Origin of the sequence: Streptomyces sp. NPDC021749 (genome assembly GCF_040640655.1) — a bacterium.
Taxonomy (GTDB): Bacteria; Actinomycetota; Actinomycetes; order Streptomycetales; family Streptomycetaceae; genus Streptomyces.
Map to the genome: position 1 here is coordinate 57305 of NZ_JBFACE010000021.1, position 57671 is coordinate 114975.

Sequence of the window (57671 nt, forward strand, 5' to 3'; positions counted from 1 at the left end):
CCCGTCCACGGTACTGGGACCGCATACGTTCCCTTCCTGGAGGGCCGGTATCCGCGCAGGCGGACCGCCCCTGACGGCGGCAGAAACCCGGCCTCACCACCGGGTTCGCAATCCCTCTTATTGGCGCACACTGGGGGGTAAAGAGGACCGCGCGGCGGTTAACCTCGGCGAAACAAATGGGTCATGCTTGGGAAATCCCGCCTGCCTATGGTCGGGCGAGCGCGCCACCGCACTGGTCGCGTTCCGAGTAGCAATCCCGCGTCCGCCGACCGGTGACCGGGCTAGGAGGAGTTGGATGTTCCAGAACGCCGACGAGGCCAAGAAGTTCATTGCGGACGAGGACGTGAAGTTCATCGATGTCCGCTTCTGTGACCTGCCCGGTGTGATGCAGCACTTCACGATCCCGGCAGCGGCCTTCGACCCGGCCGACGAGCTGGCGTTCGACGGCTCCTCGATCCGCGGTTTCCAGGCCATTCACGAGTCCGACATGGCGCTGCGCGCCGACCTTTCCACCGCTCGCGTGGACCCGTTCCGGCGGGACAAGACGGTCAACATCAACTTCTTCATCCACGACCCGATCACCGGCGAGCAGTACAGCCGCGACCCGCGCAACATCGCCAAGAAGGCCGAGGCCTACCTCGCCTCCACGGGCATCGCGGACACCGCGTTCTTCGGTCCGGAGGCCGAGTTCTACGTCTTCGACAACGTCCGCTTCGAGACCAAGTCGAACGAGTCCTTCTACCACATCGACTCCGAGGCCGGCGCCTGGAACACCGGTTCCGAGGAGAACAACCGCGGTTACAAGGTCCGCTACAAGGGCGGCTACTTCCCGGCCCCGCCGGTCGACCACTTCGCCGACCTGCGCGCCGAGATCTCCCTGGAGCTGGACAAGGCCGGCCTGCAGGTCGAGCGCCAGCACCACGAGGTCGGCACCGCCGGCCAGGCGGAGATCAACTACAAGTTCAACACGCTGCTGGCCGCCGCCGACGACCTGATGCTCTTCAAGTACATCGTGAAGAACGTCGCCTGGCGCAACGGCAAGACCGCCACCTTCATGCCCAAGCCGATCTTCGGTGACAACGGCTCCGGCATGCACGTCCACCAGTCCCTGTGGCAGGGCGGCGAGCCCCTCTTCTACGACGAGCAGGGCTACGCGGGCCTCTCGGACACCGCCCGCTACTACATCGGCGGCATCCTCAAGCACGCCCCCTCGCTCCTCGCCTTCACGAACCCGACGGTGAACTCCTACCACCGCCTGGTCCCCGGCTTCGAGGCCCCGGTCAACCTGGTCTACTCCCAGCGCAACCGCTCCGCGGCCATGCGCATCCCGATCACGGGCTCCAACCCGAAGGCCAAGCGCGTCGAGTTCCGTGCCCCGGACCCGTCGTCGAACCCGTACCTCGCCTTCTCCGCCCTCCTCCTGGCGGGCCTGGACGGCGTCAAGAACAAGATCGAGCCGGCCGAGCCGATCGACAAGGACCTCTACGAGCTCGCCCCCGAGGAGCACGCGGGCGTCCCCCAGGTCCCGACCTCCCTCCCGGCCGTCCTCGACGCCCTGGAAGAGGACAACGAGTACCTCCAGCAGGGCGGCGTCTTCACCGCCGACCTGATCGAGACCTGGATCGACTACAAGCGCACGAACGAGATCGCCCCGATCCAGCTGCGGCCGCACCCGCACGAGTTCGAGCTGTACTACGACATCTAAGATCCTCCGAGGTCCGCCGAAAGGGCCGCCACCCCTCCCGGGTGGCGGCCCTTTCGTCTTTGTGTCAACACACGCAAGGGGCCCGGCGCGCGTCCGCGCCGGGCCCTTGCGTCTAGGAAGCACTCACGCCTTGAAAATGATTACCAATTTTACAGTCCAAAAAACAGTCAAGCCCTGCAGGCATAGGGTTGCCACCTCACAAAAGGCGCCCCATGCGCTTTTCGCGGATTCCATTATGTGAGCCCCTGCCGCAAGATCTACGCACGCCGTGAACAGTGCCGCGAACAAGGAAATCACGAAAGCGATGACGAGGGACCAGATGAGAGAGCGATGGACGGATCGTTTAAGTTCGATATCGGGTGCACTCATGGGGTTTACTCCCTTGAAGTCTCAACATAATTCCTCCAATTGATGTGAAATGGTCTGCAGGCACTTCGCCGTGCAGTGGATCTCGTGAGTCAACCGACCCCGGATCCAGGTGACATGATGCCCCGTCAGGCACATCGATCACAGCTCAGGGACCTCTCACGACAACCTCCAGCGTGATCAGGCAATGTGACACCGAGTACGCCTCCCGGGGTACCCGGAAGGCGGCTTCCACCTTGACTGGATGTCAATAGCGACATCCACAGTGGGCCGGCAGGCCCACTGCAGAAGAATGTAGCGCTCTTCTGCTGTTGGTTGAAACGGAACTGACCGCCCGTTGGTTCCCTCCGTGCCGGCGGCGAGCGGCCTTGTGGTCATTGGGAGAAAGGCATATGCCTACGGCAATTGCCGGCGATATGGCGGCTCGGGTGCCCCGTGCCGCAGGGGAGAAGCACGTCGTGAGGGGGCGGTTCCGGAGTGGGAATCCGTGGCGGGGGGCGCGCCCTGGTCCTTGGCGGCGCAGGAACAGCGGTGCGCGGCAGGAGTGCTACGGCGGCAAGGGATCAGTTCCGGCGGCGACGTCGTTGGCCGTACGGGCCGCTGTGGTCGTGGGGGCGCCATTCCTCGTAGTGGAGGTCCCGGTCTCCGCTCTCCTGCCGCTCCCCGAGGGTGGCGTCCTCCTCGTCCCGGTCGCCTTCTTCCGGCAACGAGTAGATCGGGGCGGGCTGCTCGTCGTCGTAGCTCTCGTACCTACTCATGTCCGGCTCCGCGGGGGGTCGGGGTGGTGGGCCTGATCAGTGAGGCCGTGGCAAGGGCGGCGAGGAGGGTGAGGGCGGCCGACCACCACAGGGCGTCGGTGTAGCCGCCCACCGTTGCCTTGCTGATCATCTCCGCCAACTGCGGCGGGAGCCCGGCCGGGCTGATGACCTGGCCGCTGCGGGCCGCGGCGCCCAGGGCCGGCGGGAGGCCCTGGACGGCGTCCAGTCGGGCGGCGACGGCCGCGGCGAAGGTGCTGCTGAAGAGGGCGGTGCCGAGGGCCGCGCCCACCTCGTTGGTGGTGCCGGCCACTGCCGCGAGCCCGCCGGAGTCCGGGGCGGCGATGCCGCCCGTGGCGAGGGAGTAGAGCGGCATCAGGGCCATGCCGAGGCCGAGGCCGGCCAGGACCGTGCCGGGCAGGACCACGGCCACGTAGCCGCTGTCCGGCTCCAGGCGGGTCAGGATAAACAGGCCGCATGCGGTGAGCAGGAGGCCCGGCGCGATCAGGTGGCGCGGCGGTACGCGGTGGAGCAGGCGGGCGGAGACCTGGGTGGAGCCGATGAGGATCGCGGCGATGGTGGGCAGGAGGGCGGTGGTGGTGGCGCTCGGGGAGTAGCCGCGGGAGTTCTCCAGGTACGCCGTCAGGGTCGGGAAGAGGGCGAGGGTCCCCGCGCCGGTCAGGAACAGGGTCAGGAGTGCGCCGAGGCGGGTGCGGTCCCCGGTGGCGTACGGCGGCAGGAGCGGGTCGGACGTCCTGCGCTGCCAGAGGGCGAAGGCCAGGAGCAGGACGACGCCGACCGCGAACAGGGCCAGGACCAGCAGGTCGGCCCAGCCGCGCGGGCCCGTCTGCTGGAAGCCGTAGACGAGGGCCACGATGCCGCTGGAGCCGAGCAGCAGGCCCGGGGCGTCGAGGCGGCGACGGGCGCGGAGCGGGCGGTCGTGGACCAGGGTGGCCACACCGATCACGGCGATCACGGCGAGCGGGACGTCGGCGAACAGGCACCAGCGCCAGCTCAGGCTCTCCAGCAGCCACCTGCCGGTGAGCAGGCCCAGGGTCGAGCCGCCGGCGACGATCGTGGCGTAGATCCCGAAGGCCCTGCCCCGTGCCTTCGGGTCGGGGAAGTTGGCCGCCACCAGGGACAGTACGGCCGGTGACAGCAGTGCGGCGAAGGCGCCCTGGAGGGCGCGGGAAGCGACCAGCATGCCGGAGGTGGAGGCCGTTCCGCCGAACGCGGCGGCCACCGCGAAGCCGGCCAGCCCGGTGAACAGCATCCGTTTGCGGCCGACCAGGTCCGCGAGGTGCCCGCCGAGCAGCAGCAGCCCGGCGAAGGCCAGTCCGTACGCGGTGAACAGCGCGTTCAGGCCGTCGGCGGGCAGGTGCAGGTCGGCCATGACGACCGGCATCGCCATGTGCAGGGACGTCGCGTCGAACAGCACGAACAGCTGCACCAGAGCGGCCACCGCCAGGCCCCACCAGCGCCTGGGGTGCGGGGGCGGGGAATCGTCGAGGTTCGGCGGGGAGGCCGGTGGGGGCCAGGCGTGCGGGGCCGCGCCCGGGGGTGGTCCGAAACCCTGCGGGGGGACGAGCTGTGCCGGGGCCGTGGGCGAGTAGCCGGGCATCGGCGGGGCCGGGGGCTGCGGCTGCCCGGCCGGGAGGCGGGGGTCCGCAGGGGGCACCGGTGCACCGACGGCGGCGGCGCCGGGCGTGCCCACGGCCGTCTCGGGTGCGTAGTCCAGCAACTTGGCCGCGTGACGGCCGAGTTGGGCCAGTACCGCGCCCGGCAGCCACTCCCCCTCCGCCTCGGCCTCGGTGCGGGCCGCGACCTGCTGGAGGGTGGGCCGCTCGACCGGGTCCTTGTCGAGGCACTCGCGTACGAGGTCGAGCAGCGGCTCCGGTACGCCGGACAGGTCGGCCTCCTCCTCGGCGATCCGGAAGAGGTGGGCGTTCAGCCCGGTCTCCGTGGCGCCGAAGAGCAGGCGTCCGGTGGCGGCGTAGACGAGCACGGCGCCCAGGCAGAACACGTCGCTGGCGGGGGTGAGTTCGAGGCCGCGCACCTGCTCGGGCGACATGAAGCCGGGGGAACCGATCAGCATGCCGGTGCGGGTGTGCAGGCTGTCCCCGGCGAGGCTGTCCATGGCCCGCGCGATCCCGAAGTCGATCACGCGCGGCCCGTCCACCGTCACCAGCACATTGGACGGCTTGAGGTCCCGGTGGATCAGGCCCGCCTCGTGCACCGCCTGCAGGGCGCGGGCGAGGCGGTTGGCCAGCACCCGGACGGAGTACTCGGGCAACGGCCCGTAGTCGTCCGCCACCACGGTGGTCAGGTCGGGTCCCGGGATGTACTGGGTCGCCACCCAGGGCACCGCGGCCTCGGTGTCGGCGTCGAGCACGGCCGCCGTCCAGGAGCCGCCCACCCGCTGAGCGGCCGCCACCTCGCGGGCGAAGCGCCGGCGGAACTCCGGATGCGTCGCGTGCTCGTCCTGGACGACCTTGACCGCGACGGTCCGCCCGGCCTCGGAACGGCCCAGATACACCAGGCCCATACCGCCGGCGCCCAGGCGGGCGATCAGGCGGTACGGACCTATGTGCGTCGGGTCCGATGAGATCAACTGGTCCACGGGGGCAACGTAATCCACGCTGCGGGCCTCCGTACCGGATTCACATTTCCTTCTCCCTTCCCGGGCGCGGGGCCGTGTGGCCCGGAGCCAGGCCCCGGGGCAGACTGGGGATATGCCTGAATTGCCGGAGGCCGAGGCGCTGCGGGGGTTCCTGGAGGGGCGGCTGGTCGGGTGTGCCGTCGGGCGGGTGCAGTTGGTTGCGGTGGCTGCGTTGAAGACCTATGAGCCGGGGCTGGATGCGGTGGAGGGGCGGACCGTGGAGGGGGTGGGGCGGTACGGGAAGTTCCTCGCGCTCCACGCCGGGGAGCAGCTGTTTCTTGTGATGCATCTGGGGCGGGCGGGGTGGCTGAGGTGGAGGGAGCAGCTGCCGGCTGCTCCGCCGCGTCCGGGGAAGGGGCCGTTGGCCCTGCGGGTGCGGATCTCCCCGGGTGAGGCGGGGTTCGACGTGACGGAGGCGGGTAGTCGGAAGCACCTCGCGCTGTACGTCGTGCGGGACCCGCGGGAGGTGCCCGGGATCGCGCGGCTCGGGCCCGATCCGCTGGGTGACGACTTCACGCGGGCGGCCTTCGCCGGGATGCTCCGGGGTGAACGGCGGCAGATCAAGGGCGTGTTGCGGGACCAGAGCGTACTGGCCGGGATCGGCAACGCCTATTCGGACGAGGTCCTGCACGCGGCGCGGATGTCACCGTTCAAGCTCGCCGACGCGCTGTCCGACGAGGAGGTGGCGCGGCTGTACGCGGCGATCGGGACGACGCTGGGCGAGGCGGTCGAGCGGGCCCGCGGGCTGGCGCCGGAGGACCTCAAGGCGGAGAAGCGGACGGGGATGCGGGTGCACGGGCGGGCGGGGCAGCCCTGTCCGGTCTGCGGGGACACCGTCCGCGAGGTGTCGTTCAGCGACTCGTCGTTGCAGTACTGCCCCACCTGCCAGACCGGGGGCAAACCCCTCGCCGACCGGCGGCTGTCGCGGTTGTTGAAGTAGCGCTGCCCGTCATGGTTGAAGTAGCCATGTCCGTCATGAAGTGGCCATGCCCGCCTCATACGAGGCCCCGCATACGAGGCCCCGCCGCCGGGCGGCCGGCGGCGGGAGATGCCAAGCAAACGCTCTGCTATCTCACGTACCTGCAATCCCACGCGTCACCTACTTCTGTGGCGTTGGCATTGGCCAAACGGTCAAGCGCGTCGGGGCCATATTGCCATTTGCAGACCTGATCCATGGGGATACCCTCTACGCGCGATCTGTCGGAGTTCACACAGAACCAACGATACGCCGCATATTTGGCATTGTCTGAGGCAAGGAGATTGAGCCCCTTGGCCTCGCACCAACCTTCCAGGTCCGGAACTCCAGCATAGGAGACGCTATCCATGCATTCCCATGCGCTGTAAGTATCCGCCATGGTCCGCAGCCGGTCGATTGCATTGCGATTCGGGTAAGTCGCCCCGCACACACCCTCGACGAAGTTGTGAATCTCTTCGTCATTGGCGAACTCTTGCAGGCTGCCGTCATCGTTCTTGCAGCGTATGGAGTACGCATCCTCACCGATGGTCGTGACACCCTGCCCGAATCCCTGATCCTTGCAGTAGGCGTCAAAATCCTGGACCGATAGCGGGTGCACGACATCTGTATCACTCTCCGCCACGACCACGTCAACCGAACCCGCGTTATCCCCGAGACACGCATCTCTATCATTGATGCGCAAGAACAGCGTGCCCTGTTGGCGGGCCGTGAAGGTGCCCCCTGACCCCACAGGGAAGACCTGCCCCCTCTCCCCAATACGCCCCAAAAGCTTCCCGTACGGCTGACTGGCGTCAGCCTTACAGGGCTGGTAGATCCTCTTATCCGTCCTGTACGAGTACCCTTGAGGTCCCACGCGAGGGTAATTGCGGTAATCGACGGTCCAGGCACCGGATACGTAAGTTACTTGGAACTTCTCCCCCTGAGCAATCGACGACGGAACTTTCTGCCAACCCGCTTTGGAGTCGACCGATGGAGGTGAAGCAGAGGGGGACGCAACGTCCAGCGAACCACTGGGACCTGCGGAGAACAGGCTGGTCGCCAGCGCAAATGCCGCCACGGCCAGGGAGGCCTTGACCTTCCTTGCGAAACACAACATAGCTGCCTCGATTCACGGAGAACAACTCAATTCACCAATTCGCCGCACGGGAGAGCCGTCAGGCAGCTTGACGGAAAGTGCCACATATACGGACGCTGGAAGCGAGAACCGACTGTAACGTCAGGTAAGGAAATTCCCGTTCTCGCCTTCATTTGATCGTGGCGAGAACGAGGAGCTAGACCCCCAAAGAAAGCGGTGTTCCCTCTAGCAGGATCCCTCGCGCCTCGGGGATGGGCAACTCGCAGTCGCCCTTCGCCAAGCGGTGACTCAGTTCACTCCTCCCAGCCTGAGACAGCTCAGCTGTGTCCCACCGTGGCGACGCCCTGCCTTCGGGCGTCGCCACTGTCTGAGGGTCTCCGGGGCTGAGCCCCACGCGTCAATTGCTCAGCCCGACGCCAGCAGCTCCCGTAGTTCCCGTACCGCCTCGCGGAGGTGGTCGGCGAAGGCGTGCATGGGGGCGGCCACGGGGCGGGGGGTGGAGAGGTAGAGGTGGAAGCGGTCGGGGAGGAGGACGTAGGCGACGCCGATGCAGCGGGGGCTGGTGGAGCCGAAGCCGAAGTACTGGATGTGGGTGGAGGGGGCGGAGCTGGTGCTGAGGTAGTCGTCGCGCATGATCAGCCAGCCGGGGGTGCGGTAGAGGGCGGGCTGTTCGGTGATGCCGAGTTCGGGGCCGCGGCGGCGTTGGATCAGTTCGAGTTCCCAGAGGTGTTGTTCGGGGGCGTCGCCGGCCTGGCATTCCTTGGCGCGGGTGACGTGGGCGCGGGCGGCGGTGTGCAGGGCGGTGCGGCGGGTGGCGGGGTCGGTCGCCGGGTCCTGCATCGTGGCGACGAAGTCCACGATTTCCGGGGTGACCACGCGCATGGCCTCGGTGCGGCCGCGGCGCCACTGGCGGGTGGCGATCGACTCGTAGGTGGCGCCCAGGTGCCCCTTGGCGCGGTGGTGGGCCAGTTGGTAGGCGAGCTGGACGAAGGCGTCCGGGGAGACGCCCAGGGACTTGGCCGTGTCGGCACCGAAGTCGTCGAAGGAGACGGTCCGGGTGGCGGTGTCGGCGCCGTACTGGGCGAAGGCGGTGGCGGCGGAGCGTACCTGGGCGCGGAGGGCGTCGTCGAGGTGGAAGGTGAGGGGGTGCGGGGTGGGGGCGCCCTGGGGGCGGGCGCCGGAGAGGCGGGCGTGTTCCTCGGGCGGGGTGGTGAGCAGGGCGTCGACGAAGCTGAGGATGGTGGTGCCGTCCAGTTCGCAGTGTTCGACGTTGATGCCGGCGCGGCCGTCGGCGAAGACGATGAAGGAGACGGCCTTGTCGAACCAGCGGTTGCCGCGGTCGCCGTAGAGGAGCTCGTCGCAGGCCTCCTGGGTGTCCGCGGGGGCGAAGTCCTCCAGGCAGAGGCAGAAGAGGGCGGTTTCGACGGTGTCGAGGGCCGCGGCGTTGTCGGGGTGGTGGGCCTGGAGGGACGCGCGGGCGGCGGCCCATTCGGCGCGGGCCATGGTGGTGAGGTGGCCGACCGGGGCGTCCGGCTCCGCACCGGGGGCGGCGTCCATGACGGCCCGCAGACCCGCCTTCAGGTCGCCGAGGGAGTGCGGGGTGCCGTCGGGGCCGAGCACGTCGAGGGTGTACATGCGGCCCTGGAAGAAGACCACGATGTGGCGGGCGTCGGACGGACCGGGCCACTCGTCCGTGTAAGGGGCGCGGACGGTGTCCTGTTCGAGGCCGGGGATGCGGGTGGTGGAGAAGAGGTACTTGTTCTGTTCCATGCTCTGCGGGCGGCCGCGCTGGATCACCGGGGGAATGGCCTCCCGGTCCAGTCGGTGCTTGTGGTGGAGGGCGCCGGCGATGAGGCCGGCGGCCCGGTCCAGCGGTGACTGCCCGGTGTCCTGGAAGAGGAAGAAGAAGTTGGCGTTGAGGGCGATGCGGTCGCGGCGGCCGAGGTAGCGGTACGGCCAGAAGGTGTCGAGCCAGCTGTGCACGCCTTCGGTGGCGTCGTACTCCTCCAGGGCGGCGTGCAGCACCCGGCCGGGGCCGCCGGGCCGGAGGAAGGCGGCCACCTCCGCCTCGGTCTGCGCCAGTTGGCCGGCGGTCAGCAGGGGCCGGCACCAGGCGAGGAACCGCTCGCAGCTTTCCTCCAGGGAGGGCAGCGGCACCCGCGGGAGGGTGTCCTCCAGGGCGAAGGTGGCGGGGGTGGCGTTCTCGTTGCTCTCCTCGGTCGGGTGGTCCACTGCGGTCGCCTGACGCTCAGTCACGTACGTTCTCGATTCGGGTGTCGGTGCGGTGCGGGGGCGGGATGCCGTGAGCCCGGTGGTGCTCCTTCTTCCTCGCCGAGCGTGCTCGCGGGCGGGGCGGGGCGCCGGGGTTTGAACACTTCTTGGGGCTGACACTCCGGGCCGGGGTGGTGCGTCCCTAGTCCAGCAGCTGGTCGCCGCGTATCGCGCGGCCCTGGGCGGCCAGGTGTGCCGGGTCGACCCGGCCGAAGAGCTGGCGGGTGCGGGCGACGCTGCCGATGACGCCGGGGCGCTCGCTGTAGGCGAAGATCGCGGAGTGGCGTGCGGCCGCGCCCCGTACCGGGCTGACCCGGTGCAGCGAGTAGCGGCCCTTGAACAACTGCAGGTCTCCGGGGCGGAGCGGCAGGCGGTGGATCAGCCGCTCGCCGCGGCCCTCCAGGACGTCGCGGACGTCGTCGAAGTGCTCGTCCTGCGCGGACCGGATGTTCGGGCAGTATTCGAAGTCGCCGCCGGATCCGGCCTCCTGGGTGAGCATGCTGACCGTGAACTCGTTGGTGTCGAAGTGCCAGGGGTGTTCCTTGCCCGGTTCGACGACGTTGAGGACGAGCGCGGAGTACGGGTCGGCGAGTTCGTACAGCCGGGGCAGGCGGAAGCAGCGGGCGACGAAGTGCTGGAACGCGGGGTGGGCGTAGAGCCGGCTGATCAGGGCGTCGGCCGGGATGCGGTCGCGGGCGACGAAGGCGTTGCCGCGCTCGAAGACCCGGCGGCCGGGGTGGCCCGGCGGCAGGGTCCGGTCGACCGCAATGTTGTACACGTTGACCGATTCGACGTCGAAGTGCGCGCGCGGGGCGAGGTCGGCGCATTCGGTCCGGAGCAGCTCGCGCTGCGCGGGGTGGAGGAAGTCCGGCAGGACGGTGCAGCCGAGGGTGTCCAGCTCGTGCCGGGCCCGGGACACGACGGCCTGTGCCTCGGGGCCGTCGGGGTCCGCCAGGGGGTACCGGCCGGTGTCGACCACCTCGTCGAGGGTCATGGGGGGTGCGGCGGTGGCGGTGGCGGGGTCGTGCGCGGTGCTGAGGCTGTTCACGGTGCTCATGCGTTCCTCTCCGCGGGCGTGGACACGCGTGCGGGCACCCGGGTGCGGCACGCGTCCCCGTCATGGCGCGTCATTGCACGTCTTTGCACGTTGCTGCACGTTGTTTCACGTCAACTCGTTCGGAGCTGAGGCGAGTTGACGTTGCCACAGATTCGGGTGCGCTGTCTGTGACACGACGCACGGTGCGGACATCGTCACGCATTCGGTACGGCCGCCGCCGCCACCCCGCACCCTGCGTCGGGCGGAGCGGCCTGCGGGCACCCCGAGTCGCTTCCCTCACAGTTTTTGCAACTTGTTGCATAAAGGCCTCCGCCTGGTCTAGAACCGGTGTCAGTCCACCCCCGCCCGAGGAGGCCCCGTGAGCCCGACGAACCCGTATCCGCATCTGATGAGCCCGCTCGACCTCGGGTTCACCACGCTTCCCAACCGGGTGCTGATGGGGTCGATGCACATCGGCCTGGAGGAGGCCGAGAACGGGTTCGCGCGGATGGCCGCGTTCTACGCGGAGCGGGCGCGCGGCGGGGTCGGCCTGATGGTCACCGGCGGGATCGCGCCGAACGAGGCGGGCCGGCCGTACGAGGGCGGCGCCAAGCTGACGACCGAGGCGGAGGCGGCCCAGCACCGGACCGTGACCGAGGCGGTGCACGCCGCGGGCGGGCGGATCGCGATGCAGATCCTGCACTTCGGGCGGTACGCGTACCACCAGGACCTGGTCGCGCCGAGTGCGCTCCAGGCGCCGATCAGCCCGTTCACCCCGCACGCGCTCACCGACGACGAGGTGGAGCAGACCGTCGAGGACTATGTGCGGGCGGCGGAGCTGGCCCGGTCCGCGGGGTACGACGGGGTCGAGATCATGGGCTCGGAAGGGTATTTGATCAACGAGTTCGTGGTCGGTGCGACCAACCACCGCACGGACCGGTGGGGCGGCTCGTACGAGAACCGGATGCGGTTCCCGGTGGAGATCGTCCGGCGGACGCGGGAGCGCCTGGGGCCGGACTTCATCCTGATCTACCGGCTGTCGATGCTGGACCTGGTGCCGGGCGGCTCGACGCTGGACGAGGTCGTCACGCTCGCCAAGGAGATCGAGGCGGCGGGCGCGACGATCATCAACACCGGCATCGGGTGGCACGAGGCCCGCATCCCGACCATCGCGACGTCGGTGCCGCGCGGGGCGTACACCTGGGTCACCAAGCGGCTGATGGGCGCGGTGTCGGTGCCGCTGGTGACCAGCAACCGGATCAACACCCCCGAGGTGGCCGAGGAGCTGCTGGCCGACGGGCGGGCCGACATGGTGTCGCTGGCCCGGCCCTTCCTCGCCGACCCGGAGTTCGTGGCGAAGGCGGCGGACGGCCGGGCCGCGGAGATCAACACCTGCATCGGCTGCAACCAGGCCTGCCTCGACCACACCTTCAGCGGGAAGATCACCTCGTGCCTGGTGAATCCGCGGGCCTGCCACGAGACCGAGCTGGTGCTCGCGCCGACCCGGCTGCGCAAGCGGCTCGCGGTGGTCGGCGCCGGGCCGGCCGGGCTCGCCTGCGCGGTGTCGGCCGCCGAGCGCGGGCACCGGGTCACGCTGTTCGAGGCCGCGGGCGAGATCGGCGGCCAGCTGAACATCGCCAAGCGGGTGCCGGGCAAGGAGGAGTTCGAGGAGACGCTGCGCTACTTCCGCGAGCAGCTGACGCTGCGCGGGGTGGACGTCCGGCTGAACACCACGGTGACCGCGGCCGACCTCGGGGCGTACGACGAGGTGGTGGTCGCCACCGGTGTCACGCCGCGGATCCCGGAGATCGAGGGGATCGGCCACCCGAGCGTGGTCAGCTATCTCGACGTGCTGCGGGACGGCGCCGAGGTGGGCGCGCGGGTCGCGGTCGTCGGGGCGGGCGGCATCGGCTTCGACGTCGCGGAGTTCCTGACCGACGCCGGCGACGGGGCGAGCCGGGACGCGGAGACGTACTTCCGGGGCTGGGGCGTGGACACCGGGTACGGCGACCGCGGCGGGCTGCGGGCGCCCGAGCGGCCCGCGTCGCCGCGCCAGGTGCACCTGCTCCAGCGGAAGACGTCCAAGGTGGGCGCGGGGCTGGGCAAGACGACCGGGTGGATCCACCGCACGGAGCTGCGGCACCGGGGCGTGACCATGGTCCCCGGGGTGACGTACGAGCGGATCGACGACGCGGGGCTGCACGTCACGGTGGACGGCGAGGCCCGCACGCTGCCCGTGGACACCGTCGTGCTGTGCACCGGGCAGGAGCCGCGCCGGGACCTGTACGAGGAGCTGCGGGCGGAGGGCCGGGCGGTGCATCTGATCGGCGGTGCGGACGTCGCCGCCGAGCTGGACGCCAAGCGCGCCATCAAACAGGGGACGGAGCTGGCGGCGGCGCTCTGAGGGACGGCCGGGCCCTCGGAACGGGGCCCGGCCTGCCTAGGATTCCCCCATGTCACTCCCCCACGCGATCCTCACCGCCCTGTTGGAGAAGCCGTCGTCGGGGCTGGAGCTGACCCGGAGGTTCGACCGGTCGATCGGATACTTCTGGCCGGCCACGCACCAGCAGATCTACCGGGAGCTGGGGAAGCTGGAGCAGGCCGGGTTCATCCGGGCGCTGCCGTCGGACCAGCCGTCGCGCGGGCAGAAGAAGGAGTTCGAGGTGCTGCCGGCGGGGCGCGCGGAGCTGACCGCGTGGGCCTCGGGCGAGCAGGACGCCAAGCCGGTGCGCAATGCGCTGGTGCTGCGGCTGCGGGCGGCGGCGGTCGTCGGACGGGCCGGGCTGGACGCCGAGCTGCGGCGCCATCTGACGCTGCACGAGCGGCAGTTGGCGGAGTACGAGGAGATCCAGGAGCGCGACTTCGGGGCCGTGGCCGACCCGGAGGACCGGCTGCGGCGGCTGGTGCTGCGGGCCGGGATCGGGCTGGAGACCTTCTGGGTGCAGTGGCTCCGGGAGGCACTGGCCGAGGTCGAGGACATGGCGGCGGGCGGGCGGCCCGGGGAGTGATCCCGGGCCGCCCGCCGGTGTCGTCAGCAGGTGGCGCAGAGCGCGGGTGTGTGTCGGCGGGCCGTCAGCAGTTGTCGTAGAGCAGCGCGCGCACCAGGCGGCAGGTCGTGTCGGAGGGGGCGTGCACCCCTATCTGGGCGGCGGTGCTGCGGATCCGGTGGTTGGGGGCCTGCTCGGGGCGGTAGACGCCGGTGTCGAGCAGGGCGATGGCCAGACGCATGGCCTTCAGGCGGCGGTGGTGGGATTCGTACCGCTCGCGGGGCCAGCCGGCGGGCAGTGGTTTCTTGGGCAGCGGGTGGGCGGGGAGAGGCTTCGTCATAGGTACGGCGACAGCCACGGGCGACCTCCTGGAGCGCTGGGAAAACCCTCACTGACTGGTTCCCATTCTACCGGCCACCGCTGACAAAAGCCCCTGGCCAGAGGGGATTTGGGGCCTCTGACCAGGGGTGTGGTGCGGGCCTTTCTCAGGCCGTGGCGGCACTCGCCCGCAGCGCGGTCTTGTCGGGTTTGCCGACGGGGGTGAGCGGGATGGCGTCGACGACGTGGAGGGCGGCCGGGGCGTACATGGCGCCCTTGTGCGCGGTGACGAACGCGCGGAGGTCGGCGAGGTCCACGGTCCGGCCCGGGGCGGGCACGACCGCGAGGTGCACCTCCTCGGTCTCGTCCGCGGTGCGCACCCCGTAGACGGCGCAGTGGGCGACCGTGGGATGGGTGTGCAGCAGGTCCTCGATCTCCGCCGGGTGAACGTGGCCGCCCACGACGATGATCACGTCCTTGACCCGGTCGACGAGGTAGAGCCGGCCCTCCTCGTCCAGGCAGCCGACGTCACCGGTGCGCAGCCAGCCGTCACCGGGCAGGGCCCGCGCGGTCTCCTCGGGCTGCTTCCAGTAGCCGGTCATCACTCCGGCGGAGCGGACGTGGACCTCGCCCGGCTCCCCCGTCGGCAGTGCGCGGCCGTCCGTGTCCCGGACGGCGATCTCCACGCCGGGCAGCGCGCGGCCGACGGTGATCCGGCCGCCGGGCCCGGTGGGCACGTGGTCCTCCGGGAGGGCCAGGCTGATGGTCATCGCCTCGGACATGCCGTACATCCCGTGCAGCACCGGGCCGAACACCTCCGCGGCCCGCAGCAGGCGGGAGGGCGAGGCGGGGCAGCCGCCGTAGGTGATGCGGGCGAGGGAGCCGAGGTCGGTGGTGGGGAGGGTGGGGTCGTCCAGCAGGCGGTAGAGGAGCGGGGGCAGCAGCCACAGGTCGGTGATGCGGTCGCGGGCGACGGCGGCGAGGACCGCGGCGGGGTCGAAGCCGCGGTGCAGGACGACGGTGCCGCCGCCGGCGAGCGTGAGGTCGGACAGGATGCCCGCCAGGTGGGCGAGCGAGGTGCAGGCGAGGAACCGGGCGGGCCCGTCCGCGGGCTCCGGAGACATCTGGGCGAGCATCGCGCCGTAGGGGGCGTGCGCCATCCGGACGCCCTTGGGGATGCCGGTGGTGCCGCCGGTGTGGCGGATGCACCAGTCGTCCTCCGGGCGGGCGCGGCTCGGCACGTCGGGGGTGGCCGGGAGCGCGGCGCAGGCGGCGAGCAGGTCCGTGCCGAGGGCGGGGGCGGGCGCCGGGCCGAGGGTCATCACCTCCGGGCGCGGGCCCGCAAGCTGCCGCAGGACGTCCCGTGCGGTGGCGTGCAGGTCCGGGTCGACGACGAGCAGGGCCGGTTCGACGCTGTCGGCTATCCGGGCCAGGGTTTCGGCGGCCATGCCGTCGTAGAGGAAGACCACCCGGGCGCCGAGGAGGTTGACGGCGTAGCGGACCGCGAGCACCTCGGGGCGGTTGCCGCTGAGCAGGCAGACCGTGTGGCCGCGGCCGATGCCGTGGGCGTCGAGCACCGCCGCCATGCGGTGGACGGTGGCGTGCACCTCACCGGCGGTGCGGTCGGGGTGGCCGTCCGGGCCGCTCAGCGCCGGCCGGCCGGGGTCGCGGGCGAGGGCGGCCAGGATGGTGTCGACGTAACTGGTGAAGCCGGTGGCGGATGGCATGGACGGGGGGCTCCTCGGTGCGGTGCGCGGGTGGCCGGCGGCCGGACGGTGACCGGCGGCCGTTCATCGGCCGGACGGTGACCGGCCGATGGCACCGACGCTACGGCCGATCTCTCATGCCCTCCACGACCAAATGCGCCATGTACTCATGACCGCCCGGGCATGAGCGGGGTGAGGGACTCCTCCGCCGCCGCGAGGATCTCGGTGACCCGCAGGCCGAAGTGGACGTCGCAGGCGTTGGGCAGACCGGTCTCCACCGCGGCGAGCAGGGCGTCGAGGGCGCGGTGGTAGGCCGGTCCGGGGCCGTGCTGACGGCGGGGCAGGCTGGTGACGCCGGCCGTGCCGCGGAGGGTGACCTCGACGCCGGCCGCGGCGGCCGGCGCGGTCAGCCCGACCGTCGCCGAGCTGGCCGCGCCGCTGCCGTGCCGCATCGTCAGCAGCACGGTGTCGGCCGGGCCCCTGGTGGCGGTCACCTCCTCCGCGTCGCCCAGGACGGGCAGCAGGACGGAGAGCGCATGCGGGCCGACGTCCCACAGCCCGCCCTTGTCGCGGCGCCACGGCGAGTGCGCGTACGGGCTGGTGGACCCGTCGGAGAAGACCGGCGCGAGCCAGTCGGCGTGTGCGGTGAACCAGCCGCCCACGGCCGCCTGGGCGGCGATCCACTCCCCCTCCTCCGCACCGAAGCGCGCGGTGAAGAAGACCACCGAGGCCACCCCCGCCCGGTCGGCGGCCTCGGCGACCGCCCGGGCCCCGGGCACGGAGGTGGCGACCGGCTTGTCCAGCAGGAGGTGGCAGCCGGCCCGCGCGGCGCGCTCGGCCAACGGGCCCTGCACGGACGGCGGCAGGGCGATCGCCACCGCGTCGCAGTCGGCGCACAGCTCGTCGGGGCTCTCGTACGGGCGGGTGCCGTGGGCCTGGGCCAGGGCGGCGGCGGCCTCCGCGCGGCGCCCCCAGACGCCGGTGAAGGCGACGCCGGGATGGTCGGCGAGGGCGGGGGCGTGGACGCTGCGCGCCCAGGGGCCGGTACCGAGGAGTCCGATGCGCATGGTCGTCATCCGGCCAGTGTCCCCCCGGGCGGGCGGCGGGCGGCCGATTCCCCGGGGCGGTCCGCCCGTGTCCCCGGGGCGGCCGGGCCGTGTCCCGGCCGGTAATCGGCATGCCCGGTGCGCCCGCCCGGTGTTACGTTTCCCCGGCCGGCCGCGGGACTCCGGTGCGACTTCCGGACCTGCTCTGCTAAGCAACGATTCGCTGTTCGTGCCCCCATTCCCCGGCCGGCTTCCGACAACGGGGAGGACGGGGTGGAGAGCTGCCCGGATCTGGTGGCGGCCGAGGACGTGCTGCTGTTCGTGAACGCCGCGATCACGGCCACCGGACAGCGGGAGTTCCGCTCCGGCGCGGCGGAACAGCAGCTGTCGCTGGACTTCCTGCACGAGTACGTGCGGATCAACTACCGCCCGCTGTACGCCGCTTCGCTCGCTCTGGACATCAACGACCACAACGCCGCGCTGATCGTGCGCCGGCTGCTGGAGACCGCCGGTGAGGCGACGGCGGACGGGCGGCGCACCGAGGGGCGGCTGATCGCGGCCCGGCTGGCGCGGCTGCCCGCACCGCGGGTGTACCGCCTGTTCCGGGCGCTGCGGGCGGCCGGGGTGAACAACCGCCGGACCCGCGCGATCATCCGTGACTGGGTGGCCGCGCGCCCGGATCCGGCGCTGGACGCGGTGAAGTACCGGGCCGGCCTCAGGTGCGCGGCGCGCCATGCCCATCTGCCGCTGCACCGGCCGGGCGAGGACGGCGGCGAGCTGGGTGACTTCCTGTTCGCGCCGGGCCGCCGGAAGCAGTTCGGCACCCCGCTGCTGGACGCCTGGCGCCGGGCGCACTACGAGCAGGGCGCGCTGTACGAGCTGCCGTTCACCGTCGCCGAGGGGTTCGCGGCGGCCCACGGGATCGGGCGGCGGGACTTCCTGGAGCGGATCGCCCCGCGGATGACGCGGCGGGAGCGGCTGCGGGTGCAGGAGTCGGCCCGGGCGCAGGGCGCCGAGGTGGACCGCGTGCTTACCGGGATGCCGCTGACCCGGCTCGCGTCGTACGTCCTCGGGCTGCCGCTGGACGACCGGGTCGCCCGCCGGGCCGAGCTGACGGGTGCGCTGCGGGCGGCGGCGCGGCGTACGGCAGGGGCGCGGGCCGGGACGTGGGGGCGGGTGGCGGCCGTACTGGACGACAGTTACTCCACCACCGGCTCGCGGCAGAAGCGGCGCCGCCCGCTGGCGACCGCGCTGGCCTGCCACTTCCTGCTGGAGGCGCTGGCGGACTCGTATCTGCCCCTCTGGACGTCCGGGCGGCAGGACGCGCTGCTGGCCCGCCCGTACGGGCCGACCCCGCTGGGCATGCGGGTGCTGGACGCGCTGGAGCACACGCCCGAGCGGCTGGTGATCGTCTCGGACGGCTGGGACAACGCGCCGCCCGGTCTGGCCGGTGAGGTGCTGCGGGTCTGGCGGACCCGGCTCGACCCGCACGGCGCCACCTCCGTCGTGCACCTCAACCCGGTGTACGACGCCGAGGACTTCACGGTGCGGCGGCTGTCCCCCGTGGTGCCGACGGCCGGGGTGCGCGATGCCGAGGACCTGCCGGCGCTGGTGCAGCTCGCGCGGTTCGCCGAGGGCCGGACCGGGCTCGCCGAGCTGCGGGCCCATCTGGACGAGCGGGTGCGGCAGTTCCTGGCGGTAGCGGAGACGGGAGCGGGAGTGGAGGCGGGAGCGGGAGCGGAAGTGGAGGCGGGAGCGGAAGCGGAAAGCGGGCGGCGGAAGGAGGGGACCGCGGGATGAGCAGGCTGGATCTGGGCGGGCTGCGGGCCCGGCCGGCGCAGGTGTGGGGTGCGGTCCGGCTGGTCCCGCTGGTGCGGGCGGAGCCGATCACCGATCTGCGGCTGCACCGCGAGCTGTACGAGGACGGGCCGCTGACGGTCCGGGGCGAGCGCGGTACGGCCTACACGGCGTACGTCCCGCACGGTTTCGTGGCGAACTGGACGGGCGACGGGTCGCCGGCCGCGGCGTACGGCTCGCAGCTGAGCGATGAGCGGGGCCCGGTGGTGTGCGCGCCGCTGCACCTTCCGCGCAAGCTCGTCCAGCGGCGGCGCGACAAGGACAGCGGGAAGGGAACGGCGTCCGGCGGCCGTTCGGGCGGGCTGCGGTTCCTGCCGCTCCATCTGGCGCTCGACGGCTATCTGGCGCTGCACTTCGGCGGTCCGTCGATCGTGTGGGAGGAGTGGACCCGGCGGGCGGTCCGCGACGGGCTCTCACCGCGCGCGGAGCGGGCCTACCGGGGCGAGGCGGTCCCCGGACTCGACGACGCGCTGCGGGTCTTCGAGATCCATCCCGGGCAGTGCGGGGTGCTGGTGTACGTCGCCGACGCCCTGGCCGCCGCCTTCGTGGTGCCGCATCCGGACGACTACCGGGCGCTGCACCCGTCGCTGCTGCAGGACCTGTACGGCGAGCTGATGTACCAGTACGCCCTCTACGGCGGGCCGGTGCCGGAGTTCACGGCCCGGATCGCGGCGGAGTACGTCACCTCGCTCGCCGAGCTGCGGTCCGCCGCCGAACGGCAGCAGCAGGAGTGGGAGAGCCGGCACGCCGCCCTGATGGCGGGTGAGCTGCTGGACGAGTCCTACGAGGTGCGGCAGGTGTACCGGATGGGGCGGTTCCGGCTGTGCCGGTTCCTGCCGCCGTTCGCGCTGCACCGCACCCAGCACATCGGCGAGATGATCACCGACGACAAGGGCCGGGTCGGCTACCTCAAGACGTTCCGGCTGACCGACAAGCAGGTCCGGCGCGGTCACGTACTGCACCGGCTCGCGGCCCACGACTGGCACGTGGGACGCACCGCGGAGGCGATGGGGATCAGCGCGCCGGAGCTCCTCCGGCGGGTGGCGCACCTGGGTTTCGCGGGGCTGCTGGAGCGGCCCGCCGAGCGCCCGCCGAAGCGGAGCGGCTGAGTCCTGCACCACAGCGCCACTCGCAAACCGACTGAAAACCGGCATGGATTCCCAGGCGAATAGGTCCAAACTCCTCGGGAATGGTGGGATGTCCGGCCGGGTAACCTGCGGTTCACATATGAGCAACGGACGGGAAACGGCTCCTTGCCAGAGTGCGAACGTACGCCCGCACGCGTACCCGCACCTACCCGTATAAGAGGACCCCGTGACCATCAAGGCCGAGTACATCTGGATCGACGGCACCCAGCCGACCGCCAAGCTCCGCTCCAAGACGAAGATCCTGGACGGGGGTCCCTCCCAGGCCGTGAGCGCTGGGGGAGCGAGCGAGCTGCCGCGCTGGGGCTTCGACGGGTCCAGCACGAACCAGGCGGAGGGCCACTCCTCGGACCTCGTCCTCGAACCGGTCTTCAGCTGCCCGGACCCGATCCGCGGCGGGGACCACCTGCTGGTGCTGTGCGAGGTGCTCAACACCGACCTCACCCCGCACTCCTCCAACACCCGTGCGCTGCTGCGCCCGGTGGCGGAGAAGTTCGCGGCCCAGGAGCCGATCTTCGGCATCGAGCAGGAGTACACCTTCCTCAAGGGCGAGCGTCCGCTCGGCTTCCCCGAGGGCGGCGGCTTCCCGGCCCCGCAGGCCGACTACTACTGCGGTGTGGGCGCCGACGCGATCTTCGGCCGGGAGATCGTCGAGAAGCACCTCGACCTGTGCCTGGCCGCCGGACTGGGGCTGTCCGGCATCAACGCCGAGGTCATGCCGGGCCAGTGGGAGTTCCAGGTGGGCGCGCTGCCGCCGCTGGAGGTCGCCGACCACATGTGGGTGGCGCGCTGGCTGCTGCACCGTACGGCCGAGGAGTTCGGCGTCACCGCGTCGCTGGACGCCAAGCCGGCCAAGGGCGACTGGAACGGCGCGGGCGCGCACACCAACTTCTCCACCCGCGCGATGCGCGAGGGCTACGACGCGATCATCACCGCCTGCGAGGCGCTGGGCGCCGACGGCAAGCCGCTGGAGCACGTCCGCCAGTACGGCACCGGCATCGAGGACCGGCTCACCGGTGCGCACGAGACCGCGCCCTGGGACGAGTTCAGCTACGGCGCCTCGGACCGCGGTGCGTCGGTGCGCATCCCCTGGCAGGTCGAGGTCGAGAAGAAGGGCTACATCGAGGACCGGCGGCCGAACGCCAACGTCGACCCGTACGTGGTGACCCGGCTGATCGTGGACACCTGCTGCACGGAGCTGGCGCGGCGCGAGCAGGTCTGAGACGGGCAGTAGCGCATGAGGTGAAGGGGCCGGACCGATGGGTCCGGCCCCCTTCGCGTCTCCGGCGTCCCGGGCCGCGCGTCCGCCGCCGGCGTCGTCGCGCACGGCCCGCGGGACGGCGTTGTCAGTGCCGGCTGGCAGGCTGGGATCATGCTTGCGATCAGCGTCAAGACCGAGTCCGGGGCGGACCTTTCGCGTCCCACCGCCGAAGAGCTGGCCGGGCTGCTGCGGCGGATCGGCGCCGATGACGACCACTTCGCGGTCGTCGAGCGGCTGCCCGACGAGGACCAGGTGTATGTGCAGACCTGGCGGGACGGCGACGGGCCGTTCGCCGTGGAGTACCGCGACGGCGCTCCGGAGCGGCACTTCACGGCCACCTCCGAGGACGTCGAGCGGGTCGTCGAGGTGTTCCTGGACTGGGCGCGCGGCGGGCAGGCGTGGCGTACGGCGCTGGACTGGCGGCCCGCCGACCTCTTCGCCACACCCGGTCTGGACCCCGCGGTCCGCGCGGAGGCCGAGGAACGGGCCCGCGCCGGCATACGCTCCGGCTTCCGCGCCTTCCACCAGGTCGTGCAGGACGTCCAGGACGCCTTCGACCCCGCGGAGGCCCAGGTCTCGCGGGAGGAGGCGCGGCGGATCGTGGCGCAGCTGTGGGAGGAGCGGCTCGCCGAGCAGACCGGCTGGCCGGAGCCGACCGACCCCGACCGGGTCGCCCGGGCCTTCGCGGCGCTGGCCGACCGCGGGCTGACCGCCCGGATGGACTTCACCTGCTGCAGCGGCTGCGCGCTGGCCGAGATGGCCGGCGAGCGGGCCGAGGGCGACCGGGGCTTCGTCTTCTTCCACCACCAGGACACCGCGGCGGCCGCCGAGGGCCACGGCCTGGCGGTCCGCTACGGCGCCTACCCCGGTCCCGGCCAGGACGCCGGGGAAGTGCCGGGCGAGCAGCGGGCCGAGGTGGGGCGGACGGTGGCCGCGGCGCTGACGGAGGCGGGTCTGCCGGTGCGGTGGGACGGCGATCCGGACCGCGTGATCGACCTCGCCCCGCTGGACTGGCGCAAGCGCCTGCCGACGGGGGCCTGAGATGCTCCCCCGGCCGCCCCGCCCGTCCCGCGTTCCCTGGGCCGCACCGCTGTACGTCGGAGCCGTCCAGCTCGGCGCGTACGCCATCGCGCGGCTGCCCGCCCGGCGCCGCGCGGAACTGCTGCGCGCCCACTCCACCAACGTCGCCAATCTGCGGGCCGGCCGCTGGAGCACGCTGCTGACCAGCGCGGGGTTCGTCGAGGAGCCGCTGCCGGTGCCGTACGGCGCGGCACTGCTCGCCGTGCTCGGCACGGCCGAGCGGCGCTGGGGGGTGCGGCGCGCCGCGGGGGTCTTCACGGCCGGCCACATCGGCGCCAGCCTGCTGGTCTACGCCGGACTCCGCGCCCGCACCCGGCTGCGCGAACCCGAGGCACCGACCACGCACACCGCGACCACGCACGCCGTCGACGTCGGTGCCAGCTACGGCTTCTACGCCACGCTGGGCGCGCTCGCCGCGTCCGTCCCGCACCGCGGCCTACGGACCGCCGCCACGGCCGGTCTGCTGGCCCTGGGCATCCGGCCCGTACTGCGCCGCGGGCGGACCTTCACCGACGCCGGCCATCTGACCGCGCTCGCACTGGGAGTGGCGACCGGAGCCGGACTGCACGCAGGACGACACCTCCGGAAAGGGGGCGAATGAGAGAGACGCGGCAGTCGGCCGCCAACGGGCCGGCGACAACGGATTTCGGCCACACACCCGCTACCCTCCCCCGCCCCCAACTCCCGTGCGGAAAGGTCGAGTCGGAGCGGTATCGCGCCCGGTCCCGCGGTAGGTGCCGCCCGGAGACGGTGGATTCGCGTCACACCGCCACCCACACGAGGGACAGATCACCGACCGTCTGGTTCAATGGGGCCATGGCCAGCCTCACCGACACCGCGACAGGTCGCAGCGACCTTGAGCCCTTCTGGCCGTCCCGGCAGGCGCACGCTTTCGACCGTCTGTGTTGCCGCGCGCACTGAGCGCGGGCCCGCACACCCTTCCTCGACGCCGCTGACCGGCGTCCCCAGCCCTGCCCGCGCGCACGACGTCCCCGACGCCCCTCTTGCGCGAAAGAGCTGACTCCTGATGACGAACGTCCGTACCCTGACCGCCGGTTCCACGACGGCCCCCCTGTCCCCCCTCACCACCCCGCACCCGAACCGCCACCGGCTGCGCGCCGTCTCACCCGACGACGCCCACCCGTCACCCGCCACCGCCCCGGGTGGAGGCGCTGCGCGCCACAGCGTCCCTGCCGTGGCGGAGCTGCTGCACTCCGGCGCCACCTGGCTGCCGGCGCCGCAGCACAGCCTGCCCGCGCTGCCCGGTCAGCCGCCGATGGTCGGCTACCTCGTCCTGGTGCCGGCCGACCAGGCCCCCACCGCGGCCGCGCCGCCGGCCGCACGGTCCGAGGCGCCCGCGCCGACCGGCGACGCGATCGTCCGCATCGACCCCGAGCAGCGCACCGCCCAAGTCCTGGGCCGCCCGCTGGACCTGACGTACCTGGAGTTCGAGCTGCTGGCCCACCTGGTCGCCCATCCGCACCGGGTGCACACCCGCGACCAGCTGGTGACCACGGTCTGGGGCTACGGGCACGTCGGGGACGGCCGCACCGTCGACGTCCATGTCGCCCGGCTGCGCCGCAAGCTGGGCGCCGAGCACCGGTCGTCGATCGTGACGGTGCGGCGGGTCGGCTACAAGTACGTACCGAGCACCTGAGTCCGGCGGGCCGGGCACCGGACCGTGGAGTTCCGGTGCCGGGACCGGCCCGTCGGGTCAGACGCCCTCCCGTTCGCCCCGGAGCGGGAGGGCGCGCCGCACCCCGCGCCGGTGCGCACCGCCCACACACCCGGCCATCAGCAGTCCGGCCGCCGAGGCCAGCAGCATCCCGCGGGCCGGCGACCCGGCCAGCGCGGTACCGCCCAGGCCGCCGAGCGCCGCGCTGCACAGCGCCCACAGGCCCGCGCCCACCGCGTCCAGGAGGACGAAGCGGCGCAGCGGATAGCGCACGCTCCCGGTGGAGAGCGCGGCCACGACCCGGCCACCGGGCAGGAAGCGGCCGGCGATCACCAGCAGCGCGGCGTGCCGCTCCACCCGTGCCCGGGCCCGGGCGTACCGGGCCCGGCCGCGTTCACCGCGCAGCAGCCGGGCGAGTGCCCGCGGGCCCGCGTACCGTCCGACGGCGTGGCCGAGGCAGTCACCGGCCAGCGCCCCGGCCGCCGCGACCCCGGCCAGCAGGGCGAGCAGCGGCAGATCGGGGCCGATGAGCACCGCGACCAGCACGACGGTGGTCTCGCTCGGCATGAACGGCAGCAGCGCGTCGAGCCCGGACACCAGCAGCACGACCAGCCAGAGCCAGGGCGAACCGAGCAGGCCCTGCAGCGTGCGGGCCAGCTCGTCGAGGTGGTCCAGCTGGTCACACATGGACCCGCGCGGGCCGCGTCGCACCCCGTACCGGTACCGCCGCCACCGGCCGCCCGTACAGCGCCGCCCGTTCCGCCCGCGCGGCCAGCTCCCGCCGGTCCGCGCCGTCCGCGGTCGTCAGCACCGGATGGGCGGTGACGCGTACGGTCAGCGCGCGGGCGGCGAGCACCCGGCGCAGCGAGCCGAGGAAGGTGTCCGCACCGCAGAACGCGGCCACCGTGGTGGGCCGGCCCTGCTGGGCGTACTCCAGGGTGACCGGCCGGACCGGCGCACCGGCGTCGAGGGCGGCCTGGAAGGTGGCCCGGCGGAAGACCCCCCGGCCGGCCGTGCACCAGGTGGTGGCCTGCGGAAACACCGCCACGGAGCGCCCGGAGCCGAGCAGTTCCGACAACTCCCGTACCGTGTACGGCAGTTGACGAGGATCCGTGCGGTCGATGAAGAACGTGCCGGCGCGCCGGGCCAGACCGCCGACGACCGGCCAGCCGCCGACCTCGCGCTTGGCGAGGAGGGTGACCGGTTCGAGCGCGAGCAGGGCGGGGATGTCGAGCCAGGAGATGTGGTTGACGACCAGCAGGGTGCCGGGGCCGCCGGCCGGCGCGGTGAGCGGCCCGGCCCCGGTGCCCGGCGGCCCGGCCACCGCGGGCGGGCCCTCCAGACGGATGTCCAGCGCGTCGAGCAGGGCCGCGGCGTGGGCGCGCAGCCGTACCGGATCGGCCATCCGCCCGCCGTCCGTCAGGGCCCGGCGCACCCGGTGGGCGAAGACCGCGGAGCGCCGCGCGGCCTCGGCGGCCGGGACCCGCGGCAGGGCGTGCCGGGCGCAGTCCGGGGTGCAGTCGGAGCGGACGTCCCAGGGGCCGTTCACCGCTCCCCCAGGAAGTAGCGCCGGTAGCGGTCGCCGAGCCGTTCCATGTCCAGCACGACGAAGAAGTCCGCGACGTCGAACTCCGGGTCATGGGCGGGCGCGCCGCAGATGAACGCGCCAATCCGGAGGTAGCCGCGGAGCAGCGGCGGCAGCTGGGCGAGGCGGGCGCGCTCCGGGACGGGGACCGTGGCGCGCCAGGGGCGGTGCGGGGTGACCCGCAGCTCGGGCGGGGCGGCGTAGCGGGTGCGGCCCAGTTCCCAGGCATGGGCCGCGGCCGTGCCCCCGTCGGCGAGCGGGACGGAGGCGCAGCCGGCCAGATAGCGGTGGCCGGAGAGCAGCGTGTAACGGGCGAGCGCGGCCCACATCTGGGTCATCACCGCGCCGTCCCGGTGAGCGGGGTGCACACAGGACCGGCCGGCCTCGATGAGCGAGGGGCGCAGCGCGGCCAGGGCGCCGAGGTCGAACTCCCCGTCGGAGTACAGCCGGGGGCTGCGGCCGGGCGGCAGCAGCCGATAGGTGCCGACGGTCTCGCCGCTGGCGGTGTGGGTGACGACGAGGTGGTCGGCGACCTCGTCGACGGCATCGATGTCATGCCCGGCCAGCGGGGTGTGCAGGGTCGCGCCCATCTCCTCGGCGAAGACGAGGTGACGAAGCCGCTGGGCTGCGCGGATCTGCTCGGGGGTGTCGGCGATATGGGCGGTGTAGGCGGTTTCCGCGGGTCCGGACCCGGCGGACGTGGAACCCGCCGCAGCGGGAGCGGGGACGACGGCGGACGCGGTCGGTGCCATGCGCATGGGAGCCCTCCATGGGGAGTGACCTGGCCCTTCTTTACGCGGCAGACTGTTCCCGGGCCGGCCGGCCGGGCGCGTGAAGCCCAGGGAGCGAACGGATGAGGGCCCGCGGAACACTAGGCCCTGTCGTCCACCGTCGTGATCACGTCCTTCGGGCTGAACCCGCCCTCGCCGCGCGTCCCTCACCAGAAGGGCGCTGCTCACCGGCCGGTGTGCTCGACCGGGCGACCATCGGGGACCGCCCTTTCCTCGCCGTGCTTCCCCGCGCGCCCCACCGTGTGGCCCTCTTGGACCGCGGCCGGCCGGCCGTTAGCGTGCCCCCGCACGGGTCTGTTGTTACCACCGAGCTGTGGGGGCACACGTGAGCCGACCGTCACGACGCGCACTGCTGGGAACCGCCGGAGCGATCGGGGCGGGGGCGGCGCTCGGCGGAACCGGGTACGCCGCCGGGCGGTCCGCACACCGGGCCGGGCGGGCCCCGGCCTGGGACACCGGCCCGGCGCAGGCGGCGCTGGCCCGGCTGCTGCCCGGCCACGCCGATCAGTTCACGCTGGTGCCGCTCGGCGCCGAGGACACCACCGACCGGTTCCGGGTCGACGGGACGGCCGGCCGGATCACCGTGGCGGGGACCTCCCCCGCCACCCTGCTGACCGGCGTCCACTGGTACCTCAAGTACACCTGCCGGGTCCATCTGTCCTGGGCGGGCGACCAGGTGGCGCTGCCCGCCAGGCTGCCCGCGCCCCGCTCCGCCGTGGAGCGGGACAGCACCGTGCCGCACCGGTTCGCACTGAACGACACCCACGACGGGTACACCGCCCCGTACGCCGACTGGGCGCGCTGGGAGCGGCTGATCGACGTCCTGGCGTTGCACGGCGTGAACGAGGTGCTGGTCACGCCGGGCACCGAGGCCGTTTACCACCGGCTGCTGACCGGGTTCGGGTACTCCGACGCGGAGGCCCGCCGCTGGCTCCCGGCGCCCTCGCACCAGCCGTGGTGGCTGTTGCAGAACATGAGCGGGTACGGGGGGCCGATGAGCCCCGAACTGCTGGGCCAGAGGGCCGAGTTGGGGCGGCGGATCAACGGACGGCTGCGGGAGCTGGGGATGCGGCCGGTACTGCCCGGGTACTTCGGTACCGTTCCGGACGGTTTCGCCGTCCGGAACCCCGGCGCCCGGACCGTCCCGCAGGGCACCTGGTCGGGCCTGAAGCGCCCCGACTGGCTGGATCCGCGGACCGGAGTCTTCGCCGAGGTCGCCGCCGCCTTCTACCGGGAGCAGGAAGAACTCCTGGGGCCTGCCGGGCACTTCAAGATGGACTTGCTGCATGAAGGCGGTGATCCCGGTGACGTGCCGGTGGCGGAGGCGGCGCGTGCCGTCGAGCGGGCGCTGCGCACCGCGCACCCGGACGCCGTCTGGGTGATCCTCGGCTGGCAGGACAATCCGCGGCGGGACCTGCTGGACGCCGTCGACCACGACCGGATGCTGATCGTGGACGGGCTCGGCGATCTGGACACGGTCACGGACCGGGAGCGGGACTGGGGCGGGGTGCCGTACGCCTTCGGGTCGATCCCCAACTTCGGCGGGCGCACCACGATCGGCGCGAAGACCCACATCTGGGCGGAGCGCTTTGCGGCCTGGCGGGACAAGCCGGGCAGCCGGCTGGTCGGCACCGCCTACATGCCGGAGGCCGCCGAGCGCGATCCGGCCGCCTTCGAGCTGTTCAGCGAACTGGCCTGGCGGGCGCGGCCGGTGGACCGTGCGGAGTGGTTCGACGGCTATGCCGCGTTCCGTTACGGGGGCCGCGATCCGCACGCCCGTGCCGCGTTCGCCGCGCTGCGCACCAGCGCGTACGAGATCGCCAGCAAGGACGGCCGGCCGCACGACTCCGTGTTCGCCGCCCGGCCCGGCCTGGCCGCCCGTTCCGGGACCACCTACGCCACCCACACCCCGGCCTTCGATCCGGCCGTCTTCGACACCGCGTTCGCGGCGCTGCTCGCGGTCCGGCCCGCGCTGCGCGGCAGCGACGCCTACCGCCACGACCTGACCGACGCCGCCCGGCAGGCGTTGGCCAACCGCTCCTGGCAGCTGATCGGGCAGCTCCAGGACGCCTACCGGCGCAAGGACCGGGCGGCCTTCCGGGCGCTGTCCGGGCTGTGGCTGCGGCTGATGCGGCTGAGCGACGAGGTCGCCGGGGCGCACCGGAACTTCCTGCTCGGGCCGTGGCTCGCGGACGCCAGGGCGAGGGCGTCCGGCCCCGAGGAAGAGGCCCGACTGGAGCATTCCGCAAGGGCGTTGCTCACCACGTGGGCGGACCGGGCCACCGCGGACGGCGGGGCGCTCGCCAACTACGCCAACCGCGACTGGCACGGCCTGATCTCCGAGGTCCACCTCCCGCAGTGGCAGGCGTACCTGGACGAGCTCGCGGACGCGCTGGCCGCCGGCCGCCCACCGAAGACCTTCGACTGGTACGCCTCGGAGGAGTCCTGGACCCGGGCGCGGACCAGCCATCCGCTGCGCCCCACCACCGATCCGTACCGCACCGCCCGGCGGGTCCACGACGTCCTCGCCACGGCCCCGTACCAGGGCACGCTCACGGTGACCGCCGACCCGGACGCGCTGCCTCCGGGTGGCCGGGCCACCCTGACCGCGGCGCTGCGCAACGAGAACGGCCTGCGGGCCACCGGTCGCGTCGACTTCGCGCTGACCGGGCCGTCGGCCACCGCCGACGGCCCGGTCACCCTGGCGTCCGTGCCGCCCGGCGGCACCGGCCGGGCGCGCTGGCGGATCACCGCCCCGGCCGGCCCGCCGAAGGAACCGCTGCGGCCCCTCCCCTGCCGCCTCACCGCCGACTACGGCCCCCGGGGCGAGCCCCGCATCCGCGCCACCCGGGACGCCACCCTCTTCGTCGCCGGGCCACTGGACGCGGACCTGCGGACGGTCACCACGAACGCGGCGGTCTTCGGGCAGCTCGGCGACCGCTTCGCGATCAACGGCTCCGGAGCGGATCTGTGGCGGTCCACCGCGGAGTTCGGCGCGCTGTACCGGCCGGGTGCCCTCGCGGTGGGCGGCGCGGTGACGGCCGAGGTGACGAGCCAGGAGGCGACCGCCCCGTGGGCCCGGGCCGGGCTGATCGTCCGCAACCGCCTCGCCCCGGCCGGCCCGGACGCACCGGACGCCGCCCTGGGCTTCCTCAACCTCTCCGTCACCCCCGCCACCGGCGTCGTGCTGTCCTACGACGCCGACGGTGACGGCCGGCTGGACAGCTACCGCCGGCTCGCCGGTGTCACCGCGCCCGTCCTGCTGCGGCTGACCCGCCATCCGGACGCCGGGCGCGCCGGTTCGTACACCGGCGCCTGCTCCACCGACGGCGGCGCGACCTGGCGGGAGGTCGCCACCGTGACCGTGCCCAAAGCGGCCGGCCGGCAGGACACCGGACTGCACCAGAGCGCCGCCAACTCCGGTACCGGGGACCGCGGTACGGCCGCGTTCCGTCACTGGACCGTCACTGGAAGCACGCCCGGCCACCGCGTACGCTGACCCGGAACCGCACCACGAGCGAGGGGACCCCGGTATGAGTGCCGCAGCAGAGAAGGAGTGGCTCTACGCCCTCGACATCTCCGACGCCGTCTGGCAGCGCCCGCCCGGTGACGCCGAGGAAGCGGTGGAGATCGCCTTCCTGGAGCGCGGCGCGGTGGCCATGCGGAACTCCACCGAGCCCGACGTGGTGCTGCGCTACACCGAGGCGGAGTGGCGGGCGTTCGTGCTGGGCGCGAAGGACGGCGAGTTCGACCTGGAGCGCTGAGCGCGGCCCGTCCCCGGGGGCCGGCCGGCGGCCGCCCCCGGGCCCGGTCACCCGTCGGGGCGCCCGCCCGCACCGGTGACCATCACAGGATTCACTCGTTTCACGGAACGTGAAACAGCAGCAGTCCTCCCCCGCGCGTCCGGACCGCACCCCCTCCGGCAGCCTCGCGGACATCGACGAGGTCATCGATGTCGAGCAGGCCGAGGCGGCGCTGGTCGAGTACTACCCCCGGCTGGTCCGGCTGGCCTATCTCGTTCTGCCGCCCGGCCGGAGCCGCAGCCGCCGGGTGCTGGCCGCCCACGGCGTGGTGCAGCGGACCCTGCCGCGTCAGCGCAGTTCCACCCGGGCCCTGGGGCTGCCGGGCCAGCGCGCCGGCGCGGAAGCGGCGATCGACCCCGGCTACGCCTTCGTCCGGATGCGGGTGCTGCGCGCGGCGCTGGCCGCCGCCCGGTCGCCCCGCCGGCTGCCGGCCCCGCCGCCGCTCCTCCCCCAGGTGTGGGGGCTGCGGCTGTTCCCCCGTTCCGGCGGCGCCGATGAACTCGCCCTGGACCAGGCGCTGTCGGCGCTGTCCGGGCCCGGCCGGGCCGCGTTCGTACTGCGCGATCTGGAGCGGCTGAGCCTGCCCGAGGCGCGCCGGGTGCTGGAGGCGGCGGGGGTGGCCGAGCCACGGGAGGCGTGGGACGAGGCGGAGCGGACCGCGCTGCCGGCCGGCAGCCGGGACCGGTCGCTGCTGGAGTCGCCGGAGTTCGACCCGTGCGCGCTGCAGGCCCGGCCGACGGATCTGATCCGGCGGCGCCAGAACGGCCGGGCGGTGCTGGCGGCCGGGGCCGCGGTCCTGGTGTGCGGGGCGCTGCTGGGGCTGCCGGGCGACGGCTGGGGCCCGGACGGCGCGGCCGCCCCGCCGTACGCCCGGAACTCCGCGTCCGAAGCCGCCCTGGACCCGGGCAGGTTGACGGTCACCTCGGCCACGGCCTGGAAGAGCGCGGCCCGCCAGGACTTCGCGGCCTGGCCGGCCCGCGGGGACCGCGTGCACGACAGGGCGCTGTTGCGCCGCGCGCTGGCCGTGTGGGCGCGCCCCGGCTCGGGGGTGCAGATGTCGGCCACACCCGGCACCCCGACCGGTCCCGCGGCGGGCCCGCCGCAGCTGCTCTTCGCGGGTGTGGTGGACCACGCGGTGGTGGTGCTCTTCCACGACGGTCTGCGGGTGGTCCGGTACGCCGAGGCGGCGGACGGCGAGGGCCAGGGCGAGGGCACCGGCGCGGCGCTGGACTTCGCCCGTACGGACGGCGCCGCGGCCGACACGGCGAGCGCCGTGGTGGCGAGCCGCACCCAGGGCAACGTCCGCTATCTGACCGCGCCGTGGGTGAAGGGGAAGGCCACGCTGGTCGATCTGACCAAGCCGGACGCGGCCGCCCAGCCGGTGCCCGTCGGGCCGGACGGGCTGACCGGCCCGGTTCCGGTGCCCGGCGCGGACCAGAAGTGCACCGGCTGGCCGGCGCTGCGGGTCGGCGGCCGCCTCCTGACGGACCTCGGCGAGCTGACCCCGGCGCGGCTGACGTACGGCAGGCCGCGCAAGCCGGGTGAGGTGGCCGCCCCGCAGGCCAGGGCGGCGTGGGCGCGGACGGCCTGCCAGCTCGCCGCGGTCCGCGGTCAGGGCGTGCGCAGCGTCAACGCCTGGGAGTTCGCCCGGCAGCCGCTGCCGGGCGGCGCGGGCGTTGCGGCCTGGCTGTGCACCCGCGCGGAGACCTGGCGGGGTGCGGGCAGCCGGACGCTGGCCCAGATCCAGACCCCGCCGCCGAACGGCAAGCCGTACGCCCCCGGCGCGGTGACCGCCCGGGCGGAGGGCGGTACGGCCTGCGGTCCGCGGGCGCCGCGGGCGCTGGCCGGGGTGCTGTGGAAGGCCCCGGCCGGCCAGTGGTGGCTGCTGGCGGCCGGCAGCGACCAGGTCACGTCGATCACCGCGTCCGGTGCGGTGCACGGCGAGGCTCCCGGCCGGTTCCTGACGCTGCCGGCGAAGGCGGGCGACAGCGCGGAGCTGTCCGGCCGGCTGGCCGACGGCCGGAAGACCGACGCGGTGGGCTGACCGTAGGGGCGCTGGATTTTCGTCGTACGAGGGGTATCGGCAACTCCTTACCCGCCAGTACATTGACGTCATGTCTAACAAGGCCTCGTTGCGGCCCCAGCCGGTCGCGTCCGAGCACACCCCGCTGAAGGCCCGCAACGTCGCCTTCGACTGGGCGGGCACCCCGTTGCACTGGATCCCCGGCGACCCCGCCAGCGCCCATACGATCAATGTGCTGCACCTGCTGCTGCCGGCCGGCGAGCGCTGGTTCGTGCACGTCTACAAGCAGGCGCTGCCGTACGTCCGCGATCCCCGACTGCGCGCGGACGTCCTGGGGTTCATCGGCCAGGAGGCGATGCACTCCCAGGCGCACGACGAGGTGCTGCCGCACCTCAAGGACCAGGGGCTGGACCCGACCCCGTACACCGCGCAGGTGGACTGGCTCTTCGAGAAGCTGCTCGGGGACCGCACTCTGCCACCGGGCCGGGCCCGCCGGTGGTGGCTGCTGGAGCGGGTGGCCCTGATCGCCGCCATCGAGCACTACACCGCCTTCCTGGGCGACTGGGTACTCAACGCCGAGGCGCTGGACGCCAGGGGCGCCGATCCGACCATGCTCGACCTGCTGCGCTGGCACGGCGCCGAGGAGGTCGAGCACCGGTCCGTCGCCTTCGACCTGTTCGTGCACCTCGACGGCGGCTACCGGCGCCGGGTCCGCACCTGGGCCACGGCCTTCGGCGCGCTGGTCTTCCTGTGGCAGCGCGGCACCCGCTTCTTCATGGAGAACGACCCCACGCTGACCGACGGGCGGGCCACGTTCCGGGAGTTCTTCCGCGGCGGGCGGGACGGCGTGCTGCCGACCGCGGGGGCCATGGCCCGTTCCATCCCGCAGTATTTGAGCCGCGGCTACCACCCGTCCCAGCACGGCAGCACCGCCCAGGCCGCGGCCTTTCTGGCCGGTTCCCCCGCGGCCACCGCGGCCGAGGCCCGTACGTCCGGGGGTGCCTGAGATGCCGCGCATACGGACGGTCGTCGCGGTGGGTGCGGCGGCCCTGGTCGTCCGGCGGGCGCTGCGCCGGCGGGTGCAGGCGTCGCCGCTGTGGCCGCTGCCGGCCCTGGAGGAGCCGGTCTCCGGCCGCGGCCGGGCCGGTGCACGCACCGACCACACACGACGGCTGACGGTCGTGGAGCGGACGACGGAGGCCGAGGGAGTGCTCCGCCTCCGTCTGGAGGGCAGCGATCTGCCCGCGTGGGAACCGGGCGCGCACCTGGATCTCGTACTGCCCTCCGGCGCGGTCCGCCAGTACTCCCTGTGCGGCGACCCCGCGACACCGGATGCCTACACCCTCGCCGTCCGGCTCATCGAGGACGGCCGGGGCGGCTCGCGCGAGGTCCACGAGCAGCTGCACGAGGGCACGGAGGTGGAGGTCCGCGGCCCCCGCAACCGCTTCCCGCTCGCCGAGCGCCACGCCTATGTCTTCATCGCGGGCGGCATCGGCATCACCCCGATCCTGCCGATGGTCCGGCAGGCCGAACGGGAGGGGGTGCCGTGGCGGCTGCTGTACGGCGGGCGGTCCCGGGCCTCGATGCCGTTCCTGGCGGAGGTGGAGAAGCTGGCGGGGGCCGGTGCGGGCCGGGTGACGGTGGTCGCCGAGGACGAGGACGGCCGCCCCGACCTGGCCGCGCTGCTCGCCGGTGCGCCCCCGCACGCTGCGGTCCACTGCTGTGGCCCGCAGCCCCTGATGGACGCGGTCGCCGCCCTGCTGCCCGACGGGCCGGACGGCCTCACCCTGCACACCGAGCGGTTCGCGCCGGCGGCTCCCGCGGCGGCCGGCGCGCAGCTGCCGTTCGAGGTGGAGCTGCGGCGCACCGGCCGTACGGTCACGGTGCCCGCGGGCGAAAGCGTCCTGCGGGCGATCCGCGACCAGGCCCTGCCGGACCTCCCGTACTCCTGTGAGCAGGGCTTCTGCGGTACCTGTCAGCAGCGGGTGCTGGCCGGCGAGGTGGACCACCGCGACGAGCTGCTGACGGACGCCGAGCGCGGCGACTCGTTGCTGATCTGCGTCTCGCGGGCGCGGGGCGGCGAACGGCTGGTGCTGGATCTTTGATTCCGTGCCGCGCCCCGGGTCGTTAGGGTGGTCCGCATGACGACCGGGGCGCGGCGCAGGATGGGCGTCGAGGAGCGGCGCGATCAGCTGATCGCGGTCGCCCTCGGCCTGTTCAGCCACCGCGCGCCCGAGGACGTGTCGATCGACGAGATCGCCGAGGCGGCCGGGATCTCGCGGCCGCTGGTCTACCACTACTTCCCGGGCAAACGGCAGCTGTACGAGGCCGCGCTGCGGCGCGCGGCGGAGGAGCTGACCGCCCGCTTCGTGGAACCGCACGAAGGGCCGCTCGGTGCCCGCCTGTTGCGCGTCATGGAGCGGTTCTTCGACTTCGTCGACGAGCACGGCCCCGGCTTCTCCGCGCTGATGCGCGGCGGCCCGGCGATCGGCTCGACCCGTACCAGCGCCCTGATCGACGGCGTCCGCCAGGCCGCGTACGAGCAGATCCTCGGCCATCTCGCCCTCACGGACCCGCCGCCGCGGCTGGAGTTGGTGGTGCGCTCGTGGATCTCGCTGGCCGAGACCACCGCCCTGCTCTGGCTGGACGGCCGCCGGGTGCCGCGCGCCGAGCTGGAACGCCAGCTCGTCCATGATTTCGCCGCGCTGGCGGCGGTGAGCGCGGCGTACGACGACCGGATGGCCGGGATCGTCCGCGGCATCCTGGCGGACGAACCGGCGGACGGGATGTTCGCGGACCTGGTGGGCCGGTTGATGGCGCTGCCGCAGCCTGTCTAGGACGCGCCGGCCGGGGCGGTGGCGGTGCGGCCGCCCCCTGGGGCTCGGGGGCGGCCGCACGGTTGAGGTCTAGGCCTTGCCGGTGAGGCGGGCGAACACCACCACGTTGTCCGGGTAGTAGTGCTTGCCCTGGTCGTAGTCCCCGCCGCAGGTGATCAGGCGGAGGCCCGCGTGGTCGAGGTTCTGGTAGACCTCCACGGTGGGGAACTTGTTCTTCGGGTACTGGGCGACCCGGTCGACCGTGAACTTCGCGGTGCTGCCGTCCTTCCGGGCGACGTCGATGGTGTCCCCGCGCTTCATGGACGACAGCTTGCGGAACACCGACGGGGTGCCGTTCCAGGTGACGTGGCCGGCGATGACGGCCGGCCCGCGGGCTCCCGGCGTCGGCCCGGGCCGGTACCAGCCCGCCTTGGCCGGATCGCGCGGGGTCTCCATCGTCCCGTCCGGGTGCTGTCCCAGCGTCTCCAGCGTGGACGACACGTTCAGTGCGGGGATGGAGAGCCGCACCGGGTCCGACGCCGGCATGCTCGCGGCGGCGGCGCCCGGTCCGTCCGCCCCGGCGGACGCCTCGTCGTGGGCGGCGTGACCGCCGCCCTGGCCCTGCGGTTCGGCGGGGAGCGACCGTTGTGCCGGGGCCTGGTCCCCGCACCCGGCGAGCAGTACGGCCGCCACCGCCGCGGCGAGCGCACCGCCGAGGGCCCGGCGCCGGGTGGTCACGGCGGCCCTGGTACGGGTGCTCATGCGGCGGCCCCGCCGTTCTCGCCGTGTACCGGGGCGAGGGATGCCCGGCGGCGGCGCAGGAGGACCAGTGTGCCGGTCGCCGCCGCGGCGGCGGTCCCGCCGGCGCCGATCAGCGCGACCGGAACGTCCGTACCGGCGGGCGGGTCCACGGGCCCGGTCCCGGTCTCGACCCCGCCGACCGGGATGGACCCGACGGCGGCGCCCTGGACCTCACCGCAGTCGGTCGGGGCGGTGGCCTCCTGGGGGAGTTTCGGGTCGAGTTCGCTCTTGCCCGCGCCGTCGAAGTCGTACTTGTTGTTGCCGTTGCGGTCGATGCCGTGCTGGACGATGTGCAGGTCCTTGATGTGGTCGACCACGTCCTGGGAGACGGTGAGCGTGCGCTCGTAGGAGAGCTTGCCCTGGGCGTCCGCCGTCGGCATCCGGTCCACGGCGAGGCCGCTCTTGGCGTCGGTGGAGCCCTGGGTGGTCAGCGAGATGTTGATGTCGCCGTACTGGACCGTGGCCTCGGTGTTGTTGATGACGCCGTCGCCGTTGGTGTCGGCGCTCGGATCCGGGCAGTGGAAGTCGTGCCCGTCGGTGGAGCCGTGGAGGTGCTGGGCGTGGGGCTGCCCCGGGACGAGCCCCTCGGACTCGATCTTCACGGTGAGCTGGTTGCCCTTGAGGCTGAGCATCGCGACGCCCTTGGCACCGGAGTTGTTCAGCTGTGCCAGGTTGATCTGGTAGGCCCCGTCGGCGGCGGCAGGGGAGGCGGCCGCGACCGTGAGGGCCAGGGCGGCCGGCAGAGCGGCCAGTGCGGCGAGGCGGCTGGTGCGCGTGGGGATCACGTTCGTTCCTTTCCGACGGCCCTCCACGGCGGAGGCCCGCATCATCCAGGTGCGAAGCGACACCTCGGCGAGGTATCACCCTCTTATTCGCAGCGCAGGCCTCCCAGGGCGGCTCGGGCGGAAAATTTGTCGCTACGGCACAATTCCGCGCATGGCAGAGAAGATCACTTTCCGGATCGCGGACGACGGCGATCCGAAGGTCCTCGTCGCTCTGTACGACGCGGCCGCACGGTGGATGCAGCGCTCCGGCATCGAGCAGTGGAAGCCCGGGGGGAAGAGCGAGGAGCACTTCCGGCTGCGGATCAAGGAGGGCGAGGTCTGGCTCGCGGAGGCCGGCGGGCACATAGCGGGCGGCTATGAGCTGTGGTGGACGGACGAGCCCGCGTGGGGGCCGCAGCCGCCGGAGGCGGGGTATGTGCACCGGCTGATGGTGGACCGGGAGCGGGCGCCGGCGGGGACCGGGCGGGCGATGCTGGCGCATGCGGAGCGGCGGATCGCCGAGGCCGGCCGGACCTGGGCGCGGCTGGACTGCCTGGCGTCCAATCCGCGGCTGCGGTCGTATTACGAGGGTGCCGGGTACACGGTCGTCGGGGAGCAGCCGTGCAAGGAGGGCGGCGGCGGAAGTCCGTACGCCGTCACCCTCCTTGAGAAGCGGCTGGGTGGTTGAGCGGCTGGGTGGTTGAGCGGCTGGCTGGTGAGCCGGTCGGCCCGGGGGCCGGCGGCGAGGGCTCAGCTGCGGTGGAAGACCGCGACCGTGTAGGGCGGCACGGTGAAGGTGCCGGTGGCCCCCGTGTACGAGGCGGTGGCGGTGGTGAGGTCCGTGCCGTGGGCCTGGACGGGGTGCAGGGCGTAGGGGTGGCCGGCCAGGGCCGCGACGGTCTGGTGCTGTTGCTGCGGCGTGGCGTTGAAGACGACCACCAGGTTGCCGAGGCGCATGGTGAGCACGCCGGGGGTCTCGTCCTTCCCGGAGAGGGGGAAGGAGAGCTGCGACTGGACTTCGGCGGCGGTGCGCAGGCCGAAGGCCGGTTCCGTGGCGTGGATGCGGAGGAGGTCGCGGTAGGCGGCCGAGGCGCCCTGGATGGTCGCGCAGTCGGGGCGGAGGGCCGGGTCGGCCAGCAGCGGCTTGGCGTAGGGCCACTTGTCCTTGTTGTCGGCGGCCGGCGGCAGCCCGCGGCCGAAGCCGTTGCCGTCCGCGCAGTTCCAGTGGAGGGCGTTGAACCAGTCTCCGCTGTTGAAGGAGTTGCGGTCCAGGGACTTGGAGCGGAGGAGGTCCGAGCCGGCCTGGGAGAGCGCGGGGCCTTGCGAAAGGGCCGCGGTGGCGAGTGCAAGAACTTGCAGGCGGGCGCGGTCAGTTGGGCTGGTTCCTTGCGGAAGCTTGTAGGCGAGGGCGTCGTAAAGGGTTTCGTTGTCGTGCGCATCGGCGTACGCGAGCGCATCGCCGGGGGCGGCGGCGTACCCGGCGGCGGCGCCGTTGTAATCGACCTGTGAGCCCTTGACGCGGTGGCCGGCGGTGTCGGTGAAGGTGTAGTCGGCGAGGTTGCCGGTGAGGCCGACCTTGAGGAGGTCCTGGTAGTGCAGGAGCCGGGCCCGCTGGGCGGCCGGATCGCCGTTCGCCGGTGAGGAGTTGGGGGCGGTGTAGAGGCCGGAGGCGAAGCCCTGGACGCGGGGGTCGGCGTCGAAGGGGCCGCCGCCGCGCACCGCGTCGCGGGCCCGGTCGCTGAAGGTGGCGATGCCGGTGCCGGCCATGTTCGCCTGGGTGGCCTGGACGAAGCGGGCGTCGTTCGCGGCCTCGCCGAAGTTCCACCCCTCGCCGTAGAGGATGATCTTCTTGCCGTCCACGCCGTCCCGGGCCGGGGTGAGCGCGTCGAGAGCCTTGCGGACGGCGAGGATGTTGGCCTTGGGGTGGTGTCCCATGAGGTCGAAGCGGAAGCCGTCGACCTTGTACTCCCTGGCCCAGGTGACGACCGAGTCCACGACGAGCTTGCCCATCATGGTGTGTTCGGGTGCGGTGCCCGAGCAGCAGGTGGAGGTGGCGACCGTGCCGTCGTCGAGCAGCCGCTGGTAGTAGCCGGGCACGATGCGGTCGAGGACGGAGTGCGGGTCCTGGCCGGCGGCGGCGGTGTGGTTGTAGACGACGTCCATGACGGTGCGCAGCCCGATGCCGTTGAGGCCCTGCACCATGCGGCGGAACTCGACGGTGCGGGCCGGGCCCTCGGGGTCGGAGGCGTACGAGCCCTCGGGCACGGTGTAGTGCAGCGGGTCGTAGCCCCAGTTGTACGCGTCGCGGGCGGCGGACCCGTTCACGCACTCCTGCTGGCTCTCGGAGTCGGGCCCGTAGGAGGCGAGGTCGCAGCGCGGACGGTCCTGGTCGGCACGCTTCTCGGGGACGGTGGCGCCGTCAAAGGCCGGCAGCAAGTGGACGTAAGACGTTCCGGCGGCTGCAAGGGATTTCAGGTGCCGCATGCCGTCGGAGCGGCGGTCGGTGAAAGCGAGGTACTGGCCGGGGTGGCGGGAGGTGCGGTCCTCGACGGAGAAGTCGCGGAGGTGCAGTTCCTGGATGCGGGCCCGGCGCAGCGGCACGGCGGCGGGCTTGCGCAGGTCCGCCCAGCCCTTGGGGGCGAGCCGCGGGTCGTCGAGGTCGACGACCAGGCTGCGGGCGGAGTCGGCGGTCAGGGCGGTGGAGTAGGGGTCGGTGACCTTGTTGGTGACGGTCCGGCCGACCGTGGGCGCCCAGACGGTGACGAGGTAGCGGTAGGGCTTTCCGGCCCAGTCGCGCTCCCCCTGGACGCGCCAGACGCCGCTGCGGTCGTCGCGCCGCATCGGGACGGTACGGCCGTCGAGTTCCAGGGCGACGGTGCGGGCGGTGGGTGCCCATACGGAGAGGGTGGGGCGTCCGTGGTGGAAGACCGGTCCGAGTGCGGCGTGCCGGGCGTGCGTGCCGTAGAGGTCGTCGAGAACTCCGGGTATCTGCACGCCGGTTGTGGTGTGCCGCCCGTCCGCGGTGCGCTGGGTGGCGACCAGGCGCCCGCGCAGCGCCGTACGGGCGAGGCCGCGGTCGCGGGGGTCGACGGTGAAGGCCGGATAGCCGGACAGGTGCGGGAAGGCGGCCCGTTCGGCGGGGGTGAGGCTGCCGGGGGTCAGCCGGATGCGCTGATCGGCCGCCGCTGCGCGGCCGGTCGCGAACTCCAGCTGGGCATCGGTCCGTTCCGCGCCCTTCCAGATCACCGTGTCGCGGTCGATCCACTGCGCCAGGGCCGGTTGCGGGCCGGACGGGGCGGCGTGGGCCGGCGGCGCGGCCGGTGCGGCGAGGAGGCCGGTGGCGCCGAGGGCGACGGCGAGGACGGCGGCCAGGCGCCGGCCGGGCCGGCGTGGGGCGGAGGGCCGTGCGGTGGAGGACATGGCTCATGGTTCTATCCGCGACGATCCAGCGTTGCAAGACCTTACGCAAGACATTGCAAGGGTGTTACGTTGCTGGCACAGCCGGTCCGGCCGGCCGGAGGCCCACCACAACGGGCCCTACGCGCCCGGCCGGCCGGACCGGCCCCCATCCCGGTGAAGTGGCGCTGAAGTGGCGCAATGTCACCCGTACCGCCGCACGGACCGCGTCAGTGCGCCGCGGGCAGGGAAGTCACCCCGCATGATCGACGACCCTGGGCACCACACCGACGGCAGACCGGACCACGACGACGCGACCCGCCGCTACTACGAGACCGGCGATGTCGACGCCTTCTACGACGCCGTCTGGGGCGGTGAGGACATCCACGTCGGCATCTACGCCGAGGGCGACGAGCCGATCGCGGAGGCCTCGCACCGCACCGTCGAGCACACCGCGGACAAGGTCGCCGACCTGCTCGGCCCGCACGCCACCGTGCTCGACCTCGGCTCCGGATACGGCGGTTCGGCCCGCGCACTCGCCGCCCGCTTCGGCTGCCGGGTCGTGGCCCTCGACCTCAGCGAGTCACACAACCGGCGGCACCGCGCGGCCAACGCCCGGCGGGGCCTCGACGATCTGATCGAGGTCGTCACCGGCTCCCTCAACGACCTGCCCCACGAGGACGGACGGTTCGACGTCGTCTGGTCCCTGGAGGTGCTCTGCCATGTCGAGGACCGGGCGGGCGCGCTGAGCGAGGCCGTACGCGTACTGAGACCGGGCGGCGCCCTGGTGTTCTCGGACATCATGGCCGCCGAGGAGCCCCCGGCCGAGGCGGTACGCCCCGCGTTCGCACGGCTCGGCGTACAGACCCCCGCAACACCGGCCTTCTACCTGGAGCAGCTCTCCCGCCTCGGCCTCAAGGGCGCCGACTTCGAGGACCGCACCCCGGACCTCGCCACCCACTACGCCCGCCTCGACGAGGACGTCCACCGGCGCGCGGCCGAACTGCGGGACCGCATCAGCCCGGCCTACGTCGACGACCTGCTGGCCAACCTCGCCCTCTGGACGGACGTCACCCGCCGCGGCCGGCTGCGCTGGGGCCTCTTCCACGCCCGACGCCCCGCCGTCGTCTGAGGCCGCCGGAGCGGCCCCGCTCGCCCCCTGCGGGCCTCCTCACCTGCCCGGCAGGTCCAGATCCGCCCGGACGATCTTGCCGACCGCGGGCCGGTCGAGGACGGTCCAGCAGGTGGCGAGCGCGGTGACGAGAATCAGCCCCCAGCCACTCTCGGAATCGGGCCCCGGCGGCACGAGGGTGCCGGGGGCCGGTGGGCGCCACTCCGTACGGATGTCGGCGACCTCGATACGGAGGGTGCCCGGCCGGGCCGACCCGGGCAATTTCAGCAGGCGCAATTCGAAGTCCCGGCCAGGCACCCGGCCGTGAGTCACGGCGTTGGCGGCGAGCTCCCCGACGATCAGCGCGACGGAGCCGGAGACCTCGCTCCCGTAGGGAAAGCCCCAGACGTCGAGCTGCTGGACGGCGAGGTACCGGGCGAGGCGGGCCCCGCGGCGGGTGGCGCTGAAGCGCTGGGTGAACATACCTACGGCGACGGTGGGTTGGGCTGACATGACGCCAACGGTGCTGGTCGGCGGGTTCGTACACCAGGGACTCAGCTCGTACTTCGGGACGTGTACGAGCTGAGTACGTGGACGGGTCGGGTAACAGCTCGTCACTATGGGTGACTTGTGGGGTCAGTACCAGTGATCGGGAGTACCCGGAATGGAAGACAGCAGCACCGACACCTACGACAGCGCCAAGCCCGAGCCGTCCGGCAGCCTGCGGACCTTCGGCGCCGTGGAGTGCATGACGCTCCGCAACGTAGAAGTACAGGTGATGCCGCTACACCGGGGCGTGCATCCAGGGCTGGACGGACCGATGCGATTGCTGGAGACCCCGGACAACCAGTGGTTCGGCTACTGCGAGGGGCAGGAAAGCAGCCAGTTCATCACCGACCCGCAGACGATCAGCACGCTCTACATGCGCTATGCGAAACTGCTTTCGCAGGCTCTCACCCCCGAAGACACCCGGGGTCTGCTGACGAGGATGCGAGGAGCGCCATGACGACCGCCACCGAACTGGCCTGGTTCAAAAGCAGTTACAGCAGCGGCGACGGCGACGACTGCGTAGAAGTCGCCCTCTCCTGGCGCAAGTCCAGCTACAGCGGCGACGATTCCGGCGACTGCATAGAAATCGCCGCCTGCCCCACCACCGTCCACATCCGCGACTCCAAGGACAAGAGCGGCCCGCAGCTCAGCGTCCCGGCCCGCGCCTGGGCGGCGTTCGTGGCGTACGCCGCCCAGGAGGCCTGACCGCGGACATCAGCCCGGCACCGGCCCCGTCGACCCCCGTACGACCAGTTCCGGCTGGAAGACGAACTCGGTGCGGCGGACGGGGTCCCGCTCGCCGCGGTCGCGGTCGTGGATCTCCTCGATCAGGGCGCCGACGGCCGCGGTCGCCATCGCGTGCACGGGCTGGCGGACGGTGGTCAGCGGCGGGTCGGTGAAGGCGATCAGCTGGGAGTCGTCGAAGCCGACGACGGAGAGGTCGCCGGGCACGTCCAGGCCGCGGCGGCGGGCCGCGCGGACGGCCCCCAGCGCCATCAGGTCGCTGCCGCAGACGATGCCGGTGCAGCCCTGGTCGAGCAGGGCGGCGGCCGCTGCGTCGCCGCCCTCGACGCTGAACAGGGTGTGCTGGACGCGCCGTTCGGCCTGCCCCCTCGACAGGCCGAACGACTCCCCCAGCGCCGCCACGAAGCCCTCGGCCTTGCGGCGGGACGGGACGTAGCGGACCGGGCCGACGGCGAGGCCGATCCGTTCGTGCCCCAGCTCGGCCAGGTGGCGCACCGCCATCCGGGCCGCCGCGCCGTCGTCGGGCGAGACGAACGGCGCGTCGATCCCCGGGTGGTACCCGTTGATCAGGACGTACGGCACGCCGCGGGCGGTCAGGCGGGCGTAGCGCGACGGATCCGCGCGGGTGTCGGCGTGCAGGCCGGAGAGGAACACGATGCCGGTGACGCCGCGTTCCTCCAGCTGCTCGACGAGTTCGTCCTCGGTGGCGCCGCCCGGCATCTGGGTGCACAGGACCGGGGTGTAGCCGTGGCCGGCCAGCGCTTGCTCGATGATCTGCGCGAACGCCGGGAAGATCGGGTTGGTCAGCTCGGGGATGACCAGCCCGACCAGGCCCGCGCTGCGGCGCCGTAAGCGGACCGGCCGCTCGTGGCCGAGTACGTCCAGCGCGGCGAGCACCCGCTGCCGGGTGCCCGCCGCCACGCCCGCCCGGCCGTTCAGGACCCGGCTCACGGTCGCCTCGCTGACGCCCGCCTGCGTGGCGACGTCCGACAGCCGGGGCGGGTGGTGCCGCGGAAGACCGGGCAGGGTCACTCCTCCCACCAGACGGTGGTGTCGGCGGGTAGTTCGACCTCGTCCGGGCCGGACGCGTCGAGCGGGCCGGAGGCGAGCAGCACACGGCCGGGCACGGAGATGCGGACCGGTTCCTCCGTGGTGTTGGCCGTGCAGACCAGGCCGCCGGGGCGGCGGAAGGCCAGCACGCCGGCGGGGGCGTCGAGCCATTCGACGGCCTCTCCGGCGCCGAGGCCGGGGTGGCTGCGCCGCAGGGAGAGCGCGGTGCGGTAGAGCTCCAGGGTGGAGGACGGGTCGCCGGTCTGCGCCTCGACGGTGAGCGGGGCCCAGTCGGCGGGCTGCGGCAGCCAGCTGCCGCCGGTCCCGAAGCCGTACGGGGGCGCGTCGCCGCTCCACGGCAGCGGCACCCGGCAGCCGTCGCGCAGCCCGTCCTGGCCGCTGTTGCGGAAGAAGGACGGGTCCTGGCGGACCTCGTCGGGCAGGTCGGTGACCTCGGGCAGGCCCAGTTCCTCGCCCTGGTAGACGTACGCGGAGCCGGGCAGCGCCAGCATCAGCAGGCTGGCGGCGCGGGCCCGGTCCGGGCCGCCGCCGAGCCGGGTGCGGTGGCGCACCACGTCGTGGTTGGACAGCACCCAGGTCGTGGGGGCGCCGACCGGGCGCATCGCGTCCAGCGAGGAGTCGATCGCCTCGCGCAGCGCCGCCGCGTCCCAACCGGTGTTCAGGTAGTGGAAGTTGAACGCCTGGTGGAGCTCGTCGGGGCGGAGGTACAGCGCGGTGCGTTCGGCGGTGGGCGTCCACGCCTCGGCGACCGCGATCCGCTCGCCCGGGTACTCGTCGAGGACGGTGCGCCAGGAGCGGTAGACGGCGTGCACACCGTCCTGGTCGAAGAAGGGCAGGGCCTGGTTGCCGAGGAGGGTGAGCTGCTCGGCGTGCCCCATGTCGGGCAGTCCCGGGGCCTTGACCAGGCCGTGGGCGACGTCCACCCGGAAGCCGTCCACCCCGAGGTCCAGCCAGAAGCGCAGGATGGAGCGGAACTCGTCCTGGACGGCGGGGTGGTCCCAGTTGAAGTCGGGCTGTTCGGGGGCGAAGAGGTGGAGGTACCACTCGCCGTCGGGGACCCGGGTCCAGGCGGGGCCGCCGAAGAGCGACTCCCAGTCGTTGGGCGGGAGTTCGCCGTTCTCGCCGCGGCCCTTGCGGAAGTGGAAGCGTTCCCGGGCCGTGGAGCCGGGGCCCTCGGCCAGCGCGCGGCGGAACCACACGTGCTGGTCGGAGCAGTGGTTGGGGACGATGTCGACGATGATGCGCAGGCCCAGGTCATGGGCGTCGCGGATGACCGCCTCGGCGTCGGCGAGGGTGCCGAACATCGGGTCGATGGCGCGGTAGTCGGCGACGTCGTACCCGGCGTCGGCCTGCGGCGAGGCGTAGAACGGGCTGAGCCAGACGGCGTCCACGCCCAGCTCCCGCAGATACGGCAGACGACCGCGGATGCCCGCCAGGTCACCCATGCCGTCACCGTTGCCGTCGGCGAAACTGCGCGGGTAGACCTGGTAGATCACCGCGTCCCGCCACCAGTCGGTGGCAGGGGTGGCCTGCTCAGAGGTGGCCTGCTCAGAGGTGGCCTGCTCAGGGGTGGCGTTGTGCTGGAGGGTCATCTCATCCCTTGGTGGTCCCGGCCGTGAGGCCGGCGACGAGGTGGCGTTGGGCGAAGGCGAAGACGAGTGCGGCCGGGACCGCGATGATCACGGCGGCGGCGGTCATCGAACCCCAGTCGTTGGTGTACTGGTTGACGAAGGTCTGCAGCCCGCCGACGAGGGTGAGGTTCTCCTCGCCGGTCATGAAGGCGGAGGCGTAGGCGACCTCGGCCCAGGCGGTGACGAAGGTGTAGAAGCCGGTGACGGCGAGGCCGGGGCGGGCCAGCGGCAGGACGAGCCGCCAGAAGGTGCCGAACGGGTTGAGGCCGTCGACCCGGCCGGACTCGTCGATCTCGACCGGGATGGTGTCGAAGTAGCCCTTCATCATCCAGGCGCAGAACGGGACGGCGATGGTGAGGTAGGTGATGACCAGGCCCGCGGGCTGGTTCAGCAGGCCCAGGGTCGCCATGAGGTTGTAGAGCGGCACGATGAGCACCGCGACCGGGAACATCTGGGTGATCAGCAGCAGCCACATCAGCGGGCGCATGCCGGGGAAGCGGAAGCGGCTGACGGCGTAGCCGGTGGTGGCGGCGATGAAGACACCGAGGACGGTGGTCAGCCCGACGATCACCACGGAGTTCTGGAACCAGGTCAGGAACTCGGTGTCGGCCAGTACGTGGGTGTAGTTGCCGAGGGTGAAGTGGCTGACGAGGCTGGTGGAGAAGGCGTCGTTCTTCGGTTTGAAGGACGTCACCAGCAGCCAGAGGGGCGGGAAGACGGCGATCACGGCGGCGAGGGCCAGACCGAGGTGCAGTCCGACGGACGCCGGGCGGGAACGCTCGTTGCGTTTGCGGGTCATGGCGGTGGTCACCACACCTCTCCCTGCTTGCGCAGCGCCCGGCGGTAGACGACCGCGACGGCGGAGAGCAGGATCAGGATCAGGACGCCCCAGGCCGCGGACTCGGAGAAGTTGCGCGGGCTGTCGACGAAGGAGAGCCGGTAGGCGTAGGTCACCAGGATCTCGGTGGCGTCGCCGGGGCCGCCCCGGGTCAGCAGGAAGATCACCGGGAACATGTTGAAGGTCCAGATGGTGGAGAGCAGGATCACGGTGCTGCTGACGGCGCGCAGTCCGGGCACGGTGATGTGCCGGAACCGCTGCCAGGCGTTGGCGCCGTCCATCTCCGCGGCCTCGTACAGCTCGGCGGGGATGGAGGTCAGGCCGCCGAGCAGCGCGACGAGCATGAAGGGCACGCCGAGCCAGACGTTGACGGCGACGACCGAGATCTTGGCCCAGGTGGGGTCGTTGAGCCAGGGCACGGCGTCGATGCCGCCGCCGGCCAGCAGCTTGTTGAGGATGCCGCTCTTCTCGTTGTAGAGCATCCGCCAGGTGAAGACGGAGATGAACGCGGGGATGGCCCAGGGCAGGATCAGCGCGAGGCGGTAGAAGGTCCGGCCGCGCAGCTTCCGGTTGAGCATGGTCGCCAGCGTCAGGCCGAGCAGGAAGGTGAGGCCGACGCAGGCGACGGTCCACACGACGGTCCAGCCGAGGCGGTCCCAGAAGACGCCGTCGGAGAGCACCGCCTTGTAGTTGTCCAGGCCGGTGAACTTGTAGGTGGCGGGGATGTGGTTGACGCCGATGTTGCGCTCGACGTTGGCCTCGTTGGCGTCGGTGAGCGAGAGGAAGACGCCGCGGGCCAGCGGGTAGCCGATGATCACCCCGATGACGAGCACCACCGGGGCGACCATCGTCCATGCGTACCAGTGGGTGCCGAAGGCCCGGCGCACCCGTACAGCAACGGTCACTTGTAGTCCTTGAGCAGCTTCCGGTAGGCGTCGCCGGTCGCCTTGGCGGCCTGCTCGGGCGTGGCGGCGCCGGTGAGCACCTTGTTCATCTGGACCTTGATCGGCTCGAAGAGGGAGTTGCCCTCGGCGATCCAGGGGCGCTGGACGGCGCCGTCGACGGCGGGCTTGAAGAACGTGACCATCTCGTTCTTCTTGACGGCCGGGACGTCGTATACGGACTTGCGGGTGGGCAGCAGGCTGAGCTTCTCGGTGGTCTGCTGCTGGACCTTGGCGGAGCTCATGTACTTGACGAAGGCGTAGGCGGCCCGGAGGTTCTTGCTGCCGGCGTAGACGGAGAGGTTCCAGCCGCCCTGCGGGGAGCCCTGGGCGGTGCTGCCGGCCGGGACGGGGGCGACGCCGAGGTTCTTCTTGTCCTTGAAGGCCTTGCCGGCGCGGGCGCCCTCGATGTCCCAGGGGCCGTCGATCGCCATCGCGACGCTGCCGTCCTTGAGAGCCTTGAGCTGGTTCTCCTGGCCGTCGGTGGCGTCGGTGATGGCGGCCTTGGAGTCGACCAGGTCCTTGATGGTCTTGAAGGCCTTGACGCCGGCGCCGTCGTCGATCTGGACGATCTTGTCGCGGGCGTCGACCATGTTGCCGCCCTCGCCGTAGAGGTAGGGCAGGAACCAGTAGGGGTCGTCACCGCGGAGGTAGAGGGCGGTGGCGCCGGTCTTGGCCTTGATCTTCTTGGCGGCGGTGGCAAGGTCGGCGAAGGACTTGGGGACCTCGACGCCGGCGTCCTTGAGGAGCTTCTTGTTGTAGAAGAGGCCCAGGGTGTCGATGACCTGGGGTGCGGCGTAGGTCTTGCCCTTGAACTTGGTGGAGCCGACGGCCTGCGGGAGGTAGTCGTCGGTCTTGTCGAGGGCGGGGGTGCCGTCGAGGGGGGCGAGGTAGCCGAGGTTGGCGAAGTCGGCGGTCCAGGCGACCTCGGTGCGCATCACGTCGGGGGCGCCGGAGTTGCCGCCGGCGGCGTTCTTGAACTTGGCGTTGGCATCGCCGAAGGGGACGTTCACATAGTTGACGTGGACCTTGGGGTGTTCCTTCTGGAAACCTTCGGCAAGCTTGCGGTAGGTCGCCTTCTCGGCGTCGTTGGAGGTGTCCCAGAAGGTGACGGTTCCCGACAGTTCGCCACCGCTGTCCGTGTTTCCTCCCTCGTCACCCCCACCGCACGCCGTCGCCGCCAGTGCCAGACCCGCTACCAGCGCGGTGGCGACCGCGCCCCGTATGCCACGCCGCATGTGAACTCCTTAGGGGAAATGCCTCAGATGGCGGTCAGGAACGTAACAGCGCTGCAAACAAACCGAAAGACCTTGCGGCAAATTGCTGCAAGACCTCTGGAAGGTATTGCAACGGGATGTCCGGAAAGGGACCCTGGAGAGGCCTTCGGCATCGTCACCCGGCGACCGCCCGAGCGTTGACTCCGTGAAGGCACACCCCATGCCTCGCGGCCCCGCCTCTCATGACTCTTGACCTCGACAGGGACGGCAGATGACCCAGGAGCTCACTTCCCCCAGCCCCGCCCCCCAGGCGCCCGGACCGGGCCGAGGTCCGGCCTGGTGGCGCGACGCCGTCATCTACCAGATCTACGTACGCTCCTTCGCCGACAGCGACGGCGACGGCATCGGCGACCTGCGCGGGGCCCGCGCGCGGCTGCCGTACCTCAAGGACCTCGGCGTGGACGCCGTCTGGCTCACGCCGTTCTACGCCTCGCCCCAGGCCGACGGGGGCTACGACGTCGCCGACTACCGCGCCGTCGACCCGCTCTTCGGCAGCCTCCAGGACGCCGACGACCTGATCCGCACCGCCCACGACCTGGGCCTGCGGGTGATCGTCGACATCGTCCCCAACCACACCTCCGACCGGCACCCGTGGTTCCGGGACCCCGAGCTCGCCCGGCAGCGGTACCTCTTCCGCCCCGGCCGCGGCAAGCACGGCGAACTCCCGCCCAACGACTGGGAGTCGGTCTTCGGCGGCCCGGCCTGGACCCGTACCGGACGCGGCGACTGGTATCTGCACCTCTTCGCCCCGGAACAGCCCGATCTGGACTGGGACAACCCGGACGTGCACGCCGAATTCGAGGCCATCCTGCGCTTCTGGCTCGACCTCGGCGTGGACGGCTTCCGGGTCGACGTCGCGCACGGCATGGTCAAGGCGCCCGGCCTGCCCGACATCGGCCACGGCCAGCAGGCCAAGCTGATCGGCAACCAGGTCCTGCCGTTCTTCGACCAGGACGGCGTGCACACCATCCACCGCGCCTGGCGCCGGCTGCTGGACCGATACGGCGAGGACCACGGCAAGCAGGTGATCGGCGTCGCCGAGGCCTGGGCCCCCACCCCCGAACGGCTGGCCCTCTACGTCCGCCCCGACGAACTGCACCAGGCGTTCAACTTCCAGTTCCTGAACACCCCTTGGCGGGCCGACGCGCTGCGCCGGGTCATCGACGCCTCGCTCGCCGCCACCACGTCGGTCGGCGCCCCCACGACCTGGGTGCTCTCCAACCACGACGTGGTACGGCACACCACCCGCCTCGGCGGCGGCCTCGCCCGTGCCCGCGCCGCCACCCTGCTGATGCTGGCCCTGCCCGGCTCCGCGTACCTCTACCAGGGCGAGGAACTGGGCCTTCCCGAGGTCACCGACCTGCCCGACGAGGCACGGCAGGACCCGGCGTTCTTCCGCGGCCACGCCTCCGGGACCAGCGGCCAGGACGGCTTCCGGGACGGCTGCCGGGTCCCGCTCCCCTGGTCCGGCGAGGCCCCGCCGTACGGCTTCGGGCCGGGCGGCAGCTGGCTGCCGCAGCCCGCCGACTGGCCCGCCCTGACCGTCGCCGCCCAGACCGGCGACCCGTCCTCCACCCTGGAGCTCTACCGCACCGCGCTCTCCCTGCGGCGGGAGCTGCCCGGACTGGGCGACGGGGAGATGCGCTGGCAGCCCGCCCCCGACGGGGTGCTCGCGATCGCCCGCCCCGGTGTGCTGTGCACCGTGAACACCCTCGGTCACGAGGTCGAGGTCCCGCTGCCGGGCGACCCGCTGCTGTCCAGCGCCCCGGTGGCCGTCAACGGCACGACGGCCGCACTGCCCGGTGACAGCTGCACCTGGTGGGCGACCCGGTGACAGCTGCACCCGGTGGGCAATCCGACAGCCGGACGGTAAGGTCCCACCCATGACCGCCCGGCTGGCAGATATCGCAGCACAGGCGGGTGTCAGCGAGGCCACCGTCAGCCGGGTTCTCAACGGGAAGCCCGGTGTCTCCGCCACCACCCGCCAGTCCGTGCTGGCCGCCCTCGACGTGCTGGGCTACGAACGCCCGGTGCGGCTGCGGCAGCGCAGTGCCGGGCTGGTCGGGCTGATCACGCCCGAGCTGGAGAACCCGATCTTCCCGGCGTTCGCCCAGGTCATCGGGCAGGCGCTGACCCGCCAGGGCTACACCCCGGTGCTCGCGACGCAGACCCCGGGCGGCTCGACGGAGGACGAGCTGACCGAGATGCTGGTCGACCGCGGGGTGGCCGGCATCATCTTCGTCTCCGGGCTGCACGCCGACACCTCCGCCGACATGCAGCGCTACGAGCAGCTGCGCGGCCAGGGCGTGCCGTTCGTGCTGATCAACGGCTTCTCCGACCAGGTGCAGGCGCCGTTCGTCTCCCCCGACGACCGGGCCGCGGTGGACCTGGCCGTCACCCACCTCGCCGCGCTGGGCCACCGCCGGATCGGGCTGGCGCTCGGCCCCAAGCGCTTCGTACCCGTCCAGCGCAAGATCGAGGGCTTCGTCCGTGCCATGCAGGAGCGACTGCAGATCGGCCCGGCCGAGGCGGAGCCGTACATCCAGCACTCCCTCTTCACCCTGGAGGGCGGGCAGGCCGCGGCGAGCGCGCTGATCGAGCGGGGCTCGACCGCGATCGTCTGCGCCAGCGACATGATGGCGCTCGGTGCGATCCGGGCGGCCCGGCAGCGCGGGCTGGACGTCCCGCGCGACATCTCCGTCGTCGGCTTCGACGACTCCCCGCTGATCGCCTTCACCGACCCGCCGCTGACCACGATCCGCCAGCCGGTGACGGCGATGGGGCAGGCGGCGGTGCGGGCGCTGCTGGAGGAGGTCGGCGGCACCCCGGCGCCGCACAGCGAGTTCGTCTTCCACCCCGAGCTGGTGGTCCGCGGCTCGACCGCGTCGGTCCCGAAGGCGGCCCGGATCCCCAAGCCGCTGCGAGCCACCTGACGGCCGTCTCGGGGCCCGCCTGAAGACCCCCGGCCCAGGGGCCGCCTGAGGGACCGTCTCAGGGACGGCCCTGAGAACGGCGGGGGTCACGCGTCCGCCTCAAGTGCCATACCACGGGTCGAATACCCGACCGAAGGATGATCGGCGACACACCCCTTTCTGGCAGACTGTCTGCCTATGGGTGATGCGCTGACGAGGACTCTGGACGGCCTGCCGACCACCCCGCCACCCAAGGGGGACCGAGCGGACCCGCCTGTGGAAGAGGGCCGACTGGCCCGCTTGCGTAGTCCTCGCGCACCCCGGCTCTGGTTCGAGATCCTGCTGATCGCGGTCAGCTACTGGATCTACTCGATGATCCGCAACGCGGTGCCGGAACAGAAGGCGAAGGCACTGCGGAACGCGGACTGGATCTGGCAGGCCGAGCACTCCCTCGGCATCGCCGTCGAGCACACCGTCAATCACGCGGTGAACTCGGTGACCTGGCTGATCGTGTCGATGAACTACTACTACGCGACGCTGCACTTCATCGTGACGATCGGCGTACTGGTCTGGCTCTACCGCTGGCACCCGGGCCGCTACGCCGCAGCCCGGCTGGCCCTGTTCGCCACCACCGGCGTCGCGCTGGTCGGCTACTACTTCTATCCGCTGGCGCCGCCCCGGCTGATGCCGGGCGGCGGCTTCATCGACACCCTCATCGACCACGGCACCTGGGGCTCGCTGGCGTCCGGCAGCCTCGCCTCGATGTCCAACCAGTACGCGGCCATGCCGTCGATGCACATCGGCTGGTCGCTGTGGTGCGGCATCACGATCGCGCTGCTCGCGAAGCCGGTGTGGGCCAAGGCGCTGGGTCTTCTCTACCCCAGCACCACGCTGCTGGTCATCGTCTCGACGGCCAATCACTTCTGGCTGGACGCGCTGGGTGGGGTGCTGTGCCTGGCCTTCGGCTTCGGACTCGCCGGCATCTGGTACGGGGCGCTGCCGCATCGGCTCACCCCCCACGTACTCGGCTGACCCGCCGCGGGGCGCTGCGGACGGGTCAGTAGAAGAGTCGCTCCACGACGCTCCGGGCGCGGCGGGTGATGCGGCGGTAGTCGTCGATCATCTCGCCGCTGCGGCCGGCGGCGTCACCCGTGCGGCCGTTGTCGGCGGGGCGGCGGCTGAGGCCGTCCTCGTAGCCGAGGTAGCGGCCGACCGCGGCCAGTTCGCGGCCGTCGACTGGGAACGTGTCGCCGGGACGGCCCCGTACGAGCATCACCGCGTTGCGGACCCGGGCCGCGAGCACCCACGCCTCGTCCAGTATCTGGGCGTCCTCCGTGGCGATCAGCCCTGCCGCGTGGGCGGCGGACAGCGCCTCGCGGGTGCGGGTGGTGCGCAGGCCGGGGACCTCCCAGCCGTGTTGCATCTGGAGCAGCTGGACCGTCCACTCGACGTCGCTCAGGCCACCGCGGCCCAGCTTGGCGTGGGTGGTGGGGTCCGCGCCGCGGGGCAGTCGTTCGGACTCCATCCGGGCCTTGAGCTTGCGGATCTCGCGCACCGCCTCGTCGCCCAGGCCCTCGACCGGGTAGCGCAGCGGGTCGATCAGCTCGATGAAGCGCCGGCCCAGGTCGGCGTCGCCGGCGACCGGTTCGGCGCGCAGCAGCGCCTGGGCCTCCCACACCAGCGACCAGCGCCGGTAGTAGGCCGCGTACGAGGCGAGGGTGCGCACCAGCGGGCCGGTCCGGCCCTCCGGGCGGAGGTCCGCGTCGATGAGCAACGGCGGGTCGGAGGACGGGAGTTGGAGCAGCCTGCGCATCTCGTTGGCGACCGCGTGGGCGGCCTTGGCGGCCTCCTGCTCGTCGGCGCCCTCGCGGGGTTCGTGGACGAAGAGGACATCGGCGTCCGAGCCGTAGCTCAGCTCGTGGCCGCCGAAGCGGCCCATGCCGATCACCGCGAAGCGGGTGGGCAGGGTGTCGCCCCACTGCTCGCGGACCGCGGCGCGCAGCGCACCGGCGATGGTGGCGGCGTTGAGGTCAAAGAGCGCGGAGCCGACCGCGTCGACGGAATGGCCGTGGTCGGTGTCGGCGGGGCTGAACTCCGTGCCGTACGCGCCGATCACGTCGGACGCGGCGGTGCGGAACATCTCCCGGCGGCGCACCCCGCGGGCCGCCGCGACCGCCGCCTCCGCACCGTCCGCGCGGCCGACCGCGGCCAGTACCTCCTGTTCCAGGGCGGCGCGGCTGCGCGGCTGGAGGCCGTCCGGGGCGCCGAGGAGGGCCACCGCCTCGGGGGCGCGGAGGAGGAGGTCGGGGGCGAGGCGGCCGGCCGAGAGCACCCGGGCGAGGTTCTCGGCGGCCGCGCCCTCGTCGCGCAGCAGCCGGAGGTACCAGGGGGTCTTGCCGAGCGCGTCGGAGACCTTGCGGAAGTTGAGCAGTCCGGCGTCCGGGTCGGCGGAGTCCGCGAACCAGGCGAGCAGCACCGGGAGCAGGGTCCGCTGGATGGCGGCCTTACGGGTCACGCCGGACGCCAGGGCCTCCAGGTGGCGCAGCGCGGCCACCGGGTCGGCGTAGCCCAGCGCTTCGAGGCGGTGACCGGCGGCCTTGGCCGACAGCCGGGCCTCGCCGGGCTCCAGATGGGCGACGGCATCGAGCAGGGGGCGGTAGAAGAGCTTCTCATGCAGTCGGCGCACTTCTCTAGCGTGCCACTTCCACTCCCTGCGGAGGGTGTCAACCGGCTCGGTCCGCAGTCCCAACGACCGTGCGAGACGCCGCAGTTCGGCCTCGTCCTCGGGCATCAGGTGGGTGCGGCGCAGGCGGATGAGCTGGATGCGGTGTTCGAGGGTGCGCAGGAAGCGGTAGGCGGCGTCGAGGGCGGCGGCGTCCTGACGTCCCACATAGCCGCCGGCCGCGAGGGCGGCCAGGGCGTCCAGGGTGGTGGCGCTGCGGAGGGTGGCGTCGCTGCGGCCGTGCACCAACTGGAGGAGCTGGACGGCGAATTCGACGTCGCGCAGACCGCCGGGGCCGAGCTTGAGTTCGCGCTCGACCTGCGCGGCGGGGATGTTCTCGACGACCCGGCGGCGCATCTGGCGGACGTCGGAGACGAAGTTCTCCCGTTCGGCCACCGCCCACACCATGGGGGCGAGCGCGTCGACGTACTCCTGGCCCAGGCCGAGGTCGCCGGCCATCGGGCGGGCCTTGAGGAGGGCCTGGAACTCCCAGGTCTTGGCCCAGCGCTGGTAGTAGGCGAGGTGGCTGCTGAGGGTGCGCACCAGCGGGCCGTTGCGGCCCTCGGGGCGGAGGTTGGCGTCGACCGGCCAGATGGTGCCCTCGACGGTGTTGTCCGAGCACAGCTGCATCATCCGGGCGGCGAGCCGGGTGGCGGCCTGCAGGGCCTTGGCCTCGTCGACGCCGTCCTTGGCCTCGGCGACGAAGATGACGTCGACGTCGGAGACGTAGTTCAGCTCCCGGCCGCCGCACTTGCCCATGCCGATGACGGCCAGCCGGCACACCGCGGCGTCGCCGGGTGCCTCTTCGTAGGAGATCTGCAGGGCGGCGCGGACGGTGGCGGTGGCCAGGTCGGCGAGTTCCGCCGCGGCCTCGGCGACGTCGGTCGTGCCGCACACGTCGCGGGCGGCGATGCCGAGCAGGCACCGGCGGTAGGCGGCGCGCAGCGCGTCCGCGCGGGGCCGGCCGGCGCCCTCCTCGCCCCAGATGCCCTCGGCGAGGGCCTGCTCGAACTCGGGGGTGGTCGGGTGCAGATCGACCGATTCGTAGGTGACCAGCGACCGCCAGTCGCCGGGGTGGCGGGCGAGGTGGTCGGCGAGCGCCTCGGAGGCGCCCAGCACGCCCAGCAGCCGGTCGCGCAGCGGCTTCGCGGCGACGAGGGTGGTCAGCAGCGCCTGCTGCTCGTCCTCCGGCAGCGCCTCCACCAGCCGGACCAGGCCGCGCAGGGCGAGGTCCGGGTCGGCGGTGGCGCCGAACGCCTCCAGGAGGACCGAGTCGTCGCGGACGGCGGCGAGTTCGGGGGCGTCGAGCAGCTCCCCGGCCGCCGAGGGGTCGGTGAACCCGTGTCTCAGCAGCCGGCCGAAGGTGCTGCTCCGCCGTCCCTGCGGAGCGGGTAGTGCCATGGTCCAGCCTCTCGGTGGCGCGGTGGCTCAGAGCACGGGCAGCATCTTGCGCAGCTCGAAGGCGGTGACCTCCGAGCGGTACTCCTCCCACTCCTGCTTCTTGTTGCGGAGGAAGAAGTCGAAGACGTGCTCGCCGAGGGTTTCGGCGACCAGCTCGCTGCGCTCCATGAGCTCGATGGCCTCGCCGAGGTTCTGCGGCAGCGGCTCGATGCCCATCGCCCGGCGCTCGGAGTCGGTCAGCGCCCAGACGTCGTCGTCGGCGCCGGCCGGCAGCTCGTAGCCCTCCTCGATGCCCTTGAGGCCGGCGGCGAGCAGCACGGCGTAGGTGAGGTAGGGGTTGGCGCCGGAGTCGATCGAGCGGACCTCGACCCGGGTGGAGCCCATCTTGCCGGGCTTGTACATCGGGACGCGGATCAGCGCGGAGCGGTTGTTGTGACCCCAGCAGATGTACGAGGGGGCCTCGCCGCCGGCGCCGGCGGTGCGGTTGGTGCCGCCCCAGATGCGCTTGTAGGAGTTGACCCACTGGTTGGTGACGGCGGAGATCTCGCCGGCGTGCTTGAGCAGTCCGGCGATGAACGAGCGGCCCACCTTGGAGAGTTGGTACTCCGCACCGGATTCGTGGAAGGCGTTGCGGTCGCCTTCGAAGAGGGAGAGGTGGGTGTGCATGCCGGAGCCGGGGTACTCCGAGAACGGCTTGGGCATGAACGTCGCCTGGACGCCCTGCTCCAGCGCGACCTGCTTCATGACCAGCCGGAACGTCATGATGTTGTCGGCGGTGGAGAGCGCGTCGGCGTACCGCAGGTCGATCTCCTGCTGGCCGGGGGCGCCCTCGTGGTGGCTGAACTCCACCGAGATGCCCATCGACTCCAGCATCGTGATCGCCTGGCGGCGGAAGTCCATGCCGACGTTCTGCGGGGTGTGGTCGAAGTAGCCGGAGGAGTCGCCGGGGATCGGCCGGGAGCCGTCCACGGGCTTGTCCTTGAGCAGGAAGAACTCGATCTCGGGGTGGGTGTAGAAGGTGAACCCGAGGTCGGAGGTCTTCGCCAGGATCCGCTTGAGCACGTACCGGGGGTCGGCGTACGAGGGCGAGCCGTCCGGCATCAGGATGTCGCAGAACATCCGGGCGGTGCCGGGGGCCTCGGCGCGCCAGGGCAGGATCTGGAAGGTGCCGGGGTCCGGCTTGGCGATCATGTCGGATTCGTACACCCGGGCGAACCCCTCGATGGCCGACCCGTCGAAACCGATGCCCTCGTCAAAGGCCTGCTCCAGCTCGGCGGGCGCCACCGCCACCGACTTCAGGAATCCGAGCACATCGGTGAACCACAGCCGGACGAAGCGGATGTCGCGCTCTTCCAGCGTCCGGAGCACAAACTCCTGCTGCTTGTCCATGGGTCACCAATCCTTGCAGGTCAATCGGCCTGTCCACATACGTCGAACGACGTGCGTGGCAACCAGTATCACGTGAGGGGGTTACCGTCACATTACGCACCCTTGGCCTGAACCAGAACCGCTGACCCGTAACCCCCGCCCCGCTTCCTTCCCGCATCCTTTCCCGCAGCGAGCAAGCTCAGCGCAGCCGGCGGCGGCAATCGGGCCGCTTGGTCCAGTCTTGAAGCCGCCCTGAGGGGCCGTTGACCAGCCGTTGAGCGGGCCGTTCCGCACCGGTCGCCGAGGGTTTCGGGTGGTGAGCGAGGGGTGATCGGGCGGGGAGGGGCCGCGGGGGGTTACGGGAGCGGGGTGGCGTCCCGGCCGGTGCCGGTGAGGTCCAGCACCGCGTGGGCCACGGATTCCGGGACGTCGGCCATCACCAGGTGACCCGCGGGCGCGGCGACCGCGAACCGCCCGCCGAGTTCGGCGGCGAGCGCCCGCTGCCGCTCCAGCCAGCGCAGCCGGCCGGCGGTCTCGCTGCCGTCGTAGGCCGCCAGGACCGTCACCGGGGCGGACGGCATCGGGCGGTCCCGGCGCAGCGCGGCGAGTTCGGCGGCCTGGTAGGGGTAGGTGGCGTTCTCCAGGACACAGGCCCGGGCGACCCGGCTGGTGCGGTAGCCGGCCCGCTCCCAGGGGTGCGGCGGATGGCTGCCGACCGTCGAGGCGCGGCCCACCAGACGGCGGGCGGCCGGACCCAGGGCGCGCGGCAGACCGGCCGCGGACAGCACCCCGGCCACCCCGCCCGCCCAGGCCGTCCACACCGCCCGCGGCAGCCGGGGCCGCGGGTCCTCCTCGATGCTGCCGTCGACGAGGACGACTCCAGCGCAGCGGTGCGGGTGCAGCCGGGCGAACGCCTCGGCGTGGAAACCGGCGAGGGAGTGGCCGACGACGGTGGCCGGGCCGCCGTGGCCGAGCGCGTCGAGGAGGCCGGCGATCCGGTCCGCCTCGGCGGACAGGGTGGGCGGCGCGGGGGCCTGGGCGCTGAGTCCGAGGCCGGGGCGGTCGAAGCGGACGACGGTGCGGTACGGGGCGAGCAGCGCGGCGACCGCGTCCCAGTCGAACCACGCCATGCCGAGGCCGCCGCTGAGCACACAGAGCGGGCCGGTGCCCTCCGTCACGACGTGCAGCGGCACCCCGTCGACGCGTACG

The 57671-nt window shown here is 72.5% G+C and carries 46 protein-coding genes and 1 pseudogene (2 of these 47 running past the window's edge); 23 read left to right on the plus strand and 24 right to left on the minus strand.

Annotated features, from left to right (window positions below):
• A protein-coding gene (locus AB0G35_RS21475; RefSeq protein ID WP_360951600.1) for an RDD family protein crosses the window boundary here: on the minus strand, position 1 shows a 1-nt sliver of it. It extends 467 nt beyond the left edge of the window; only 1 of the gene's 468 nt is visible here; the start codon is cut by the window's left edge — 1 of its three bases falls inside, at position 1; its stop codon lies off the left edge, out of view.
• A 294-nt stretch (positions 2-295) separates the two neighbouring features.
• On the opposite strand from AB0G35_RS21475, the gene glnA (AB0G35_RS21480) reads away from it, so the two are divergent.
• The gene (glnA, locus tag AB0G35_RS21480) at positions 296-1705 is read left to right on the plus strand and encodes a type I glutamate--ammonia ligase (protein WP_360951603.1); all 1410 of its coding nucleotides are present in this window, start codon (positions 296-298) and stop codon (positions 1703-1705) included.
• Between the two features lie 929 nt (positions 1706-2634).
• Here the strand turns inward: glnA (AB0G35_RS21480) and AB0G35_RS21485 are convergent.
• Positions 2635-2829, minus strand: a complete 195-nt coding sequence (locus AB0G35_RS21485; protein WP_360951606.1) for a hypothetical protein — start codon at positions 2827-2829, stop codon at positions 2635-2637.
• Positions 2822-5446: an MFS transporter gene (locus AB0G35_RS21490; protein ID WP_360951609.1), complete on the minus strand. Its 2625-nt coding sequence runs from the start codon at positions 5444-5446 to the stop codon at positions 2822-2824. The genes AB0G35_RS21485 and AB0G35_RS21490 overlap by 8 nt, the downstream gene beginning before the upstream one ends.
• Before the next feature lie 112 nt (positions 5447-5558).
• Between AB0G35_RS21490 and AB0G35_RS21495 the strand changes: the two genes are divergently transcribed.
• The gene (locus AB0G35_RS21495; protein WP_360951612.1) at positions 5559-6425 is read left to right on the plus strand and encodes a DNA-formamidopyrimidine glycosylase family protein; all 867 of its coding nucleotides are present in this window, start codon (positions 5559-5561) and stop codon (positions 6423-6425) included.
• A 127-nt stretch (positions 6426-6552) separates the two neighbouring features.
• Here AB0G35_RS21495 and AB0G35_RS21500 read toward each other — a convergent pair whose 3' ends face one another.
• From AB0G35_RS21500 to AB0G35_RS21510, 3 genes are all read right to left on the minus strand, one after another.
• Positions 6553-7143 (minus strand): hypothetical protein, encoded by a 591-nt coding sequence (locus tag AB0G35_RS21500; RefSeq protein ID WP_360951615.1) that lies wholly within the window; start codon positions 7141-7143, stop codon positions 6553-6555.
• A gap of 798 nt (positions 7144-7941) precedes the next feature.
• Positions 7942-9693 (minus strand): choline/carnitine O-acyltransferase, encoded by a 1752-nt coding sequence (locus AB0G35_RS21505; protein ID WP_360951765.1) that lies wholly within the window; start codon positions 9691-9693, stop codon positions 7942-7944.
• Between the two features lie 256 nt (positions 9694-9949).
• Positions 9950-10801 (minus strand): arpA protein, encoded by an 852-nt coding sequence (locus AB0G35_RS21510; RefSeq protein ID WP_360951768.1) that lies wholly within the window; start codon positions 10799-10801, stop codon positions 9950-9952.
• 451 nt (positions 10802-11252) lie between these two features.
• On the opposite strand from AB0G35_RS21510, the gene AB0G35_RS21515 reads away from it, so the two are divergent.
• Together AB0G35_RS21515 and AB0G35_RS21520 are read left to right on the plus strand one after the other, a co-directional pair.
• A complete protein-coding gene (locus tag AB0G35_RS21515; RefSeq protein ID WP_360951771.1) occupies positions 11253-13247 on the plus strand; it encodes an NADPH-dependent 2,4-dienoyl-CoA reductase in 1995 nt (664 codons plus the stop codon).
• Between the two features lie 49 nt (positions 13248-13296).
• On the plus strand, positions 13297-13851 hold the full coding sequence (locus AB0G35_RS21520; protein ID WP_360951618.1) for a PadR family transcriptional regulator: 555 nt from the start codon (positions 13297-13299) through the stop codon (positions 13849-13851).
• A gap of 64 nt (positions 13852-13915) precedes the next feature.
• Here the strand turns inward: AB0G35_RS21520 and AB0G35_RS21525 are convergent, their stop codons facing one another.
• From AB0G35_RS21525 to AB0G35_RS21535, 3 genes are all read right to left on the minus strand, one after another.
• Positions 13916-14188 (minus strand): hypothetical protein, encoded by a 273-nt coding sequence (locus AB0G35_RS21525; protein ID WP_360951621.1) that lies wholly within the window; start codon positions 14186-14188, stop codon positions 13916-13918.
• A gap of 127 nt (positions 14189-14315) precedes the next feature.
• Positions 14316-15875: an AMP-binding protein gene (locus AB0G35_RS21530; protein WP_360951624.1), complete on the minus strand. Its 1560-nt coding sequence runs from the start codon at positions 15873-15875 to the stop codon at positions 14316-14318.
• Between the two features lie 146 nt (positions 15876-16021).
• Positions 16022-16930, minus strand: coding sequence for a Gfo/Idh/MocA family oxidoreductase (locus AB0G35_RS21535; RefSeq protein ID WP_360951627.1), 909 nt, complete (start codon positions 16928-16930; stop codon positions 16022-16024).
• 243 nt (positions 16931-17173) lie between these two features.
• Here AB0G35_RS21535 and AB0G35_RS21540 point away from each other — a divergent pair, with 243 nt between their 5' ends.
• From AB0G35_RS21540 to AB0G35_RS21565, 6 genes are all read left to right on the plus strand, one after another.
• Positions 17174-18700, plus strand: coding sequence for a hypothetical protein (locus AB0G35_RS21540; protein WP_360951630.1), 1527 nt, complete (start codon positions 17174-17176; stop codon positions 18698-18700).
• Positions 18697-19866 (plus strand): hypothetical protein, encoded by a 1170-nt coding sequence (locus AB0G35_RS21545; protein ID WP_360951632.1) that lies wholly within the window; start codon positions 18697-18699, stop codon positions 19864-19866. The genes AB0G35_RS21540 and AB0G35_RS21545 overlap by 4 nt, the downstream gene beginning before the upstream one ends.
• Before the next feature lie 205 nt (positions 19867-20071).
• Positions 20072-21124, plus strand: a complete 1053-nt coding sequence (gene glnII / locus AB0G35_RS21550) for a glutamine synthetase (RefSeq protein ID WP_360951635.1) — start codon at positions 20072-20074, stop codon at positions 21122-21124.
• 150 nt (positions 21125-21274) lie between these two features.
• Positions 21275-22204 (plus strand): hypothetical protein, encoded by a 930-nt coding sequence (locus AB0G35_RS21555; protein ID WP_360951638.1) that lies wholly within the window; start codon positions 21275-21277, stop codon positions 22202-22204.
• A 1-nt stretch (position 22205) separates the two neighbouring features.
• Positions 22206-22844 carry a rhomboid-like protein gene (locus AB0G35_RS21560; RefSeq protein ID WP_360951641.1) on the plus strand — a complete coding sequence of 213 codons (639 nt, stop codon included), beginning with the start codon at positions 22206-22208 and terminating at the stop codon, positions 22842-22844.
• A 426-nt stretch (positions 22845-23270) separates the two neighbouring features.
• Positions 23271-23900 (plus strand): winged helix-turn-helix domain-containing protein, encoded by a 630-nt coding sequence (locus AB0G35_RS21565; RefSeq protein ID WP_360951644.1) that lies wholly within the window; start codon positions 23271-23273, stop codon positions 23898-23900.
• Positions 23901-23957: 57 nt separating this feature from the next.
• Here AB0G35_RS21565 and AB0G35_RS21570 read toward each other — a convergent pair whose 3' ends face one another.
• Genes AB0G35_RS21570 through AB0G35_RS21580 form a run of 3 tightly spaced genes read right to left on the minus strand, consistent with a single transcriptional unit; the run spans position 23958 to position 26261 of the window.
• Positions 23958-24605 (minus strand): VTT domain-containing protein, encoded by a 648-nt coding sequence (locus AB0G35_RS21570; RefSeq protein ID WP_360951647.1) that lies wholly within the window; start codon positions 24603-24605, stop codon positions 23958-23960.
• On the minus strand, positions 24598-25467 hold the full coding sequence (locus tag AB0G35_RS21575; protein WP_360951650.1) for a lysophospholipid acyltransferase family protein: 870 nt from the start codon (positions 25465-25467) through the stop codon (positions 24598-24600). Before AB0G35_RS21575 ends, AB0G35_RS21570 begins: the two co-directional genes overlap by 8 nt.
• The gene (locus tag AB0G35_RS21580; RefSeq protein ID WP_360951653.1) at positions 25464-26261 is read right to left on the minus strand and encodes a GNAT family N-acyltransferase; all 798 of its coding nucleotides are present in this window, start codon (positions 26259-26261) and stop codon (positions 25464-25466) included. The genes AB0G35_RS21575 and AB0G35_RS21580 overlap by 4 nt, the downstream gene beginning before the upstream one ends.
• Before the next feature lie 358 nt (positions 26262-26619).
• On the opposite strand from AB0G35_RS21580, the gene AB0G35_RS21585 reads away from it, so the two are divergent.
• The 6 genes from AB0G35_RS21585 to AB0G35_RS21610 all read left to right on the plus strand — a co-directional run bounded on the left by AB0G35_RS21585 (position 26620) and on the right by AB0G35_RS21610 (position 34957).
• Positions 26620-29793 carry an alpha-N-acetylglucosaminidase TIM-barrel domain-containing protein gene (locus AB0G35_RS21585; RefSeq protein WP_360951655.1) on the plus strand — a complete coding sequence of 1058 codons (3174 nt, stop codon included), beginning with the start codon at positions 26620-26622 and terminating at the stop codon, positions 29791-29793.
• Between the two features lie 34 nt (positions 29794-29827).
• The gene (locus tag AB0G35_RS21590) at positions 29828-30058 is read left to right on the plus strand and encodes a DUF397 domain-containing protein (protein WP_030414810.1); all 231 of its coding nucleotides are present in this window, start codon (positions 29828-29830) and stop codon (positions 30056-30058) included.
• Between the two features lie 109 nt (positions 30059-30167).
• Entirely contained in the window at positions 30168-32141 is a 1974-nt protein-coding gene (locus AB0G35_RS21595; protein WP_360951658.1) for a hypothetical protein, read from the plus strand.
• A 70-nt stretch (positions 32142-32211) separates the two neighbouring features.
• Positions 32212-33126 (plus strand): metal-dependent hydrolase, encoded by a 915-nt coding sequence (locus AB0G35_RS21600; protein WP_360951660.1) that lies wholly within the window; start codon positions 32212-32214, stop codon positions 33124-33126.
• 1 nt (position 33127) lies between these two features.
• The gene (locus tag AB0G35_RS21605) at positions 33128-34225 is read left to right on the plus strand and encodes a PDR/VanB family oxidoreductase (RefSeq protein ID WP_360951663.1); all 1098 of its coding nucleotides are present in this window, start codon (positions 33128-33130) and stop codon (positions 34223-34225) included.
• 36 nt (positions 34226-34261) lie between these two features.
• Complete coding sequence (locus AB0G35_RS21610) at positions 34262-34957, plus strand: TetR/AcrR family transcriptional regulator (protein ID WP_360951666.1); 696 nt, start codon at positions 34262-34264, stop codon at positions 34955-34957.
• A gap of 69 nt (positions 34958-35026) precedes the next feature.
• On the opposite strand, the gene AB0G35_RS21615 is transcribed toward AB0G35_RS21610, so the two are convergent.
• Positions 35027-35698, minus strand: a complete 672-nt coding sequence (locus AB0G35_RS21615; RefSeq protein WP_360951670.1) for a class F sortase — start codon at positions 35696-35698, stop codon at positions 35027-35029.
• Positions 35695-36522 (minus strand): hypothetical protein, encoded by an 828-nt coding sequence (locus AB0G35_RS21620; protein ID WP_360951673.1) that lies wholly within the window; start codon positions 36520-36522, stop codon positions 35695-35697. The genes AB0G35_RS21615 and AB0G35_RS21620 overlap by 4 nt, the downstream gene beginning before the upstream one ends.
• Positions 36523-36673: 151 nt before the next feature.
• On the opposite strand from AB0G35_RS21620, the gene AB0G35_RS21625 reads away from it, so the two are divergent.
• Entirely contained in the window at positions 36674-37189 is a 516-nt protein-coding gene (locus AB0G35_RS21625) for a GNAT family N-acetyltransferase (protein WP_360951676.1), read from the plus strand.
• A 62-nt stretch (positions 37190-37251) separates the two neighbouring features.
• On the opposite strand, the gene pulA is transcribed toward AB0G35_RS21625, so the two are convergent.
• Positions 37252-39921: a pullulanase-type alpha-1,6-glucosidase gene (gene pulA / locus AB0G35_RS21630; protein WP_360951679.1), complete on the minus strand. Its 2670-nt coding sequence runs from the start codon at positions 39919-39921 to the stop codon at positions 37252-37254.
• A 238-nt stretch (positions 39922-40159) separates the two neighbouring features.
• On the opposite strand from pulA, the gene AB0G35_RS21635 reads away from it, so the two are divergent.
• Positions 40160-41029, plus strand: coding sequence for a methyltransferase domain-containing protein (locus tag AB0G35_RS21635; RefSeq protein ID WP_360951682.1), 870 nt, complete (start codon positions 40160-40162; stop codon positions 41027-41029).
• A gap of 39 nt (positions 41030-41068) precedes the next feature.
• Here the strand turns inward: AB0G35_RS21635 and AB0G35_RS21640 are convergent, their stop codons facing one another.
• The gene (locus tag AB0G35_RS21640) at positions 41069-41521 is read right to left on the minus strand and encodes an ATP-binding protein (protein WP_360951685.1); all 453 of its coding nucleotides are present in this window, start codon (positions 41519-41521) and stop codon (positions 41069-41071) included.
• Between the two features lie 241 nt (positions 41522-41762).
• On the opposite strand from AB0G35_RS21640, the pseudogene AB0G35_RS21645 reads away from it, so the two are divergent.
• Both AB0G35_RS21645 and AB0G35_RS21650 read left to right on the plus strand, forming a co-directional pair.
• Positions 41763-42014, plus strand: a pseudogene (locus tag AB0G35_RS21645) (Scr1 family TA system antitoxin-like transcriptional regulator); the annotation flags it as partial.
• On the plus strand, positions 42011-42262 hold the full coding sequence (locus AB0G35_RS21650) for a DUF397 domain-containing protein (protein WP_360951688.1): 252 nt from the start codon (positions 42011-42013) through the stop codon (positions 42260-42262). The pseudogene AB0G35_RS21645 and the gene AB0G35_RS21650, both read left to right, overlap by 4 nt.
• Positions 42263-42271: 9 nt before the next feature.
• Here the strand turns inward: AB0G35_RS21650 and AB0G35_RS21655 are convergent, their stop codons facing one another.
• From AB0G35_RS21655 to AB0G35_RS21675, 5 genes are read right to left on the minus strand one after another with little or no spacing between them, the layout of a single operon-like run.
• Positions 42272-43342, minus strand: coding sequence for a LacI family DNA-binding transcriptional regulator (locus tag AB0G35_RS21655; RefSeq protein ID WP_360951690.1), 1071 nt, complete (start codon positions 43340-43342; stop codon positions 42272-42274).
• Positions 43330-44964, minus strand: a complete 1635-nt coding sequence (locus tag AB0G35_RS21660; protein ID WP_360951693.1) for a glycoside hydrolase family 13 protein — start codon at positions 44962-44964, stop codon at positions 43330-43332. Before AB0G35_RS21660 ends, AB0G35_RS21655 begins: the two co-directional genes overlap by 13 nt.
• A 1-nt stretch (position 44965) precedes the next feature.
• Positions 44966-45802 carry a carbohydrate ABC transporter permease gene (locus tag AB0G35_RS21665; protein ID WP_360951774.1) on the minus strand — a complete coding sequence of 279 codons (837 nt, stop codon included), beginning with the start codon at positions 45800-45802 and terminating at the stop codon, positions 44966-44968.
• Between the two features lie 8 nt (positions 45803-45810).
• Entirely contained in the window at positions 45811-46746 is a 936-nt protein-coding gene (locus AB0G35_RS21670; RefSeq protein ID WP_360951696.1) for a sugar ABC transporter permease, read from the minus strand.
• Complete coding sequence (locus tag AB0G35_RS21675) at positions 46743-48020, minus strand: extracellular solute-binding protein (RefSeq protein WP_360951699.1); 1278 nt, start codon at positions 48018-48020, stop codon at positions 46743-46745. Before AB0G35_RS21675 ends, AB0G35_RS21670 begins: the two co-directional genes overlap by 4 nt.
• Before the next feature lie 250 nt (positions 48021-48270).
• On the opposite strand from AB0G35_RS21675, the gene AB0G35_RS21680 reads away from it, so the two are divergent.
• The 3 genes from AB0G35_RS21680 to AB0G35_RS21690 all read left to right on the plus strand — a co-directional run bounded on the left by AB0G35_RS21680 (position 48271) and on the right by AB0G35_RS21690 (position 52003).
• Positions 48271-49893 (plus strand): alpha-amylase family glycosyl hydrolase, encoded by a 1623-nt coding sequence (locus AB0G35_RS21680; protein ID WP_360951702.1) that lies wholly within the window; start codon positions 48271-48273, stop codon positions 49891-49893.
• 49 nt (positions 49894-49942) lie between these two features.
• On the plus strand, positions 49943-50992 hold the full coding sequence (locus AB0G35_RS21685; protein ID WP_360951705.1) for a LacI family DNA-binding transcriptional regulator: 1050 nt from the start codon (positions 49943-49945) through the stop codon (positions 50990-50992).
• Positions 50993-51169: 177 nt separating this feature from the next.
• Positions 51170-52003 carry a phosphatase PAP2 family protein gene (locus tag AB0G35_RS21690; RefSeq protein ID WP_360951708.1) on the plus strand — a complete coding sequence of 278 codons (834 nt, stop codon included), beginning with the start codon at positions 51170-51172 and terminating at the stop codon, positions 52001-52003.
• Between the two features lie 25 nt (positions 52004-52028).
• Here AB0G35_RS21690 and AB0G35_RS21695 read toward each other — a convergent pair whose 3' ends face one another.
• The 3 genes from AB0G35_RS21695 to AB0G35_RS21705 form a co-directional block, all read right to left on the minus strand.
• Positions 52029-55094 carry a bifunctional [glutamine synthetase] adenylyltransferase/[glutamine synthetase]-adenylyl-L-tyrosine phosphorylase gene (locus AB0G35_RS21695; RefSeq protein WP_360951711.1) on the minus strand — a complete coding sequence of 1022 codons (3066 nt, stop codon included), beginning with the start codon at positions 55092-55094 and terminating at the stop codon, positions 52029-52031.
• Positions 55095-55121: 27 nt separating this feature from the next.
• Positions 55122-56483 carry a type I glutamate--ammonia ligase gene (gene glnA / locus AB0G35_RS21700; RefSeq protein ID WP_360951714.1) on the minus strand — a complete coding sequence of 454 codons (1362 nt, stop codon included), beginning with the start codon at positions 56481-56483 and terminating at the stop codon, positions 55122-55124.
• A gap of 335 nt (positions 56484-56818) precedes the next feature.
• On the minus strand, positions 56819-57671 hold the 3' portion of the coding sequence (locus tag AB0G35_RS21705; RefSeq protein WP_360951717.1) for an alpha/beta hydrolase. It continues 35 nt past the right edge of the window; 853 of the gene's 888 nt are visible here — the last part of the coding sequence; the start codon falls outside the window, past its right edge; the stop codon is at positions 56819-56821.

Coding starts and splice junctions, on each gene's coding strand:
- glnA (WP_360951603.1), top strand. CDS start 296: ATGTTCCAGAACGCCGACGAGGCCAAGAAGTTCATTGCGGACGAGGAC.
- AB0G35_RS21485 (WP_360951606.1), bottom strand. CDS start 2,829: ATGAGTAGGTACGAGAGCTACGACGACGAGCAGCCCGCCCCGATCTAC.
- AB0G35_RS21495 (WP_360951612.1), top strand. CDS start 5,559: ATGCCTGAATTGCCGGAGGCCGAGGCGCTGCGGGGGTTCCTGGAGGGG.
- AB0G35_RS21510 (WP_360951768.1), bottom strand. CDS start 10,801: ATGACCCTCGACGAGGTGGTCGACACCGGCCGGTACCCCCTGGCGGAC.
- AB0G35_RS21515 (WP_360951771.1), top strand. CDS start 11,253: ATGAGCCCGCTCGACCTCGGGTTCACCACGCTTCCCAACCGGGTGCTG.
- AB0G35_RS21520 (WP_360951618.1), top strand. CDS start 13,297: ATGTCACTCCCCCACGCGATCCTCACCGCCCTGTTGGAGAAGCCGTCG.
- AB0G35_RS21530 (WP_360951624.1), bottom strand. CDS start 15,875: ATGCCATCCGCCACCGGCTTCACCAGTTACGTCGACACCATCCTGGCC.
- AB0G35_RS21535 (WP_360951627.1), bottom strand. CDS start 16,930: ATGACGACCATGCGCATCGGACTCCTCGGTACCGGCCCCTGGGCGCGC.
- AB0G35_RS21545 (WP_360951632.1), top strand. CDS start 18,697: ATGAGCAGGCTGGATCTGGGCGGGCTGCGGGCCCGGCCGGCGCAGGTG.
- AB0G35_RS21555 (WP_360951638.1), top strand. CDS start 21,275: ATGCTTGCGATCAGCGTCAAGACCGAGTCCGGGGCGGACCTTTCGCGT.
- AB0G35_RS21560 (WP_360951641.1), top strand. CDS start 22,206: ATGCTCCCCCGGCCGCCCCGCCCGTCCCGCGTTCCCTGGGCCGCACCG.
- AB0G35_RS21565 (WP_360951644.1), top strand. CDS start 23,271: ATGACGAACGTCCGTACCCTGACCGCCGGTTCCACGACGGCCCCCCTG.
- AB0G35_RS21570 (WP_360951647.1), bottom strand. CDS start 24,605: ATGTGTGACCAGCTGGACCACCTCGACGAGCTGGCCCGCACGCTGCAG.
- AB0G35_RS21580 (WP_360951653.1), bottom strand. CDS start 26,261: ATGCGCATGGCACCGACCGCGTCCGCCGTCGTCCCCGCTCCCGCTGCG.
- AB0G35_RS21590 (WP_030414810.1), top strand. CDS start 29,828: ATGAGTGCCGCAGCAGAGAAGGAGTGGCTCTACGCCCTCGACATCTCC.
- AB0G35_RS21600 (WP_360951660.1), top strand. CDS start 32,212: ATGTCTAACAAGGCCTCGTTGCGGCCCCAGCCGGTCGCGTCCGAGCAC.
- AB0G35_RS21605 (WP_360951663.1), top strand. CDS start 33,128: ATGCCGCGCATACGGACGGTCGTCGCGGTGGGTGCGGCGGCCCTGGTC.
- AB0G35_RS21610 (WP_360951666.1), top strand. CDS start 34,262: ATGACGACCGGGGCGCGGCGCAGGATGGGCGTCGAGGAGCGGCGCGAT.
- AB0G35_RS21615 (WP_360951670.1), bottom strand. CDS start 35,698: ATGAGCACCCGTACCAGGGCCGCCGTGACCACCCGGCGCCGGGCCCTC.
- AB0G35_RS21625 (WP_360951676.1), top strand. CDS start 36,674: ATGGCAGAGAAGATCACTTTCCGGATCGCGGACGACGGCGATCCGAAG.
- pulA (WP_360951679.1), bottom strand. CDS start 39,921: ATGTCCTCCACCGCACGGCCCTCCGCCCCACGCCGGCCCGGCCGGCGC.
- AB0G35_RS21635 (WP_360951682.1), top strand. CDS start 40,160: ATGATCGACGACCCTGGGCACCACACCGACGGCAGACCGGACCACGAC.
- AB0G35_RS21640 (WP_360951685.1), bottom strand. CDS start 41,521: ATGTCAGCCCAACCCACCGTCGCCGTAGGTATGTTCACCCAGCGCTTC.
- AB0G35_RS21650 (WP_360951688.1), top strand. CDS start 42,011: ATGACGACCGCCACCGAACTGGCCTGGTTCAAAAGCAGTTACAGCAGC.
- AB0G35_RS21660 (WP_360951693.1), bottom strand. CDS start 44,964: ATGACCCTCCAGCACAACGCCACCCCTGAGCAGGCCACCTCTGAGCAG.
- AB0G35_RS21665 (WP_360951774.1), bottom strand. CDS start 45,802: ATGACCCGCAAACGCAACGAGCGTTCCCGCCCGGCGTCCGTCGGACTG.
- AB0G35_RS21675 (WP_360951699.1), bottom strand. CDS start 48,020: ATGCGGCGTGGCATACGGGGCGCGGTCGCCACCGCGCTGGTAGCGGGT.
- AB0G35_RS21680 (WP_360951702.1), top strand. CDS start 48,271: ATGACCCAGGAGCTCACTTCCCCCAGCCCCGCCCCCCAGGCGCCCGGA.
- AB0G35_RS21685 (WP_360951705.1), top strand. CDS start 49,943: ATGACCGCCCGGCTGGCAGATATCGCAGCACAGGCGGGTGTCAGCGAG.
- AB0G35_RS21690 (WP_360951708.1), top strand. CDS start 51,170: ATGGGTGATGCGCTGACGAGGACTCTGGACGGCCTGCCGACCACCCCG.
- AB0G35_RS21695 (WP_360951711.1), bottom strand. CDS start 55,094: ATGGCACTACCCGCTCCGCAGGGACGGCGGAGCAGCACCTTCGGCCGG.
- glnA (WP_360951714.1), bottom strand. CDS start 56,483: ATGGACAAGCAGCAGGAGTTTGTGCTCCGGACGCTGGAAGAGCGCGAC.